Annotated in this window: 64 protein-coding genes, 1 tRNA gene and 3 pseudogenes (2 of these 68 cut by a window edge); 39 read left to right on the top strand and 29 right to left on the bottom strand. The window is 69.9% G+C overall.

Annotation, left to right across the window (positions count from 1 at the left end; genetic code table 11):
- The 5 genes from G6N60_RS25505 to G6N60_RS25485 form a co-directional block, all read left to right on the top strand.
- A protein-coding gene (locus tag G6N60_RS25505) for a metallophosphoesterase family protein (RefSeq protein WP_163742605.1) crosses the window boundary here: on the top strand, positions 1-233 show its 3' portion. 259 nt of this gene lie to the left of the window's left edge; only the last 233 of its 492 coding nucleotides appear in the window; its start codon lies beyond the left edge, outside the window; its stop codon occupies positions 231-233.
- A gap of 10 nt (positions 234-243) precedes the next feature.
- Positions 244-729, top strand: coding sequence for an LppP/LprE family lipoprotein (locus tag G6N60_RS25500; RefSeq protein WP_246241035.1), 486 nt, complete (start codon positions 244-246; stop codon positions 727-729).
- Positions 730-789: 60 nt separating this feature from the next.
- Positions 790-2,697, top strand: a complete 1,908-nt coding sequence (locus G6N60_RS25495) for an alkyl/aryl-sulfatase (protein ID WP_163742602.1) — start codon at positions 790-792, stop codon at positions 2,695-2,697.
- Between the two features lie 92 nt (positions 2,698-2,789).
- A complete protein-coding gene (locus G6N60_RS25490) occupies positions 2,790-3,389 on the top strand; it encodes a histidine phosphatase family protein (RefSeq protein ID WP_163742599.1) in 600 nt (199 codons plus the stop codon).
- Between the two features lie 9 nt (positions 3,390-3,398).
- Positions 3,399-4,424 (top strand): phosphotransferase family protein, encoded by a 1,026-nt coding sequence (locus tag G6N60_RS25485; protein ID WP_163742596.1) that lies wholly within the window; start codon positions 3,399-3,401, stop codon positions 4,422-4,424.
- A 4-nt stretch (positions 4,425-4,428) separates the two neighbouring features.
- Here the strand turns inward: G6N60_RS25485 and G6N60_RS25480 are convergent, their stop codons facing one another.
- The gene (locus G6N60_RS25480) at positions 4,429-4,809 is read right to left on the bottom strand and encodes a LapA family protein (RefSeq protein WP_163742593.1); all 381 of its coding nucleotides are present in this window, start codon (positions 4,807-4,809) and stop codon (positions 4,429-4,431) included.
- A 181-nt stretch (positions 4,810-4,990) separates the two neighbouring features.
- On the opposite strand from G6N60_RS25480, the gene G6N60_RS25475 reads away from it, so the two are divergent.
- From G6N60_RS25475 to G6N60_RS25455, 5 genes are read left to right on the top strand one after another with little or no spacing between them, the layout of a single operon-like run.
- On the top strand, positions 4,991-5,923 hold the full coding sequence (locus G6N60_RS25475; RefSeq protein ID WP_170312603.1) for an ABC transporter substrate-binding protein: 933 nt from the start codon (positions 4,991-4,993) through the stop codon (positions 5,921-5,923).
- A gap of 4 nt (positions 5,924-5,927) precedes the next feature.
- Positions 5,928-7,034 (top strand): ABC transporter ATP-binding protein, encoded by a 1,107-nt coding sequence (locus G6N60_RS25470; RefSeq protein ID WP_163742587.1) that lies wholly within the window; start codon positions 5,928-5,930, stop codon positions 7,032-7,034.
- A gap of 3 nt (positions 7,035-7,037) precedes the next feature.
- The gene (locus G6N60_RS25465; RefSeq protein WP_163742584.1) at positions 7,038-7,697 is read left to right on the top strand and encodes an ABC transporter permease; all 660 of its coding nucleotides are present in this window, start codon (positions 7,038-7,040) and stop codon (positions 7,695-7,697) included.
- Positions 7,694-8,491 carry an ABC transporter permease gene (locus G6N60_RS25460; RefSeq protein ID WP_163742581.1) on the top strand — a complete coding sequence of 266 codons (798 nt, stop codon included), beginning with the start codon at positions 7,694-7,696 and terminating at the stop codon, positions 8,489-8,491. The genes G6N60_RS25465 and G6N60_RS25460 overlap by 4 nt, the downstream gene beginning before the upstream one ends.
- A complete protein-coding gene (locus tag G6N60_RS25455) occupies positions 8,488-9,093 on the top strand; it encodes a putative glycolipid-binding domain-containing protein (RefSeq protein ID WP_163742578.1) in 606 nt (201 codons plus the stop codon). The genes G6N60_RS25460 and G6N60_RS25455 overlap by 4 nt, the downstream gene beginning before the upstream one ends.
- Here G6N60_RS25455 and G6N60_RS25450 read toward each other — a convergent pair.
- Complete coding sequence (locus G6N60_RS25450; RefSeq protein WP_246241315.1) at positions 9,056-10,000, bottom strand: prephenate dehydrogenase; 945 nt, start codon at positions 9,998-10,000, stop codon at positions 9,056-9,058. The genes G6N60_RS25455 and G6N60_RS25450 overlap by 38 nt on opposite strands.
- Before the next feature lie 138 nt (positions 10,001-10,138).
- Between G6N60_RS25450 and G6N60_RS25445 the strand changes: the two genes are divergently transcribed.
- From G6N60_RS25445 to G6N60_RS25435, 3 genes are all read left to right on the top strand, one after another.
- Positions 10,139-10,648, top strand: coding sequence for a tRNA adenosine deaminase-associated protein (locus G6N60_RS25445; RefSeq protein ID WP_163742571.1), 510 nt, complete (start codon positions 10,139-10,141; stop codon positions 10,646-10,648).
- 4 nt (positions 10,649-10,652) lie between these two features.
- Positions 10,653-11,108, top strand: coding sequence for a nucleoside deaminase (locus tag G6N60_RS25440; RefSeq protein WP_163742568.1), 456 nt, complete (start codon positions 10,653-10,655; stop codon positions 11,106-11,108).
- Positions 11,109-11,157: 49 nt separating this feature from the next.
- Positions 11,158-11,248, top strand: a tRNA-Ser gene (locus G6N60_RS25435).
- Between the two features lie 47 nt (positions 11,249-11,295).
- On the opposite strand, the gene G6N60_RS28725 is transcribed toward G6N60_RS25435, so the two are convergent.
- The 3 genes and pseudogenes from G6N60_RS28725 to G6N60_RS28715 all read right to left on the bottom strand — a co-directional run.
- Positions 11,296-11,796, bottom strand: coding sequence for an integrase core domain-containing protein (locus G6N60_RS28725; protein WP_246241275.1), 501 nt, complete (start codon positions 11,794-11,796; stop codon positions 11,296-11,298).
- A gap of 27 nt (positions 11,797-11,823) precedes the next feature.
- Positions 11,824-12,024, bottom strand: a pseudogene (locus G6N60_RS28720) (IS481 family transposase); the annotation flags it as partial.
- 190 nt (positions 12,025-12,214) lie between these two features.
- Positions 12,215-12,481 (bottom strand): annotated as a pseudogene (locus G6N60_RS28715) (helix-turn-helix domain-containing protein); the annotation flags it as partial.
- 311 nt (positions 12,482-12,792) lie between these two features.
- Between G6N60_RS28715 and G6N60_RS25425 the strand changes: the two are divergent.
- A pseudogene (locus tag G6N60_RS25425) lies at positions 12,793-13,589 on the top strand (DUF5131 family protein); the annotation flags it as partial.
- On the opposite strand, the gene G6N60_RS25420 reads toward G6N60_RS25425, so the two are convergent.
- The 7 genes from G6N60_RS25420 to G6N60_RS25390 form a co-directional block, all read right to left on the bottom strand.
- Entirely contained in the window at positions 13,530-14,528 is a 999-nt protein-coding gene (locus G6N60_RS25420; RefSeq protein WP_163744554.1) for a three-Cys-motif partner protein TcmP, read from the bottom strand. The pseudogene G6N60_RS25425 and the gene G6N60_RS25420 overlap by 60 nt on opposite strands.
- A 179-nt stretch (positions 14,529-14,707) precedes the next feature.
- Positions 14,708-15,478 carry an SDR family NAD(P)-dependent oxidoreductase gene (locus G6N60_RS25415; RefSeq protein ID WP_163742562.1) on the bottom strand — a complete coding sequence of 257 codons (771 nt, stop codon included), beginning with the start codon at positions 15,476-15,478 and terminating at the stop codon, positions 14,708-14,710.
- A gap of 129 nt (positions 15,479-15,607) precedes the next feature.
- Positions 15,608-16,495 (bottom strand): LysR family transcriptional regulator, encoded by an 888-nt coding sequence (locus tag G6N60_RS25410; protein WP_163742560.1) that lies wholly within the window; start codon positions 16,493-16,495, stop codon positions 15,608-15,610.
- 37 nt (positions 16,496-16,532) lie between these two features.
- A complete protein-coding gene (locus G6N60_RS25405) occupies positions 16,533-17,720 on the bottom strand; it encodes a glycosyltransferase (protein ID WP_163742557.1) in 1,188 nt (395 codons plus the stop codon).
- Positions 17,721-18,150: 430 nt separating this feature from the next.
- Positions 18,151-19,371: an MFS transporter gene (locus G6N60_RS25400; RefSeq protein WP_163742554.1), complete on the bottom strand. Its 1,221-nt coding sequence runs from the start codon at positions 19,369-19,371 to the stop codon at positions 18,151-18,153.
- A gap of 84 nt (positions 19,372-19,455) precedes the next feature.
- Positions 19,456-19,914 (bottom strand): hypothetical protein, encoded by a 459-nt coding sequence (locus tag G6N60_RS25395; RefSeq protein WP_163742551.1) that lies wholly within the window; start codon positions 19,912-19,914, stop codon positions 19,456-19,458.
- The gene (locus G6N60_RS25390) at positions 19,911-20,477 is read right to left on the bottom strand and encodes an RNA polymerase sigma factor (protein ID WP_246241032.1); all 567 of its coding nucleotides are present in this window, start codon (positions 20,475-20,477) and stop codon (positions 19,911-19,913) included. The genes G6N60_RS25395 and G6N60_RS25390 overlap by 4 nt, the downstream gene beginning before the upstream one ends.
- 128 nt (positions 20,478-20,605) lie before the next feature.
- Here G6N60_RS25390 and G6N60_RS25385 point away from each other — a divergent pair, with 128 nt between their 5' ends.
- The 8 genes from G6N60_RS25385 to G6N60_RS25350 are packed head-to-tail and all read left to right on the top strand — an operon-like array spanning position 20,606 to position 23,708.
- On the top strand, positions 20,606-21,067 hold the full coding sequence (locus G6N60_RS25385) for an Asp23/Gls24 family envelope stress response protein (protein ID WP_163742547.1): 462 nt from the start codon (positions 20,606-20,608) through the stop codon (positions 21,065-21,067).
- Between the two features lie 3 nt (positions 21,068-21,070).
- Positions 21,071-21,349 carry an Asp23/Gls24 family envelope stress response protein gene (locus tag G6N60_RS25380; RefSeq protein WP_163742544.1) on the top strand — a complete coding sequence of 93 codons (279 nt, stop codon included), beginning with the start codon at positions 21,071-21,073 and terminating at the stop codon, positions 21,347-21,349.
- Entirely contained in the window at positions 21,346-21,576 is a 231-nt protein-coding gene (locus tag G6N60_RS25375; RefSeq protein WP_163742541.1) for a hypothetical protein, read from the top strand. Before G6N60_RS25380 ends, G6N60_RS25375 begins: the two co-directional genes overlap by 4 nt.
- 42 nt (positions 21,577-21,618) lie before the next feature.
- Positions 21,619-21,798, top strand: coding sequence for a hypothetical protein (locus G6N60_RS25370; protein WP_163742538.1), 180 nt, complete (start codon positions 21,619-21,621; stop codon positions 21,796-21,798).
- Positions 21,791-22,159, top strand: coding sequence for an Asp23/Gls24 family envelope stress response protein (locus G6N60_RS25365; protein WP_246241031.1), 369 nt, complete (start codon positions 21,791-21,793; stop codon positions 22,157-22,159). Before G6N60_RS25370 ends, G6N60_RS25365 begins: the two co-directional genes overlap by 8 nt.
- A complete protein-coding gene (locus tag G6N60_RS25360; protein WP_163742535.1) occupies positions 22,156-22,731 on the top strand; it encodes a DUF6286 domain-containing protein in 576 nt (191 codons plus the stop codon). The genes G6N60_RS25365 and G6N60_RS25360 overlap by 4 nt, the downstream gene beginning before the upstream one ends.
- Complete coding sequence (locus tag G6N60_RS25355) at positions 22,732-23,295, top strand: Asp23/Gls24 family envelope stress response protein (RefSeq protein WP_163742532.1); 564 nt, start codon at positions 22,732-22,734, stop codon at positions 23,293-23,295.
- A complete protein-coding gene (locus tag G6N60_RS25350) occupies positions 23,292-23,708 on the top strand; it encodes a PAS domain-containing protein (RefSeq protein ID WP_163742529.1) in 417 nt (138 codons plus the stop codon). Before G6N60_RS25355 ends, G6N60_RS25350 begins: the two co-directional genes overlap by 4 nt.
- A 4-nt stretch (positions 23,709-23,712) precedes the next feature.
- Here the strand turns inward: G6N60_RS25350 and G6N60_RS25345 are convergent, their stop codons facing one another.
- Genes G6N60_RS25345 through G6N60_RS25335 form a run of 3 tightly spaced genes read right to left on the bottom strand, consistent with a single transcriptional unit; the run spans position 23,713 to position 25,595 of the window.
- Positions 23,713-24,249, bottom strand: a complete 537-nt coding sequence (locus tag G6N60_RS25345; protein WP_163742526.1) for a cytochrome b — start codon at positions 24,247-24,249, stop codon at positions 23,713-23,715.
- Positions 24,239-25,381, bottom strand: a complete 1,143-nt coding sequence (locus tag G6N60_RS25340) for a catalase family peroxidase (RefSeq protein WP_163742523.1) — start codon at positions 25,379-25,381, stop codon at positions 24,239-24,241. Before G6N60_RS25340 ends, G6N60_RS25345 begins: the two co-directional genes overlap by 11 nt.
- Before the next feature lie 7 nt (positions 25,382-25,388).
- Positions 25,389-25,595: a hypothetical protein gene (locus G6N60_RS25335; protein WP_163742520.1), complete on the bottom strand. Its 207-nt coding sequence runs from the start codon at positions 25,593-25,595 to the stop codon at positions 25,389-25,391.
- A 164-nt stretch (positions 25,596-25,759) separates the two neighbouring features.
- On the opposite strand from G6N60_RS25335, the gene G6N60_RS25330 reads away from it, so the two are divergent.
- Together G6N60_RS25330 and G6N60_RS25325 are read left to right on the top strand one after the other, a co-directional pair.
- The gene (locus G6N60_RS25330) at positions 25,760-26,482 is read left to right on the top strand and encodes a response regulator (protein WP_163742517.1); all 723 of its coding nucleotides are present in this window, start codon (positions 25,760-25,762) and stop codon (positions 26,480-26,482) included.
- Positions 26,482-27,675, top strand: coding sequence for a sensor histidine kinase (locus G6N60_RS25325; RefSeq protein WP_163742514.1), 1,194 nt, complete (start codon positions 26,482-26,484; stop codon positions 27,673-27,675). Before G6N60_RS25330 ends, G6N60_RS25325 begins: the two co-directional genes overlap by 1 nt.
- On the opposite strand, the gene G6N60_RS25320 is transcribed toward G6N60_RS25325, so the two are convergent.
- Entirely contained in the window at positions 27,582-28,658 is a 1,077-nt protein-coding gene (locus tag G6N60_RS25320) for a threonine aldolase family protein (protein WP_163742511.1), read from the bottom strand. The genes G6N60_RS25325 and G6N60_RS25320 overlap by 94 nt on opposite strands.
- A gap of 22 nt (positions 28,659-28,680) precedes the next feature.
- Positions 28,681-29,904: an MFS transporter gene (locus G6N60_RS25315; protein ID WP_197746965.1), complete on the bottom strand. Its 1,224-nt coding sequence runs from the start codon at positions 29,902-29,904 to the stop codon at positions 28,681-28,683.
- 109 nt (positions 29,905-30,013) lie between these two features.
- On the opposite strand from G6N60_RS25315, the gene G6N60_RS25310 reads away from it, so the two are divergent.
- Genes G6N60_RS25310 through G6N60_RS25300 form a run of 3 tightly spaced genes read left to right on the top strand, consistent with a single transcriptional unit; the run spans position 30,014 to position 33,614 of the window.
- Positions 30,014-30,985, top strand: a complete 972-nt coding sequence (locus G6N60_RS25310; RefSeq protein ID WP_220100375.1) for a LysR family transcriptional regulator — start codon at positions 30,014-30,016, stop codon at positions 30,983-30,985.
- Positions 30,982-31,473, top strand: coding sequence for a (2Fe-2S)-binding protein (locus G6N60_RS25305; protein ID WP_163742505.1), 492 nt, complete (start codon positions 30,982-30,984; stop codon positions 31,471-31,473). Before G6N60_RS25310 ends, G6N60_RS25305 begins: the two co-directional genes overlap by 4 nt.
- On the top strand, positions 31,470-33,614 hold the full coding sequence (locus G6N60_RS25300) for a xanthine dehydrogenase family protein molybdopterin-binding subunit (RefSeq protein WP_163742503.1): 2,145 nt from the start codon (positions 31,470-31,472) through the stop codon (positions 33,612-33,614). Before G6N60_RS25305 ends, G6N60_RS25300 begins: the two co-directional genes overlap by 4 nt.
- Positions 33,615-33,620: 6 nt before the next feature.
- Here G6N60_RS25300 and G6N60_RS25295 read toward each other — a convergent pair whose 3' ends face one another.
- The gene (locus G6N60_RS25295) at positions 33,621-34,052 is read right to left on the bottom strand and encodes a MarR family winged helix-turn-helix transcriptional regulator (protein ID WP_163742500.1); all 432 of its coding nucleotides are present in this window, start codon (positions 34,050-34,052) and stop codon (positions 33,621-33,623) included.
- Between the two features lie 68 nt (positions 34,053-34,120).
- On the opposite strand from G6N60_RS25295, the gene G6N60_RS25290 reads away from it, so the two are divergent.
- Complete coding sequence (locus G6N60_RS25290; protein WP_308206245.1) at positions 34,121-35,437, top strand: multidrug effflux MFS transporter; 1,317 nt, start codon at positions 34,121-34,123, stop codon at positions 35,435-35,437.
- On the opposite strand, the gene G6N60_RS25285 is transcribed toward G6N60_RS25290, so the two are convergent.
- Positions 35,365-36,087 carry an MgtC/SapB family protein gene (locus G6N60_RS25285; RefSeq protein ID WP_163742496.1) on the bottom strand — a complete coding sequence of 241 codons (723 nt, stop codon included), beginning with the start codon at positions 36,085-36,087 and terminating at the stop codon, positions 35,365-35,367. The genes G6N60_RS25290 and G6N60_RS25285 overlap by 73 nt on opposite strands.
- A 132-nt stretch (positions 36,088-36,219) precedes the next feature.
- Here G6N60_RS25285 and G6N60_RS25280 point away from each other — a divergent pair, with 132 nt between their 5' ends.
- A complete protein-coding gene (locus G6N60_RS25280) occupies positions 36,220-37,617 on the top strand; it encodes an NAD-dependent succinate-semialdehyde dehydrogenase (protein WP_163742494.1) in 1,398 nt (465 codons plus the stop codon).
- Here G6N60_RS25280 and G6N60_RS25275 read toward each other — a convergent pair.
- The 5 genes from G6N60_RS25275 to G6N60_RS25255 all read right to left on the bottom strand — a co-directional run bounded on the left by G6N60_RS25275 (position 37,602) and on the right by G6N60_RS25255 (position 42,087).
- A complete protein-coding gene (locus G6N60_RS25275) occupies positions 37,602-38,564 on the bottom strand; it encodes a DNA polymerase domain-containing protein (protein WP_163742491.1) in 963 nt (320 codons plus the stop codon). The genes G6N60_RS25280 and G6N60_RS25275 overlap by 16 nt on opposite strands.
- 11 nt (positions 38,565-38,575) lie before the next feature.
- Positions 38,576-39,376: an SDR family oxidoreductase gene (locus G6N60_RS25270; protein WP_163742488.1), complete on the bottom strand. Its 801-nt coding sequence runs from the start codon at positions 39,374-39,376 to the stop codon at positions 38,576-38,578.
- Between the two features lie 64 nt (positions 39,377-39,440).
- A complete protein-coding gene (kasB, locus tag G6N60_RS25265; protein ID WP_163744544.1) occupies positions 39,441-40,691 on the bottom strand; it encodes a 3-oxoacyl-ACP synthase KasB in 1,251 nt (416 codons plus the stop codon).
- Positions 40,692-40,869: 178 nt separating this feature from the next.
- A complete protein-coding gene (locus tag G6N60_RS25260; RefSeq protein ID WP_246241027.1) occupies positions 40,870-41,556 on the bottom strand; it encodes a sensor domain-containing protein in 687 nt (228 codons plus the stop codon).
- 3 nt (positions 41,557-41,559) lie between these two features.
- On the bottom strand, positions 41,560-42,087 hold the full coding sequence (locus G6N60_RS25255; RefSeq protein ID WP_163742485.1) for an Rv2240c family protein: 528 nt from the start codon (positions 42,085-42,087) through the stop codon (positions 41,560-41,562).
- A 399-nt stretch (positions 42,088-42,486) separates the two neighbouring features.
- On the opposite strand from G6N60_RS25255, the gene G6N60_RS25250 reads away from it, so the two are divergent.
- The 3 genes from G6N60_RS25250 to G6N60_RS25240 are packed head-to-tail and all read left to right on the top strand — an operon-like array spanning position 42,487 to position 44,619.
- Positions 42,487-43,176, top strand: a complete 690-nt coding sequence (locus G6N60_RS25250) for an MspA family porin (protein WP_163742483.1) — start codon at positions 42,487-42,489, stop codon at positions 43,174-43,176.
- A gap of 36 nt (positions 43,177-43,212) precedes the next feature.
- On the top strand, positions 43,213-43,929 hold the full coding sequence (locus tag G6N60_RS25245) for an MspA family porin (protein WP_163742479.1): 717 nt from the start codon (positions 43,213-43,215) through the stop codon (positions 43,927-43,929).
- 12 nt (positions 43,930-43,941) lie between these two features.
- The gene (locus G6N60_RS25240) at positions 43,942-44,619 is read left to right on the top strand and encodes a hypothetical protein (RefSeq protein ID WP_163744540.1); all 678 of its coding nucleotides are present in this window, start codon (positions 43,942-43,944) and stop codon (positions 44,617-44,619) included.
- On the opposite strand, the gene G6N60_RS25235 is transcribed toward G6N60_RS25240, so the two are convergent.
- Positions 44,616-46,229 (bottom strand): methyltransferase regulatory domain-containing protein, encoded by a 1,614-nt coding sequence (locus G6N60_RS25235; RefSeq protein ID WP_163742476.1) that lies wholly within the window; start codon positions 46,227-46,229, stop codon positions 44,616-44,618. The two genes, G6N60_RS25240 and G6N60_RS25235, sit on opposite strands and share 4 nt — an antisense overlap.
- A 241-nt stretch (positions 46,230-46,470) precedes the next feature.
- Between G6N60_RS25235 and G6N60_RS29070 the strand changes: the two genes are divergently transcribed.
- The 4 genes from G6N60_RS29070 (at position 46,471) to G6N60_RS25220 (ending at position 48,861) form a co-directional block, all read left to right on the top strand.
- Positions 46,471-46,563 (top strand): Ms4533A family Cys-rich leader peptide, encoded by a 93-nt coding sequence (locus G6N60_RS29070; protein WP_372511029.1) that lies wholly within the window; start codon positions 46,471-46,473, stop codon positions 46,561-46,563.
- A 114-nt stretch (positions 46,564-46,677) separates the two neighbouring features.
- Positions 46,678-47,364: an MspA family porin gene (locus G6N60_RS25230; RefSeq protein WP_246241024.1), complete on the top strand. Its 687-nt coding sequence runs from the start codon at positions 46,678-46,680 to the stop codon at positions 47,362-47,364.
- Between the two features lie 51 nt (positions 47,365-47,415).
- A complete protein-coding gene (locus tag G6N60_RS25225; protein ID WP_163742473.1) occupies positions 47,416-48,174 on the top strand; it encodes an MspA family porin in 759 nt (252 codons plus the stop codon).
- 27 nt (positions 48,175-48,201) lie between these two features.
- Positions 48,202-48,861 (top strand): hypothetical protein, encoded by a 660-nt coding sequence (locus G6N60_RS25220; RefSeq protein WP_246241021.1) that lies wholly within the window; start codon positions 48,202-48,204, stop codon positions 48,859-48,861.
- Here the strand turns inward: G6N60_RS25220 and G6N60_RS25215 are convergent.
- Both G6N60_RS25215 and G6N60_RS25210 read right to left on the bottom strand, forming a co-directional pair.
- Positions 48,858-49,250, bottom strand: a complete 393-nt coding sequence (locus G6N60_RS25215; protein WP_163742467.1) for a hypothetical protein — start codon at positions 49,248-49,250, stop codon at positions 48,858-48,860. The genes G6N60_RS25220 and G6N60_RS25215 overlap by 4 nt on opposite strands.
- Before the next feature lie 105 nt (positions 49,251-49,355).
- Complete coding sequence (locus G6N60_RS25210) at positions 49,356-50,318, bottom strand: ferritin-like domain-containing protein (RefSeq protein ID WP_163742464.1); 963 nt, start codon at positions 50,316-50,318, stop codon at positions 49,356-49,358.
- A gap of 174 nt (positions 50,319-50,492) precedes the next feature.
- Between G6N60_RS25210 and G6N60_RS25205 the strand changes: the two genes are divergently transcribed.
- Positions 50,493-51,512 (top strand): iron-containing redox enzyme family protein, encoded by a 1,020-nt coding sequence (locus G6N60_RS25205; RefSeq protein ID WP_246241018.1) that lies wholly within the window; start codon positions 50,493-50,495, stop codon positions 51,510-51,512.
- Here the strand turns inward: G6N60_RS25205 and G6N60_RS25200 are convergent.
- Positions 51,492-51,665: a CDGSH iron-sulfur domain-containing protein gene (locus G6N60_RS25200; RefSeq protein WP_163744534.1), complete on the bottom strand. Its 174-nt coding sequence runs from the start codon at positions 51,663-51,665 to the stop codon at positions 51,492-51,494. The genes G6N60_RS25205 and G6N60_RS25200 overlap by 21 nt on opposite strands.
- Before the next feature lie 181 nt (positions 51,666-51,846).
- Between G6N60_RS25200 and G6N60_RS25195 the strand changes: the two genes are divergently transcribed.
- Both G6N60_RS25195 and G6N60_RS25190 read left to right on the top strand, forming a co-directional pair.
- Positions 51,847-52,089, top strand: a complete 243-nt coding sequence (locus G6N60_RS25195) for a DUF3072 domain-containing protein (RefSeq protein ID WP_372510981.1) — start codon at positions 51,847-51,849, stop codon at positions 52,087-52,089.
- A gap of 18 nt (positions 52,090-52,107) precedes the next feature.
- Complete coding sequence (locus tag G6N60_RS25190) at positions 52,108-52,860, top strand: YqjF family protein (protein ID WP_163742461.1); 753 nt, start codon at positions 52,108-52,110, stop codon at positions 52,858-52,860.
- Here the strand turns inward: G6N60_RS25190 and G6N60_RS25185 are convergent.
- Positions 52,851-53,373, bottom strand: the 3' portion of a protein-coding gene (locus tag G6N60_RS25185; protein WP_163742459.1) for an enoyl-CoA hydratase-related protein. The gene runs 137 nt beyond the window's last position; 523 of the gene's 660 nt are visible here — the last part of the coding sequence; its start codon lies beyond the right edge, outside the window; its stop codon occupies positions 52,851-52,853. The genes G6N60_RS25190 and G6N60_RS25185 overlap by 10 nt on opposite strands.

The raw sequence follows: 53,373 nt of genomic DNA, 5'->3' as shown, positions 1-53,373 counted from the left end.
ACGAGACGGGGGCGTCGGGCGGACGCGATGCCCGGATGGCGAAGGCCTATCCGGACACCGACGTCCTGGTCTTCGGGCACAGCCACATCCCGTGGGACACCACCGCGGACACCGGGCTGCGCCTGTTGAATCCCGGGTCGCCGACCGATCGTCGTCGCCAGCCTGCCTGCACGTACATGACGGCCACGGTCCGGGACTCGGTTCTCTCCGACGTCGAACTGCACCGCGTCTAGCATCACGGTCATGATGCGTTCGCTGTCGGCGGTGACCGCCACGGTTCTGGCGCTCGTCGCTGCGCCGCCGGCGGTGGCGGCCCCGCCGGGTTCGCAGTGCGGGGTCAACCTGAGCGCGCCGCAGATCGCGCAGGCCGCCCGGTCGCTGCCGCCCTACCCCGGACTCTCCGCGGCGTGGGACCCGAACGCCTACGGCGGAAACTTCGATCCGTGCGCGGCCCTGTCGGCTGCGCTGGTCACCCTCGACGGCGCCACCGGCAGCTCGCCCGACCACGCGCTGTTCTTCCACGACGGCGAATACCTGGGCACCGCGACGTCACAGGCCTACCCGTTCACCTCGATCGACACCGATCGCAGCACCGACGGCATGGTGGTGCTCTCCTACAAGGACGGCCGCAACGTCTGTACGGCATGCCCCGGTCCGATCCACGTGGTGCGCTACCAGTGGCAGGACGATCACGTCCAGATGTTGGACCCGGCGCCTCCCGGCCCGTAGCCCGCGGGCGGGGACGCCGTTTTCGCTCCCGGCGCCACCCGGCGATGGCACGCTCATCGCATGGAGCACAAGCCGCCCACCGCCGTCATCGAATCAGCCAACCGGGCCCACCTCGACGGGTTCCCGTTCGACGACACCCGCGACTTCGCCGACGCCGACCGCGGCTTCGTCGCCGCCTTGAATCCGTGCGTCGTCACCGCCGCCGACGGGCGGGTCGTGTGGGACAACGACCAGTACGGATTCCTCGCCGGCGACGCGCCGCCGTCGGTGCACCCGAGCCTGTGGCGGCAGTCGACGCTGGCCGCCAAGCAGGGACTCTACGAAGTGGTTCGGGCGAGCGAAGCGACGGGAGGAGACGGCCAAGGCATCTACCAGGTCCGCGGTCTCGACCTGTCCAACGTCAGCTTCATCGAGGGCGACACCGGCGTGATCGTGATCGACCCCCTCATCTGTACCGAGACGGCGGCCGCGGCGCTGGCGCTGTACCGCGCCCACCGCGGCGACCGGCCCGTCGTCGCGGTGATCTACACCCACAGTCACGTCGACCACTTCGGCGGCGTCCTCGGGGTGACCACGCAGGCCGACGTCGATGCGGGCCGGGTCGTGGTGATCGCTCCGGAGGGCTTCACCGCGCACGCCATCCAGGAGAACGTGTACGCCGGCACGGCGATGACCCGACGGGCGTCCTACATGTACGGCACCGTGCTGGAGCGGGGGCCGCAGGGTCAGGTGGGCTGCGGCCTTGGGCAGAACACGTCGGTCGGGGAGATCGCGCTCATCGTGCCGACACTCGACATCGCGACCACCGGGGAGACGCACACCATCGACGGCGTCGAGATCGAATTCCAGATGGCGCCGGGCACCGAGGCGCCCGCCGAGATGCACTTCTACTTCCCCGGCTTCCGCGCGCTCTGCATGGCGGAGAACGCCACCCACAACCTGCACAACCTGCTGACGCTGCGCGGTGCGCTGGTGCGCGATCCGCACGGCTGGTCGGGCTACCTCACCGAGGCGATCGACAGCTTCTGCGACCGCACCGACGTCGTGTTCGCGTCGCACCACTGGCCGACCTGGGGCCGGGAGCGGATCGTGGAATTCCTGTCACTGCAACGGGACATGTACGCCTACCTCCACGACCAGACCCTGCGCCAACTCAACCAGGGCTACACCGGCATCGAGATCGCCGAGCAGTTCCGCATGCCGCCCGCGCTGGAGCGGGCCTGGCACACCCACGGCTACTACGGCTCGGTGAACCACAACGTGAAGGCGGTCTACCAGCGCTACATGGGCTGGTTCGACGGGAACCCGGCGCGGCTGTGGCAGCATCCGCCCGAGGCCATCGCCCCGCGCTACGTCGAGGCGATGGGTGGCCTCGACCGCGTCGTGGAGATCGCGCGCACGGCCTTCGAAGCGGGTGACTTTCGTTGGGCGGCAACGCTATTGGATCACGCGATCTTCACCGACGAGCATCATCCCGCGGCGCGGGAACTGTACGCCGACACCCTGGAGCAGCTGGCCTACGGCGCCGAGAACGCGACCTGGCGCAACTTCTTCCTCTCCGGCGCCACCGAGTTGCGCGACGGGAACTTCGGCATGGCGGTGTCCACGACGCCCATGTCGATGCTGTCGCAGCTCTCGCCGGAGCAGATGTTCGACAGCCTGGCGATCAGCGTCGACGGTCCGCGGGCCTGGGACGTAGACCTGACCATCGACGTCACGTTCACCGACCTGGCCACCAATTACCGACTGACCCTGCGCAATGGCGTGCTGGTGTACCGCAAGGTCGCCGCCGACCCCGCGACCGCGACGGCGACGATCACGGTGGCCGACAAGGTGCGGCTGTTGACGTTCGTCGGCGGCGACGTCACGTCGCCGGGCGTCGGGATCGACGGCGATGCCGCCGCGCTGTCGACTCTGGTGGGCGTGCTCGACCGGCCCGACCCCACGTTCGCGATCGTCACCCCCTGATCACGCGTGATTCGTGTCGTTCTCGGAGCGGTCGGCGCTCCTAGAACTCCACGAATCGCGCGGCGGGAAGGGCCACCCCTATCGTGGCGGGCATGCAGCTCCTGTTGATCAGGCATGCGCTTCCCCTGCGCAGCGAACCCGGTGAGGGTGCCGATCCCGTCCTGTCCGAAGAGGGCATCGCGCAGGCCAAGCGCCTGCCCGATGCACTAAAGCGCTTCCCGATCGCGCGACTCGTCAGCAGCCCGCAACGCCGCGCGCGGCAGACGGCCCAGCCGGTCGCGGACGCCCTCGGCATGACGGTCGACGTCGACGAGCGGCTCGCCGAGTACGACTACGGGCTGTCGCACTACACGCCGATCGAAGAGGCCTCCGAGGCGGACATCAAGCGGCTGCTCAGCGGGAACCTGCCCGGCGACGTCGACCAGGACGCGTTCATCGCGCGGGTCGGGGCGGGCGTCGACGACGTCGTCGCCGCGGCCGGGCACGACGAGACCGTCGCGGTGTTCACCCACGGTGGGGTGATCAACGCGATGGTGCACCAGGTGATGCGCACCGAGCGGCTGCTATGCGTGCAGGTCGACTACACCGGCGTGACGCGCCTGCTGAAGTCCCGCAGCGGAGGCCTCGTCGTCGCGTCGGTCAACGGGACCGAACACGTATGGGACCTGCTGCCCAGAAATCACCGGTGGTAGACAAGTTCAGTGACTTCGACCCTGGACGGACTGGACCTCGATGCGCTGGACCGCCATCTGCGCTCGATCGGCGTGCCCCGCGACGGCGAGCTCCGCGGCGAGCTGATCGCCGGCGGCCGCTCCAACCTCACCTTCCTGGTGTCCGACGACGCGTCGCGGTGGGTGCTGCGCCGGCCGCCCCTGCACGGGTTGACGCCGTCGGCCCACGACATGGCGCGGGAGTACAAGGTGGTCGCCGCGCTCGAGGGCACCGCCGTGCCCGTCGCGCACGCGGTGACGATGCGCAACGACGACTCCGTGCTGGGTGCGCCGTTCCAGATGGTCGACTTCGTGCCCGGCCGCGTGGTGCGCTACTCCGAGGAACTGACCGCCCTGGGTGATCAGCACACCATCGACGCGTGCGTCGACGCGCTGATCAAGGTGCTGGCCGACCTGCACGCACTGGATCCCGAGGCCGTCGGGCTCGGCGACTTCGGCAAGCCCACCGGCTATCTCGAGCGCCAGGTCCGTCGCTGGGGTGGGCAGTGGGACCTCGTCCGCACCGAGGACGACCCGCGCGACGCCGACGTCAAGCGGCTGCACGCGGCGCTGGGGGAAGCCCTCCCGCCGCAGAGTCGGACGTCGATCGTGCACGGCGACTACCGCATCGACAACACCATGCTCGACGCCGTCGACGCCACCACGGTGCGGGCGGTGCTCGACTGGGAGATGTCCACGCTGGGCGACCCGCTCAGCGACGCCGCGCTCATGTGCGTCTACCGGCATCCGATGTTCGACATGGTGCATGCCAACGCGGCCTGGTCCTCACCGCAGATTCCGTCGGCCGACCAACTGGCGCAACGGTATTCGGTCGCCTCCGGTCAGTCGCTGGACCATTGGGACTTCTACATGGCGCTCGCATACTTCAAGTTGGCGATCATCGCCGCGGGCATCCAGTTCCGCGATCGGATGGCCGGCGGCACCTCCGACGGCGACAAGGTCGGCGAGGCCGTCGCACCGCTGATCGCAGCGGGACTCGGCGAGCTGGCCCGCTGAGGGTCTACCGCAGCGCGGCCTTGTAGTTCTTCTTGGCGGCGCGGCGCAACTGCACGATGCGCGCGGCCCCGATCAGGAAGGTGATCAGGCCGCCGAGGACGGCCGCCGCGAGCAGCGCCACCCCCAGCGGCAGGCTCCACGACCACCCCAGGAAGTGGAACGTCCCGGAGTCGGTGTTCTGCGCAATGAAGATCAGCAACACGATCAGGACCAGGAATCCGATGATCAGGGACGACCAGAGCGCGGCGGCCTTGGTGAACTTGACGGCGTTCTCAGGGGGGGACTTCGGCGTGGGAGAGCCGACCGCATGCGGCTCCTTCTCGACGGGGTCCAACGGGCCCGGCTGGCTCGATGCGACGGGCGGCAACTGCGGTTCGGTGCTCATGGCCTCATCCTTGCCCTTTTCGGCGCCAAAGGAAACCGCTGGTACCGGGTAGTTCTCAGTTCGTCACCAGCGGCGCGGCTCAGCGCGAGCCAAAGTCAAGCGGCATCCCGGCAACCTGATTAGGGTCGTCGGGGACAGGTGACGCCGGAAGGACTCCTCAGTGAACCCCGTACGACGAACCATCCGACGGCGCGCCGTGGCCGTGTGCGTCGCGATCCTCGCACTCGCCGCCACCTCGGCCTGCGGCAGCTCCAATCCGCTGGGCGGGGGCGAGGTCTCCGGTGACCTCAAGTCGATCGCGGTCGGATCCGCGGACTTCACCGAGTCCAAGATCATCGCCGAGATCTACGCACAAACGTTGCAGGCCAACGGTTTCACCGTGCGCAGGCAGTTCGGCATCGGCAGCCGCGAGACGTATGTGCCCGCGGTCAAGGATCATTCGATCGACCTGATCCCCGAGTACACCGGAAACCTGCTGCAGTACTTCGACAAGGCCACCACGGCGACCGATCCGCAGGCGGTCGAATTGGCGCTCTATCACGCGCTTCCCGGCGACCTGTCGATTCTCACGCCGTCCCCCGCCAACGACACCGACACCCTCGCGGTCACCAGGGCCACGGCGCAGAAGTGGAATCTCAAGACCATCGGCGACCTCGCGGCGCACTCGGCGGAGGTCAAGGTCGGTGGGCCATCGGAGTTCCAGACCCGCACCGAGGGGCTACCCGGCCTGAAGGCGAAGTACGGCCTCGACATCACGCCCGCGAACTTCGTGTCGATCAGCGACGGCGGCGGACCCGCGACGGTGCGCGCGCTCGTCGACGGGACGGTGACCGCGGCCGACATCTTCAGTACCTCGCAGGCCATCCCGCAGAACGACCTGGTCGTGCTGGAGGACCCGAAGAACAACTTCCTCGCCGCCAACGTCGTCCCGCTGGTGGCCTCGCAGAAGATGTCCGACCAACTCAAGACGGTCCTCGACGCGGTGTCGGCCAAGCTGACCACGCTGGCCCTGATCGACATGAACACCGCGACCTCGGGCAACAGCGGTGTCGATCCGGACCAGGCGGCGCGCAAATGGGTGCAGGACAACGGTTTCGACAAGGCTCTCGGATAGGCACATGATCACCTTCGAAGGCGTGACCAAGAAGTACCCGGACGGCACGGTCGCCGTCGACGACCTGACCCTGGACGTGCCCGACGGCACGCTCGCGGTGTTCGTCGGCCCGTCGGGCTGCGGCAAGACGACCTCCATGCGGATGATCAACCGGATGATCGAGCCGACGTCGGGCGTGCTGAGCGTCGGCGGCCGGGACGTCACGACGGTCGACCCCGTCAAGCTGCGGCTCGGCATCGGCTACGTCATCCAGAGCGCGGGGTTGATGCCGCATCTGCGCGTCGTCGACAACGTCGCGACGGTCCCCGTGTTGAAGGGCGAATCCCGGCGCAGCGCACGCAAGGCCGCGATGGGGGTGCTCGAACGCGTCGGGCTCGATCCCGCGCTCGCCGACCGGTATCCCGCGCAGCTCTCGGGCGGTCAGCAGCAGCGGGTGGGGGTGGCGCGCGCACTGGCCGCGGATCCGCCGATCCTCCTGATGGACGAGCCGTTCAGCGCCGTCGACCCCGTGGTCCGCGAGGAGCTGCAGGCCGAAATCCTGCGTCTGCAAAGCGAATTGCGCAAGACCATCGTCTTCGTCACCCACGACATCGACGAGGCGCTCAAGCTCGGTGAGAAGGTCGCCGTCTTCGGCCGCGGGGGCGTGCTGCAGCAGTACGACGCGCCCCGACGGCTGCTGTCCAACCCCGCCAACGACTTCGTGGCCGGGTTCATCGGCGCCGACCGCGGGTACCGCGGGCTGCAGTTCTCACCGGGTACCGGGTTGCCGCTGCACGACATTCGGCACGTCGGCGAGGACGGTGTCGACGCGCTCGACCTCGCGCCCGGTGAGTGGGCGCTGGTGACCAGGCCCGACGGCTCGCCCTACGCCTGGGTCGACGCCGCCGGCGTGGCGCTGCACCGCGAGGGAAAGTCGTTGTACGACAGCACGACTGCCGGTGGCTCGCTGTATCTGCCGAAGGGCACGCTGCGGCTCGCACTCGACGCCGCGCTGTCCTCGCCCGCCGGGCTCGGGGTCGCCGTCGACGACGACAAGCAGGTGATCGGTGGCATCAGGGCCGACGACGTGCTGGAGGCGCTCGCCGCGCAGCGGCAGAGCCGCGAGGACTGACCCGTGCGCTATCTGTTCACGCACCTCGGCCAGGCGTGGGACCTGACGCTGATCCACCTGTGGCTGTCCCTCGTACCTGTGGTGCTCGGGCTGCTGATCGCCGTTCCGGTCGGCGCACTGGTGCAGCGCACGACCGCGCTGCGCAGACTGACCACGGTGGTGGCGAGCATCGTCTTCACGATCCCGTCGCTGGCACTGTTCGTGGTGTTGCCGCTCATCATCCCGACGCGAATCCTGGACCAGGCCAACGTGATCGTCGCGTTGACGCTCTACACCGTGGCCCTGCTGGTGCGAGCCGTCCCGGAGGCGCTCGACGCGGTGCCGCCCGCCGTGCTCGACGCAGCCACCGCCATCGGATACAAGCCGTTGACCAGGATCCTCAAAGTCGAACTACCGCTGGCGATTCCGGTTCTGGTCGCGAGCCTGCGGGTCGTCGCGGTCACGAACATCTCGATGGTCTCGGTGGGTTCGGTGATCGGCATCGGCGGTCTGGGCACCTGGTTCACCGAGGGCTACCAGGCCGACAAGAGCGATCAGATCGTCGCGGGCATCGTGGCGATCTTCATCCTGGCGATCGTCATCGACACCCTCATCATGGTCCTCGGCAAGGTCGCCACGCCGTGGGTCAGATCCGGCCGCCGGGCGAAGGCGGGTGCGTCGTGAACTTCCTGCAGCAGGCGCTGTCGTTCATCGTCACCGGCGCCAATTGGACCGGGCCCGCCGGCCTTGGCATCCGCATCCTCGAGCACCTGCAGTACACGGCCGTCGCGGTCCTGTTCTCGGCGCTGGTCGCCATCCCCATCGGCATGCTGATCGGGCACACCGGCCGCGGCACGTTCGTCGTCGTCGGAGGCGTGAACGCGCTGCGCGCGCTGCCGACGTTGGGCGTGCTGCTGCTCGGCGTGCTGCTGTGGGGTCTCGGTCTGGTGCCCCCGACGATCGCGCTGATGCTGCTCGGCATCCCGCCGCTGCTGGCCGGAACGTATTCCGGCATCGCGAACGTCGACCGCGACGTGGTCGACGCGGCCCGGTCGATGGGCATGACCGAGACCCGGGTGCTGCTGCGCGTCGAGGTGCGCAACGCCCTGCCCCTCATCCTGGGCGGGTTGCGCACCGCCACGCTGCAGGTCGTCGCGACCGCGACGATCGCCGCCTACGCCAGCCTCGGGGGACTGGGTCGCTACCTGATCGACGGCATCAAGGTGCGCCAGTTCTACCTGGCGCTCGTCGGAGCCCTCGTCGTGACGGCGCTCGCCCTGATCCTCGACGCCGTGCTGGCCTTCGCGGTGTGGCTGTCCGAGCCCGGTGCCGACCGCTTCCGGGGGCGTCGCGGCAGGATGCCGCAGCCGTTCCTCGACGACGAGGTCCAACTCGAGTCGGCTCCCACGTCACGATCTGGTGGGCTTTCCCAAGGAGGCCACGAGGCGCGGGGACCGTCGCCTACGGTAGGGGCATGAGTGAAGTAGTCCGCTCTGAGCCGCTCGACCGTTGGCCCACGATCCTGACCTGGCGGGCGCACGACGTCTCCCGGATGGAGTCGGTGCGCGTCCAGCTGAACGGGCACCGCATCAAGGCCTACGGCCGGATCGTGGCGGCGCAGACGTCGACGCATCCCGCGTTCAGCGCCTCCTACGACCTCGTGACCGACGACAGCGGCACCACCAAGCGGCTCTCGCTGACGGTGACGATGGCCGAACGGGAACGGCAGCTCAACATCGCCCGCGACAGCGAGAACATGTGGGTGGTGCAGGACAAGCTCAACGTCGCGACCCGCGCGCCCCACGACGGCGCCCTCGACGTCGACGTCGTCTACAGCCCGTTCTTCAACGCGCTGCCGATCCGTCGCACCGGGATCTACCAGCGGGCGGACTCCATCGCGCTGCCGGTGGTCTACGTGCGGCTGCCGGACCTGACGGTGGAGACCGCGCACATCGAGTACGCCAGCGAGGCGTCCGACCCCGCGGCGATCAAGCTGCACTCCCCGGTCGCCGACACCACGATCACCGTCGACGACGACGGCTTCATCCTCGACTACCCGGGCCTGGCAGAGCGGATCTGAGGACGCCGCCCGCGCGTCCGGCGGCCGCCAGGTGCTCGCGCCACCCGGGTTCGCCCAGAGTGATCGACTCGATCCGAGGCCGTTCGACGCCGTCGTAGCGGGTGCGGGCCGCGTGGCCGGCCTCGACGAGGTCGGCGACCGACCCCGTCGTGGCGAGGTCGTCGCGGGCCTGAGTGAGGAGCTCGATCGCCTTCTCCAACGCGATGTGCAACTGGGCCGCGTTCGCCTCGCACATCGCGCGCACCAGCTGGGGGGCGGTGGCCGCGACCCGCGTGCCGTCCCGGAACGACCCGGCCGCCAGGGAGAACGCCAGCGGGACGTCGGCGGCGGTGACGGCCAGCGTCTCGGCGAACAGGTGCGGCAGGTGGGAGATGGCGGCGACGGCGGCGTCGTGCTCGTCGGAGCGCGCCGGGACGATCGCGCTGCCGCACTCCAGGGCGAGATGCATGACTTCGGCCCAGACGTCGGGGTCCACGTGATCGTCGACGCTGAGCACCCAGGGGGCGCCGACGAACAGCTTCTCGTCGCCGGCGGCCCAGCCGGAATGCGCGGTACCCGCCATGGGGTGGCCGCCGACGAACCGGTCGAGCAGGCCCTTCTCCCGAACTGCTTGCCGCACAGCCTCTTTCACGCTCGTCACGTCGGTGAGCGGGCAGTGGCTCGCGATCGTGCGAACGTGGTCGAGCAGCTCGGGCAGGGCCGGCATGGGCACCGCGAGGACGATCAACGCGTCGTCGGCGGCCGCCCTCGCCAACGCCTCGGACAGGTTCGCGGTGGCGTCGAACCCGTCGAAGCGAGCATCCTCGACGCCCGCGACGGACCGGTTGTATCCGAATGCTTGGCGCCCGGCCGCCGTGGCGGCCCGCAGCACCGAGCCGCCGATCAGGCCGAGGCCCAGCACGCACACGGGTCGCCTGCTGGTCGCGCGCGTGCTCGTCCCCGGAGTTGCCACTCTGCAAGGTTGGCACACGGGGCGGTTGCCGCCGCGTCAGGCATGACCTTGATAGCTGGTCAAAGCGCGCGATCTGGGACTACCGTGAGATTCATGGGAGCACAGCGACAGAGCCAGGCCGCAGATCTCCCGGAAGGATTCGGAGTCGCCGTCGTCCGCGAGGACGGCAAGTGGCGCTGTTCGTCGTTGCGCAGCGCGGCGCTGACCAGTTTGGTCGCCGCTGAGACCGAGCTGAGGGAGTTGCGCAGCGCCGGTGCGGTATTCGGTCTGCTCGACGTGGACGACGAGTTCTTCGTGATCGTCCGCCCCGCGCCGGCAGGAGCCCGGCTGTTCCTGTCCGACGCGACGGCGGCCGTCGACTACGACATCGCCAGGCAGGTGCTCGAGAAGCTCGACGCGGACCTGGATCCCGAGGACCTGGAGGACGAGGAGCCCTTCGAGGAGGGCGATCTCGGTGTGCTGTCCGACATCGGTCTGTCCGAGGGCGTGCTCAGCATCATCCTGTCCGACGACGACTACGCCGACGAACAGCTGTCCCGGATCGCCCAGGAGATGGGGTTCGGCGACGAGATGACGGCGTTCCTCGACAAACTGGATCGCTAGGGAGTTGCTCGACTCCGACCTGGTGCGGCTCGCACTCGAGGCGGCGGCGGGGGCGGGACCTCGCGACGTTCCCATCGGCGCCGTCGTGGTCGGTCCCGACGGTGTGGAGCTCGCCCGGGCCGCCAACGCCCGCGAGGAGCTCCGCGACCCCACCGCGCACGCCGAGATCCTGGCCCTGCGGGCGGCCGCCCGCGTGCTCGGCGATGGCTGGCGATTGGAGGGCACGACGCTCGCGGTCACCGTCGAACCGTGCACGATGTGCGCGGGCGCGCTCGTCATGGCGCGGGTCGCCAGGGTGGTGTTCGGCGCCTGGGAGCCCAAGACGGGCGCGGTCGGCTCGCTGTGGGACGTGGTGCGCGACCGCCGGCTCACCCACCGGCCCGAGGTCAGGGGCGGCGTACTCGCCGAGGAGTGCGCGGCGCCGCTGGAGGCGTTCTTCGCGCGGCAGCGCACGGGCTGACTGCACCAACGATTAGGGGCCGTGGCGGGTTGCCGGTAAGCTGCCCGACGGTGGCGTGTCCGAGCGGCCTAAGGAGCACGCCTCGAAAGCGTGTGACGGGTAACCCCCGTCCGAGGGTTCAAATCCCTCCGCCACCGCCATGTGATGTTGCAAGACATCCGAATAGCTCTGAACCCTCGTTGGGGGTTCAGGGCTTTTTTCGTGGGCGCCTGCAGGGGACGCGCCGGGGTTGATAGTCCCTGGTGGGGTCGATGGTGAGGTGGCGAAGGAGCTCGCCTGTGGCGGCGTCGATGATTCTGACGTCGAGGTCGTGCACGAGCATGAGAACGCGGGTTCGTGCGTGGGCCCGGCCGATGCTGATGTGGTGCAGGCGGCCGTTGATGCGCAGGGTCAGGCTGCCGTAGGTGTCGACGCGGTCGGTGCGCACTCGTTGGTGGCTGTCTAGGCGTTGCCCGGGGGCGGCTTTGGGGCGGGTGGTGTAGACGGTGGCCGGGGTGGCTTTGTGGGGTAGTGAGCAGTGCGGGCGGTGGTGGTTGTATTCCTCGACGAAGGTGTCGAGTTGGGCTTGGAGCTCGGCGATGGTGGCGGCGCGGGGTTGACGGGCGAGCCACTTCTTGAGCGTTTGGTGGAAGCGTTCGATCTTGCCGCACGTGGTGGGATGGTTGGGGGTGGAGTTGATCTGGATCACTCCCAGCTGGCGTAGTTGTGCTTCCAGGGCGTTGCGGCCGCCTCTGCCGCCGGCGAGTCGGGTGGTGAACACCATGCCGTTGTCGGTGAGGGTTGAGTATGGGATGCCATGGGCGGCAATGGCTTTGCAGAATTCGTCGCGGACGATGGGACCGGTGACGCGGACGTGGGCGGTCACCGAGAGTGCGTAGCGGGAATGGTCGTCGAGCCAGTCGAGGATTTCGACGTGCGCGTGATCGGCGAGCCACCAGTGGGTGAAGTCGGCTTGCCAGCGTTCGCCTGCGTTGTTCGGCGGCGAAGCGGATGTAGGAGGTCTTGGGTCTCTTCTTCGGCGCCGCGACGATCAGCCCGGCGGCGTGGAGGTGCCGGCTGATCGATGCCGCCGACACGACGGTGCCGTGGTGATGGCGCAGGTGCCAGGCGATCGTAGCCGGACCGTTGTCGAGCCCTTTGCTGAACAGTTCGGCGCGCAGTTCGACGATCAGGCGGATCGTCGTCTCGGGTAGACGGGTCGGACTGCTGTGTGGGCGCCGGGAACGTGGTTCGAATGCCGCCTCGCCCTCGACCCGGTATCGCGCGACCAGGCGCGAGATCCAGGACTGCGACACCCCGTATTCGCGGGCGACCTCAGACTGAGTGCGTCCCTCGACCACGACCGCGGTGATGACCAGGCGAGCCTTCGACATCCCTCGACGGTCATCCCGGCGCCTATTCCGATGTCTTGCGACACGCTATGCGCATGTCCTGAAACACCACACCTCCGCCACCGCCATAGCCCCGAGCCTGTGAATGCAGGTGAGGGGTTGTTTTTTGGCCTCAATTCACTATCCGGTGAGCTTGTCGGTTCGTTCGGGGCGTTCCCCGTTGGCTGTCGGACCCCGCCGATAGATTGAGCCGTCGAATAGCGCTGCTCGATCTGTCACACGGTGAAGGCCGCGACGAAACGACTGATCGCGGCGACCTAGGGTGAGTGCGACGAACTCGTAGAAGGTGGCAGATGGCTGACCGATCGGCGATCGAATGGACCGAAGCCACCTGGAACCCCGTCACGGGCTGCGATCGCGTGTCGTCGGGCTGCGACCACTGCTACGCCATGACTTTGGCCAAACGGTTGAAGGCGATGGGGTCCGAGAAATACCAGAACGACGGCGACCCACGCACGTCGGGACCAGGTTTCGGCGTCACCATTCACCCGCGGACGCTCGACGAGCCACGCCGCTGGCGCCAACCACGCGTCGTGTTCGTGAACTCGATGTCCGATCTGTTCCATGCGCGCGTACCGGTGAGCTTCATCCGCGACGTGTTCGACGTGTGTCGCGATACGCCGCAGCATACGTATCAGGTCCTCACCAAGCGCAGCTTGCGACTGCGCCGGCTGGGCGAAACCCTGCACTGGCCAAGCAATCTGTGGATGGGCGTGTCCGTCGAGAACTGTTCTGCGTTGCCGCGCGTCGACCATCTGCGGGACGTCCCTGCGGCCGTTCGCTTCTTGTCGTGCGAGCCGCTGATAGGGCCGCTCGACGGGCTCGACCTCGGCGGCATTCACTGGGTCATCGTCGGCGGCGAGTCAGGCGCGAATCATCGGCCACTCGACGGCGAATGGGTCCGCGGGATTCGCAATGTCTGCCAGGACGCCGGCGTCGCCTTCTTCTTCAAGCAGTGGGGCGGGCGGACGCCAAAGGCCGAAGGCCGCGAGCTCGACGGCCGACGGTGGGACGAGATGCCAGCTGCCGTCTAGAGGTTCTCGTCCAAGTAGTCCTCGTAGCTCCACCAGTCGGCGCCCGTCGGATCCCAGCACGGTTCAGGTCTCCACAACCGTTGGCCGGCACTCGCATCCTCGACGCCGCCGTCGTCATCGAAGAGCGAGAACTGACCCGATTTGGCTTCCTTGGCCTGGCGCATCATTTCGGGCTCGCGCAGTGCGGCCTGGTTGTAGAGGTGCCGCATGATGCGGTCGCCCGCGTCGTGGTCGGTGGCGAACACCATGTCGTAGATTTCCACTTTGTCGTGCATCTGCATCGGGATGCGATGTGTGACGGCATAACCGAGTTCGTGCTCGAACTTCCACCGCATCAGGTTGACCATCTGCCGGCGGTAGTCGCTTGCGATGATCGTGCGCCCGTCGAAGGCGCGCTGGATCTGGCGCCACTCGCTGCCCCCATACAGGCGGTCCACTCGCCGTTGAAAAGCCGCGTTGTTCGTGCCGCGCACGCCCTTGAGGATCATGGTGGGCGACATCAGAATCCAGATCTCGGCCTTGCGTCCGTGTCTGCGGTCCTGGCGGAAGGCGGCCAACTTGCGGATGGTCTCCCAGTGCACCTCGGCGGCTTGCTGGTCGACGAATGCGAACATCGGTGCCCAGGCGACATCGGCGAGACGGGCGAGGGTGGCGTCGATGGTGGCGTTGCAGTCACCCTGCACGACCTCGTATCGGGTGTCACCGGGGAACGTCTCGCGCAGATGCCATTCCAGCGCGCGGGCGCGGGCGGAGTTCAGTTCGCCGAAGCGCAACCGGGAGAAGGGCGGCAGCACATTCATGGCGATGACGGGTGAGCCGTCGAACTCAGCGCCGGTATGACGCTCGACGTTCTTTGGTTGGCCAGCCATCAGGTCCAGGTAGATGCACTCTGGCGACTTACCGCGGACCGCCTTCGTGAAGGCCGGCAGATAGCCGACGAGAATCTCCAGTTTGTTCCGTGTCCAGTAGGACCACGGGCGCGGATTCGGACTGATGGCGTCCCCTCACAGTCGCTTGACGGGGCATTCCCCAGTTCGACTGCAGGGCCGGAGCGCGACAGCTCGGCGCAGAGATTCGGAGGCGTCCTACTACGGATTGAGGCATCAGTTTCAGGTCGGCTGTCAGCCAACCCTTTGCGGTGAGCCAGCGGCAGATGCGTCGGAAACGCCTGTGACTAAGCCAATTTCACGTCCGCCAGCCGGGCGCAGTAGTCGAGCAAGGCGTCCTGCTTCTCGACTGAGCGGACTTCGGGATGTACGTCGGCGAGCTCCTGATGGAAGAAGTGCTGCCCGGTGACCGTCGCGGCCGGGTCGTTGCTGACTGCCAACCACGCCTGGGTCACCGGGCCCGCCTCGAGGTCGTCGGAGGCGTCCGCACCCCCGAGCTTCGTCGGAACCCAGCCTGGCTCAACGGAATTGACCAAGACGTCCGGCCACCGGCGCGCGATGCCGAACGCCAGCATCACGTCCAGCAGCTTGCTGTCGGCGTACGCCTGATTGCCGTCCCAGGGGCGGCGCGTCCACTGGGGGTCGTCGAGATCGAACTCGCCCCGTCGGTGCAACTTCGAACTGAGGTAGATCAATCGGCTGGGCTGGGGCATCGATGCGGTGATGACGTAGGGCGCCAGGACGTTGACGGCGAAGGTCTGGGCGAGGCCGTCCACGGTGGAGATGCGCTCGGTGGCTTGAAATCCGAGTCCGACGTTGTGGATGACCGCGTCGAAGGGCCCCGAGTCGGCGGCCTGCTCGGCGACGGAGCGCATCTCCTCGAGCGACGAGACGTCGCCGATCGCCACGCCGTCGTTGGCCGGCAGCGCCGCCCGCGCCTCGTCGGCCCGTTCGGCGGTGCGCGCATGCAGCATGACCTCGTGCCCGCCGTCGGCGAGCAGTCGTGCTGCCATCGACCCCAACCCGTCGGTCGATCCGGTGATGAAGATGCGAGCCATGATCTGGGTGTCCCTTCGTCGGCGCGTGCTGCCAAGACCTGCGAGGTCGACAATGCCCGCGGCGGCGGCGTCGGTCCAAGACCTTTTTCGGCCAACGCGATACCCCGCGGGTATCGGGGCGTCCGCCGGCTACGCCGAGAACCGCGCCTCGGACTCCTCCAACGGCAGGTGTTGGCGGACCACGTCGACGAACGAGTCGAGCACCGGGGAACGGCGGTCACGCAGCCACGCCAGCCGCACCTCGTTGAACGCCACGTCGTTCAGCGCCACCGCGGCGATGTCGGAGCGCCGGTAGTAGTCGGCGACGGACTGGGGCAGCACGCTGAAACCTCGACCGCTGGCCACCCATTCCAGCTTCTCCTCGACACTGCGCGCGGGCGGCGACGGGGCGCGGTACTCGGCATCGACGCGGACGGCCTTCCACTCCGGAACGGTGTCGGGATCCTGCAGCAGATCGTCGGCGGCGAGTTCGGCGATGCCGACGGTGTCCCGGCCGGCCACCGGGTGCGCTGCGGCCACGACCGCGACGTGCGGCTCGTGCCAGACGCTCAGGGTCGACAACCCGGTCAGATCGATGGGCATCCGGACGAACCCGACGTCCGCGCGGCCATCGTGGAGCACGGTGACCTGGTCGGTCCAGTCGGTGCGCAACACCTCGACCGACACGTCGGGATGGGCCTTCGACAGGGCCCGGGTCGCGAAGGTGATCGTCAGGCCGGGCATGAACCCGACGGTGAGGCTGCGGGTGCTCTGCGCCGCCGCGGCCACCCGGCGCTGCAGTCCGCGGGCGTCCGTCAACAGCGGCACCGCATCCTTCAGCAACTGCTCACCGGCGGGTGTCAGCCGGGTTCCGGTGCTGTCCCGCAGGAAGAGCCGCACGCCCAGTTCGCGTTCCAGGCTCTGGATCTGCCGGCTGAGGACGGGTTGGGCGAGATGCAGACGTTCGGCCGCGGCGCGGTAGTTCAGCTCTTCGGCGAGAGCGACGAAATACCGCACCTTGCGCATGTCGAGATCCATCGGCCGACCTTCCACCGGGTGATGTCTCGACAGTAGGTCACGTGTGGCGCAGGCCCGCCAGGACGCGAACGCGGTGCTCGGGCTGCGGCGCGTGTTCGACGAGTGGCTCCTGGCCGCGGCCGAGCATCTCCCGCCACACGGCGGCGAACGCCGCGGCGGTCCCCGCGGCCCCGTTGCGACGCCGCGTCTGATCCGACGCCGCACCCAGTGCCGCCAGGTGCGAGTGGTCGTTGACGAGTGACTCGATCGACGAGGCGAAGAGCGAGGGCAGCGGGTCGGCGTGGTCGTGACCGCCGCGGACCACCAGGACACCGGAGGACTCGCTCAGGTCGGCGAGCGCGCCGTAGTCGGTGCACACGACGGGCGTGCGGTACGCGGTCGAGTGCGCCACGACCGCGGAGGCGGGATAGGTCTCGGCGTAGAAGTGCCGCTTGCAGTAGGGCACCACGATCGCGCGCACCGACTCGAAGAACGCGTCTTCGGCCGGACCGTCCACGGGGCCGAGGATCTCGACGCCGTCGATGCGCGGCAGCGACTGGGTGCCGCGACCGGCCACGCGGATGAGGATGTCGTCGGGCAGCTGCTTGCGGATGGCCGCGATGTGCTCGAAACCCTTTCCGCGATAGACCAAGCCGAAGAAGCCGACGGCCTTGGGCCGCTGGGTGACGGGCTTGATCTCGGGCCGTTCGGCGATCAGGTAGGGCGCGGTGTGCACGTCGGCACGCGGGTAGGTGCGCGTGATCGCCCGTCGTCCGGTGTGGGTCAGCGCGAACAGCGTCCGGTCGCCGTACACCGAACCCTCGAGCTTCCGCGACACCGGGCGCAGCGGGTAGTGGATGGCGTGGGTCCGCAGCCGGGACCTCGCGATGAAGCGGGTTCGCGCCGGCATCCACACGCCCTGGGGTGGGTCGTGGATCGTCGACGTCACGGGCACGTCCGCCAGCCCGGCCGTCGCCCAGAACGGCCCGACGCCACCGGCGGCGATCTCCGAGTGCACCAGGACCCGCCCCGGGGGCCCGCCGGCCACCAGCGCCCGCACGGTGTCGCGGTGCCGCCGCACGTCGGCGACGCCCTCCTCGCCGGGGCCGAGGGTGCGCACCTCCACGACCTCGCCGAAGTGCGGTCGCACGGCGTCGGCGAACGCGGTGCCGTAGTCACCCACCGCGGTGCGGCCCAACTCGGGGGCCACGTAGACGAGACGATACTGCCGCAGATCTACCGGCATGGGAACGATCCCGCGGGCGACGTCATGCCGTTAGCGGAAGTGCTGAATTCGCACGTCCGGATCGGGGCCGAAGCGTCATTCTTGGCCATCAATTCCTTGCCGTCCTTCATGGCCGATTGGTGCCGGAGAGAGCCCTTTGAACGTTTGGTATATCACGCCACGACCGACGGCGCGAATGTTTGCCGAGCGACCGCGGCGGCCGCGGCCGTCGTGGTGTTCGTCGCAGCTCAGCGCGTTTTCGGCGCGATGTTTGACGCACGCGTAAGACCAACCTGAAAGGAGATTGCCAGCTTCACTCAAGGTGGTTCGAAGACGCTTGGTGCGGTAGAGATAATTGCAGGTAGGGGCTCAATGCCGCCTATTCAAGCCGCCAAATGCTGGGCGCCACGGCATTAGCCTGCGAGACCCGCAGCAAGCCATTCGGCATTTGCTACTCGTCGGACATTCGGCGCTCGAGCGGAATGCCCCGACGAGACCCCGCCGCGGGGACGCGTGGCACGACGGCCAGGGCCGCGGCGCCGAGCACGGCGACCGCCGCGAAGAAGTAGAAGCCCCAGGGATGCGCCGATCCGGCGACGACGAGCAGCCCGGTCAGGGCGGGCCCGAAGATCGCTCCGAGCCGCCCGACCGAGGCCGTCAATCCCAGCGCGGTCGCTCGCACGTCGGTGGGGTAGGCCGCGGTGACGTAGGCGTAGATCAGCACCTGAGCGGAGAACACGAAGACGCCGGTGACGAAGACGACCGCGTCCAGGACGAGACTGCTGGTGAACGTCAGGCTGAGGGTCGCGAGCAATACCGCCGCCACGCCGAACCAGACCACGACGGTCGCCTTGATGCCGCGCCGGTCGGCGACCATCCCGGCGACGAGCAGTCCTACGATCGCCCCGGCGTTGAGCACCAGCAGCAGGGTGAGTGACGAGGACATCGAATACCCGGCGGTGCGCATCAGCGTCGGCAGCCACGTGTTCAGCCCGTAGACGAGCAGCAGTCCCATGAACGAACCGGCCCACACGCCGAGCGTCATGACCAACCGAGGGCGAGTCATGAAGGCGCGCAACGGTTCCCGTGGTTCGGAGCGCAGATCGAGGAAGGCGGCCGACTCGGGCAGCCGGAGCCAGACGAGGGGCAGCAGGAGTAGACCCGCCGCGCCGCCGAGGAAGAACAGCGGTTCCCAGCGCGGCACGAACCGCAGGGCCAGCAGCGACGTCAGCACGGCCCCGGTGTGGTAGCCGGTCATGGTGAGCGTGCTGGCCAGGGCGCGCCGGCCCGGGGGAACGCGCTCGGCCATCACCGTCAGCGCGGTCGGCAGGCAGGCTCCCAGGCCGAGCCCCGCCGCGAATCGGTAGGCGTCGAAGACGCCCAGTGAACCAGCCGTCGGCAGCAGCGCCGTCGCGACGGAGAACAGGGCGATGGAGGACAGCAGCGTCGTGCGGCGACCGCGCCGGTCGGCGAACGGGCCCGACAGGGCCGCGCCGACGGCCACCCCGACCAAGGAGAACGTGGCCGCGAACGTGGCGGTGCTCGCGGTCATCCCGAGATGGTGCCGTTCGAGCAGGGTCGGGATGGCGGCGCCGAGCACGACGAGGTCGTAGCCGTCGAGCAGGACGGTCAGCCAGCACAACACGGCCGGCCAGGACAACGGTCTTCTCAACGCCTCGCCCTTTCGCGGTGGGGCGCAGGACGCTACGAGGAAGCGGGCGGGTAGGCCAGCGGCGGTGCTAGTTGCACACGGCGGTCAGGACTGCAGGGGATCGCCGGTGACGACGTCGGTGATGGTGATGTCGATGGGGTGATGATCGGTCGCGGTCGTGCCGAGCAGCTCCGCGACGACCTCGACGGTCGTGGCGCGGATGCCGTCGGCCAGCCGGCGCAGTTCGGTGCCGTAGCTGCCGGTGACGTCGACGTGCACCCCCCGCAGCGCGCCGTCCTCGACGTCGAGGTCGATGGCCGTCGGCAGGCAGAGGTAGCGCTGGCGCAGCGTCACGGCCAGGGTGCTGCGCAGGACGTTCTCGCTGACGAAGAGATGACCGGAGCCGGGCAGGTCGGGGCCATCGGCGAGCAGTGGCCAGCCGCCGGCGCGGGGAGTGCGTCTGACCGCATTGACGACGCGCGACGCGATCGCGTCCCAGCCGGGTTCGGCGGCGTTGCGTAGAATGCCCCCGGCCTGCGACAGCAGGTCACTCGTCTGGCTCACTTCCACCTCCTCAATCTCTCCCGCAGCGTGCGGGTGGCGCGGAAATGGTGACCGCGGGCCGTATCGGGGGTCAACCCGAGTATGTCCCCGATTTGGGGGAACGTCATGTCCTCGATCTGCCTGAGTACCCAGGCCGCGCGCTGACGCGGGGGGAGTTCTTCGAGTGCGCGTTCCAGGGCCGTCAGGAATTCGGTGGATGACGCGTGGGCGAACGGATCGTCGTCCGGCCCCGTCGACGGGTGCGTCTGTAGGGCGAGGTCGTCGATGGGCACGGCGCGCTTGACCCGGTAGCTGTCGACGATCTTGCGCGCGCAGATCGAGAACAGCCAGGTCTTGAGCGAGGACTGGCCGCGAAAGGTGTCGAGCTGGCGCCACGCGGCGACGAAGGTCTCCTGTACGGCGTCGGCGACGTCCTGCTCGTTGGCGAGCATCCGCCGGGCATAGCGGTAGAGCATGGGGCCGTACCGGTGCACCACCACCTCGAACGCGGCGCGATCCCCCAGCGCGGCGGCGCTGACCAGTGCTGCGTCGCCGGCGTCGGCCAGGGGCCGGTCGGTGCTCACGCCCGCAGTGTGCCATGAACGAAGGTTGTGACACAGCTCACCCGTGAAGGACGTTCGGATGACGTCGCCGGCGTCGACTACACCGTGTCACCACATCAACCCATCGACTCAGAAGGAGCGCGATCAGCATGACCAGCACCCAGCCCGTGGGAACCCAGGGCACCGACGTCAGCACCCGCAGCGAAGCCACCCTGGTGAGCACGCACGGCAAGACCACCATCGCCGACACCGTGGTCTCCAAGATCGCCGGCATCGCCGCGAAGGAAGTCCACGGCGTCTACGCCCTCGGCGGCGGCGCCTCCCGGGTGGTCGGCGCGCTGCGCGAGCGCATCCCGGGTGCCAGCGTCAACCACTCCCAGGGCGTCTCGGTCGAGGTCGGCGAGAAGCAGGCCGCGGTCGACCTGGACATCGTCGCCGAGTACGGCGTCTCGATCGCCGACCTGGCCAACGGACTGCGCCGCAACGTCATCGCCGCGATCGAGCGGATGACCGGTCTCGAAGTGACCGAGGTCAACGTGACGGTCCACGACGTCCACCTCGAGGACGACGACGAGGGCGCGGACGAGCCCGCGACCGTCCGCGTGCAGTAGCGCATGACCGAGATGGCCGACGTCGTCGCCGCGGCAGTGCTCGGCGTGCCAGGTGTGGCGGAGCTCAACGCGGGCATGTTCGGTGAGGTGGGCACCTACCTCCCCGGACGCCGCGTGGCGGGCATACGCCTCGGCGACGACGTCACCGAAGTGCACGTGTCCCTGGTCTTCGGCGCCCCCGTCCGCGAGACGGCCGCCCGCATCCGCGAGGTGGTCGGCACCATCACCAAGGGCCCCGTCGACGTCACCGTCGAGGACGTCGTCGCACCGACGGCACCATGACCGACCCACGGCTCGACCGGAAGCGGGCGCGCCGTGCCGCGGCCCTGGCGTGGCATCCCGACGCCGGCGGCGACGCGGCACGGTTCACCGCCGCACTCGAGGCGATCGACCGCCGCTACGACGCACCACCCCTACTCGTGCGACGCAGCCGACTCGGGTCCGTGCGAACGCTGATCCGCCGGATCCGCGTTCGCCGCCCGGGCGGCCGCCGCTACATCACTCTTTGACGTCGCAAAAAGACTGTGGCGCAACACTTCTCGGAGGTATTCATGACCACATCCAGTCTGGGACTGATCGCGGGGCTGCTGCTCGGCGTGGCAGCAGCCGCCGGCGGGTTCACCGGGTTCCTCGTCGCGCTGATCCTCGGCGCCGTGGGCTACCTGATCGGCGGCCATCGCGACGGTGAGTTCGACCTCGGCGCCCTCCTGCGGGGACGCGGCCGTGGCTAGCGAACCGAGCACCGACCCGGGTGAGCGGGGCTCGCTGGTCGTGCGGGACAAGGTCGCCCAGCGCGTGGCGATGCACGCCGCACTGACGACCCCCGGCGTCCAGCCGCACGCGGCCGGACTCGACAAGCTCACCGGCCGTGACCTGCCGCGGGCCCGGGTCGTCGTCTCGGCCACCCGCGTCCGCGCTCACCTCAGCGTCGCCGTGACCTGGCCGCAGCCCGTGGCCGCGGTCGCGAAGGCCGTGCAGGACAACGTAACTCGAGCCCTGACCGATTCCGCCGGTTTCGAGGTCGACGGCGTCGACGTCGCCATCGAAGCCGTCGTCGTGGACTCCGACGACCACTCCAGGAGGGTGTCATGACCGCCTCGGTCGAGCAGGCCAAGACGCCTACGCCGACCCCCATCGCGGGCAAGGTCCCGGTGGCCGCCCCCGCCGCGGGCTACGTCGGCACGCTGATCGCCGTGCTCCTGCTGGGGCTCGGGGCGGTCGGCCTGCGCGACGGCGCCGTGGCCGCGGGATGGCTCGACGGTCGCGAATGGACCAAGAACGCCGTCGGCTGGATCGACGGACTGACGTTCGCCGTGTGGATGATTCCCGTCGGCGTCGTGGCGATCGTGGTCGGTCTCTGGTGGCTGTACGCCGCCGTGCGACCCCGTCGCCGGACGGCCATCCCGGTGAACGCGCGCAGCAGCGTGTGGATCGCGCCCGCCGACGTCGCCCGGCTGGCCACGGCCGCAGCCGAGTCGGTCGCGGGCGTGCTCGACGCCCGGTCGTCGGCGACGCTGCGCAAGGTCACCGTCACCGCGCGCACGACGACCGACGGCGGGGACGCCGACGTGGAGTCCGCCATCGCCGACGCCGTGCGGACGGCCACCGCGATCCTGGCCGACCCCGTCAAGATCCGCATTCGCACTCGAACAGGAGACGCTTAGATGACCCGCCTGGCCACCACCGTCGATCGGCTCGCCGCGGCGGTGTTCGGACTCGCCCTGATCGCCGTCGGAGTCGGCGTGCTGGTGTGGAACACCCACCTGATTCCCCATGTACCCCATGCGATTACCGCCCCCGGGCTGGTGTCGGCCACGAACACCGAGTGGTGGCCGTGGGCCGTCGCCGGCGTCGGCCTGGTGCTCGCCCTCGTCGGCCTGCGCTGGCTGTTCGCCCACACGCCCAAGGCGCGCGTGAAGGCGCTGCCGCTGCCCCCGACGGCCGCGGGCACGATCAGCGTCGACCTGGGTCAGGTCGCCGACGCCGCGGCAACGGCCCTGCAGCACGACACGAATAGTCACGGCGCCAAGGGCAAGGCCGTGATCGACCGCGGCTCCCGCACGATCGACCTCGCGGTCACCGCGTACTCGCCGGCGACGGTCCCCGCGTTGGTCGCCGCGGTGGACGAGGTCGGCGGTCAGGTCACCGAGATGCTCGGGGACGCTCGCGTGGCGGTGCGCACGACCGTGCACGTGGACAAGCACGGCCGACGGGACCGGGTCTCGTGATCGAACGACGCAGTGGCGCACGCCCCACCTCGACGACCGGGTACCTGCAGCAGCTGCCCGCGCTGGTGCTGCTGGACCGCATGCTGATGCCGGTCATCGCGGTGAGCGAGAACGGTGAATTGTCCTACGGCAACCCGGCATTCGCGACGATGATGGGCCACTCGGACACCGCCGAACTGACCGGTCAGCCCATCACCGACCTCCTGGTGGGGCGCGACGGCCAGTCTGCGCAAGCGTGTGCCGAGGCCCTCGGTTCGGCGCGTGGCACGCTCGTCGAGTGGCGCCACGCCGAGCGCTACGTGGTCAGCACCCTGGTGTCGGACTCGATGCTGATGCGCTCGACCGATCCGCTGCTCCTCGTCAGCCTGCACGACGTGACCGAGGGGCTCTGGACCAACCCCCGCCACCCGTGACCCATCACGTCATCCGACGGAGCAGACCGTCGCGCAGACCGACGGTGTGGAACACCACCGCGCACACGTGTGCGGTGAAGGTCGCGAACAGTAGGTAGGCCAGCACGGTGTGGGCGGTCCGCAGCACGGCGTAGAGCGCCAGACCGGACGGCGCGATCCCCGGCAGGTGCAGCGAACCCACCAGCGTGACCGGGGAGTCGGTCGCCGAGATCATGGCCCAGCCGACCAGAGGTTGCACGATCAGCAGCGCGTACATCAATCGCTCGGACCACGTGGCGACCCGACGTTCCGTGCGACTCATCGTCGTCAGGAACGGGGGCGGGTGGTGCCGGGCCCGATTGACCAACCGCACCACGGCGAACACCAGGATGGCGATGCCGAGCACGCGGTGAATGGCCAGCAGCAGTGGGTAGTAGACCAGCGCGGTCACCATGGTCACCCCGAGGAAGAACTGCCCGATCACCATGGCCGCCATCGACCAGTGCAGCAATCGCGAGGCCAGCGTGAACTTCTGCGTCGCGACGGGGGTCTCAGTGACCATGGTTCACCTCCGCGACGTCGACGCGGCTGGGCGACTTGGGTTCTCGCGAGCGTCGCTCGAAGGATCTGGCGTACACGGCCGACCGCGCGCGGGGCAAGGGATCGTCCGATGCGCCGAGACCGGCGGGCAGGATCAACGGGTCGAAGTTCACGTCGCGGGCGTTGCCTGGCGCCTCCGTCGCGACGGCGTCGATCGTGATGAGCCCGGCGTCGATGGTGCGCCGCGGCGCCGGCCACGCCAGGGTCGCGTCGTGGGTCGGATCGCCGGGCTGCGCGACCGTCAGCAGCAGCCGCCAGCTGACCGGCCCGCGCTCGACCCGTTCGATGAGCGCGTCGAACAGGGCATCGGGCGGGCCAGTGGGCAAGGGCGCGCTGGCAATTGGGTCGACGGGCACGGCGGCCCACCGGATGGGCACCGTCGCTCCCGCGGCGTTGGTCGCGAGGAAGGCGTTGAGCCCGCGGAAGGTGCTGTCGGCGAAGCCGGTGCTGGGCGGGGAGGCCCTGATCGCCGCCATCGCGGCCACCGTCTCCGGATGCTTGGCGAGGAACGCCGACATCGCCGACGGGACGGGCTTGCCGGTCGCGGGGTCGGGCACGGATGCGAGGAGGCGGTCGTAGAAGCCCTGCGGCGTGCTGTCGGGGAACACCGGCAGGTTGACCATCGCGGTCCGCCACTGGTCGCCGTCCGGATGCTCGAACAGGATGCCCAGCCCGCGGACGGTGCCCGGCTGATCCGCGGCGTCGGGCACGCTGCCCGACATCGAGAAGCGGGCGACCACGGGGACGGTGCCGCGACCGAGGATCGCGGCCTTCGACACCTCCGCGCCCGCGCCGCTGCTCGCGAAGGTGCCGGTGGCGGCGAGACCCTTCGCGTGATTGCGGCGGAACCCGTCGTGCCTGCCGTAGAGCTGCTCGAACCTGTCGGTGAACCGCGACGACGTCAGCCGCTGCGTGTCGAACCAACCCGATGCCTCGGCGACGCCCGCCCCGCCGACCGCCGCCACGCCCGTGGCGGCGGCCAGCCCGACGAGCGCGTGCCGACGGTTGATGGTCGGACTCGAGGTGTCCCTCGGTTCGGCGTCGTTCGACAAGGCCCCGCCTCCATTCGCGTGGTGCTGACTCGATGGGTGCATTCTGCGGTCAGAAGGGCAGGTCGACGATGCCGGCGGTGGTGTTGACCTCGTCCTGGTCGTCGGTGTGAAGGCCGACCGACGGACCCACGTGGGGGTTGGTGCCGAAGGGCACCAGTGGGCTCGACTCGGCCCCCGCGATCGGTGCCAGCACGATCGCGGCGCCCGTCAGCGCCACGGCCAGCCCGGGAAGGATGCGCTTCGCGGTGATCGTCATGGTGGTTCCCCTTCGTCGTCGGAGGCTCCCGATGAGCTCCGTCGACGTTCACCTTCGGCGCCCGAGACGACGGTTTCTTGGTCGAATTCTGAAGATCCGTTAACGATCTGCGCCCGGGGTCCGCATCGCCGGGCGGGGGGCGCCGCGGCGTGCATCATGGAGGCATGGACGACCCCGGCGCACCCACTCGCCGCGCCCTCGTGGTCGACGACGAGGCTCCGCTGACCGAGATCGTGGGCAGCTACCTGCGGCGTGAGGGCTTCGAGGTGCACGCGGCCCGCGACGGGCTCGAGGCGCTCGCGCTGGCACAGACGGTCGACCCCGACGTGGTGGTGCTCGACGTGGGACTGCCCGGCATCGATGGTTTCGAGGTGTGCCGCCGGCTGCGGATGTTCTCCGATGCCTACGTGCTCGTGCTGACCGCGCGCGACACCGAGGTCGACACCGTCGTCGGATTGTCCGTCGGCGCCGACGATTACCTCACCAAGCCGTTCAGTCCGCGCGAGCTGGTGGCCCGGATTCACGCGATGCTGCGACGGCCGCGTCGTCCGGCGACCGACGGCCAGGCCGCGGCGGACCCCACGCCGCCGCGGCGGATCGGCGCGCTGAGCATCGACGTGGAGGGACGCGAGGTGCGCCTCGACGACGCTGAGATCGACTTGACCAGAACGGAATTCGATCTGCTGGACGCGCTCTCGGCCCGGCCGGGCAAGGTGCTCGGCCGGCGTCAACTCATCGACCTCGTCTGGGGTGACCACTGGGTCGGCAACGACAACATCGTCGACGTGCACGTCGGGCATCTGCGGCGCAAGCTCGGCGAGGATCCCGCCCAGCCCCGCTTCGTCACCACGGTGCGCGGCGTGGGCTATCGGATGGGGAGGGGCTGATGGCCCGCTTCGGCATCAGAATGCGTCTGCTGGCGGCGAATTCGATCGTAGTGATGGCCAGCTTCGCGACCACGGTCGTCGTCGCCGCGCTCGTGGGTCCGCCGATGTTCCAGCGGTTGATGGACCGGGCCGTACAGCCGGGAGCCAGGGGCGACCATCCCTATCAGCGGGCCTTCGAGCGGGCGACCGCGCTGTCGGTCGGCACGGCGCTGGCGGTGTCGGCGGTGGCCGCGCTGGCGTTGAGCTGGTACCTGAGTAGGCGCGTGCATCGATCGGCCAGCGAGCTCGCCGAGGCCGCCACGGTCATCGCCGACGGTCACTACGACGTGCAGGTGTCGCCGACGCGGCTGGGCCGGGAGTTCGACGAGATCGCCACCGCGTTCAACACGATGGCGCGCCGCCTCGGCCACGTCGAGCTCGGCCGCAGGCAGATGCTCGCCGACCTGGCGCACGAAATCCGCACTCCCGTAGCGGTTCTCGAGGCCTACCTCGAGGCGCTCGAGGACGGGGTCAAGCCGCTGGACGCCGAGGTGATCGCCGTGCTGCGCGACCAGTCCCGTCGGCTGACGCGCTTCAGCGTCGACGTCGGTGCGCTGTCGGACGCCGAGCACCGCGCCACCGACATCGACGCGCGCCGGGTGTCGCCGTCCGAGCTGCTCGGCACGGCGACCACCGCGTTGGCGCCGCGCTATCGGGCCAAGGGCGTGGCCCTGCAGTCGAGCCTCGCCCCCGATCTGCCCGACGTGTGGGCGGATTCGATGCGGCTGGGGCAGGTCTTCACCAACCTGCTCGACAACGCGCTGCGCCACACCCCGAGCGGGGGCTCCGTCGTGGTCGCCGCGCGCGCCACCGACGACGACGTCGTGGTCACGGTGTCCGACACCGGGGACGGCATCCCGGCCGAGCATCTGGCGTGGGTCTTCGACCGGTTCTACCGCGTCGACGCGGCCCGGGATCGCGGCCATGGCGGCGCGGGCATCGGCCTAGCGATCGCCAAGGCCCTCGTCGACGGGCACGGTGGCAGCATCACCGCCGACAGCGACGGCCCTGGCACCGGCAGCACGTTCACCGTGACGCTGCCGCGCCGGTCACCCTCGGCTCAGCCCTCGCGGGCGAGTTCCTCGCGGATCGCGGTGACGAACCCGTCGACGTCGGCCTCGGTGGTGTCCCAGGCGCACATCCAGCGCACCTGACCCGCGGCACGGTCCCAGTCGTAGAACCGCACCCGCTCCCTGATGCGGTCGGCGGCCGCGTTGGGCAGCGTCGCGAAGACGGCGTTGGCCTGCGTCGGCTGGCTGAACGACAGGTGGGCGATGTCGCCCGTCGCGACACCGTCGTCGAGCGCGCGCCGCAGACGGGTGGCCATGGCGTTCGCGGTGGCGGCCGAGCGCAGGCCGAGGTCGTCCTCGAAGAGGGTCACCAGCTGGGCGCTGAGGAACCGCATCTTGCTGGCGAGCTGCATGCTGAGCTTGCGCAGGTAGTGCAGCCCGGTCACGCGCTGGGGATCGATCACGACGATGGCCTCCGCGCCGAGCAGTCCGTTCTTCGTGCCGCCGAGGGTGAGGACGTCGACGCCCGCCGCCGAGGTGAACTCGCCCAGCGAGACGCCAAGGGCGGCTGCGGCATTCCAGATGCGGGCACCGTCCATGTGCACCGCCATCCCGCGGTCGTGCGCGAAGTCGGCGATCGCGCGCACCTCGGCGGGGGTGTACAGCGTGCCCAGTTCGGTGCTCTGAGTGATGCTGACCGCCAGCGGCTGCGCGCGGTGCTCGTCGCCCCAGCCCCATGCTTGCGTCGCGATCAGCTCTGGGGTGAGCTTGCCGTCGGGGCTCGCCACCACGAGCAGCTTGAGTCCGCTGACCCGCTCGGGGGCACCGCCCTCGTCGTTGTGGACGTGCGCCGTCGCCGTCGTGATCACCGCACCCCAGCGGGGCAGCGCCGCGGTGAGGGCGACGACGTTGGCGCCGGTGCCGTTGAAGACGGGATACACCTCTGCGGCAGCACCGAATTCGGCGACGACGAACTCCCGCAGCCGCGCGGTGTAGGCGTCCGCTCCATAGGCGGCTTGATGACCGCCGTTGGCCGCCGCGAGCGCCTGCAGCACCTCCGGGTGCACGCCCGCGTAGTTGTCGCTGGCGAAGCCGCGGCGATCGGTGTCGTGGAGGGTGTCGACCATGCGACCAGTCTGGCAGGCGGGGTCAGGCGGTCGCGGTCGCTCGTCGGCCGAGCAGTCCGCGCAGCAGGACGGCGACGACGAGGACGGTGGCCACCAGGGCGGCCGTGTAGTAGGTGACGCCCGTCCAGCCGTGCGCCGAGAACACCAGTCCGCCCACGGTGCCGCCGACGCTGGAACCGAGGTAGTAGAACAGCACGTACACCGAGGAGCCCTGCACGTGCAGCACGGCGGACCGGGCGCTGACCCAGCTGCTGGCGACCGAGTGCGCGGCGAAGAACCCGCCCGTGGTGACGATCAGCCCGACGATCACCGCGGCCAGACTTCCCATGCCCAACAACAGGATTCCCGCCAGGGTGGTCGCCGCCGTGACGATCAGCATGGACGGCCGGCCGAAGCGGTCGACCATCCGGCCGATGAACGCCGAGGAGATCACGCCGGCGAGGTACACCCCGAAGACGAGGCCCACCACGGTGCCCGACAGCGCGAAGCCCGGTCCGAGCAGCCGGTAGCCGAGGAAGTTGTAGACCGTGACGAAGCAGCTCATCAGCAGGAAGCCGGCCGCGAACAGCCCGAGCAGTCCGAGATCGGTCAGGGCGCGGCCGATGGAGCCGGCGAGTTCGCGGACCCGCGGCGGCCGCGGCTGAAAGCGCGCCGACGCCACGATCGTGACGCGAAAGGCGATGGCGCACAAAAGGGTTATCAGCGCGGTGGTGCCCAGCGCCCAGCGCCAGCCCGCGACGTCGTCGACGAGGGCGCCCACCAGCCGCCCCGTCATGCCACCCAGTCCGGTGCCCGCGACGTAGAGCCCCATCGCCGAGCCGAGCGACTCGCGATGCAGTTCCTCGGCCAGGTAGGACATCGCGACGGCCTGAATGCCGGCCAGCGCCACGCCTTCCGCGACGCGTAGCACCAGCAGCACCGTGAAGTTGGGGCTCAGCGCGACCAGCACCGACAGGGCCGCGCTGCTGAACAGCGAGACGGTCATGACCGTGGTGCGCCCGACGATGTCGGACAGCGCGGTGAGCGGCAGCACGCCGATCGCCAGCGCGCCGGTCGCGACGGACACCGCGAGGCTGGCCTCGGTGGGGGACAGGCCGAACGACGTACTGAGCGCCGGCAGGACGGCCTGCACGGCGTACAGGGCGGTGAACGTGGACAGCCCGGCGCAGAACAGCGCGACGGTGATGCGGCGGAACGCGGGTGAGCCGCGGCGGTGGGCGGCGTCCGGGTGGGCGATGACGGTCACGGATCGACGCTAGGACCGTCGCGATTGATGCGTCCAATGCAGCTAGGATCAGAAATCGATTCGTTGGTGAATGGATGTGGTCCGACCAGCGACGAGAGGGGAGGGCGCGGTGGCCGATGTGGGCGAGCCGACACCGTTGACCCGGCTGGCGCCGCGGGTTGCGCTGCTGTCCGCGCTGGCCGCGGACGGCAACCTGACCAGGGCCGCGGCGGCCGCGGGCGTGCCGCAGCCGACCGCGAGCCGCTGGCTGGCCGCCCTGTCCGAGGCGCTGGGCACCCCGCTGCTCGTCCCCGATGGCCGCCGGGTGCGGCTCACCCCGGCCGGCGCCTGCCTCGCCGACGCCGCGGGCCGGGCGATGGCCGAGCTGTCCGCGGGTCTGCGGCAGGCCGAGCAGGAGGCCGACCCCGAACGCGGCCGCGTGGTGCTGGCGTTCCTGCACACCATGGGCGAGCGCCGCGTGCCCGACCAGCTGCGCGCGTTCCGTCGGAAGCATCCGCGGGTGCGGTTCACGCTGGTGCAGGGCGCCCACGAAGACCTGCTCGACCACGTCCGGCACGGCCGCGCCGACCTGGCGATGACCGCACCCCTGCCGGCGTCGGACGAGTTCGGCGTGCTCGTCCTGGACACCCAGCACCTCGTCGTGCTGGTCCCCGCCGAGCACCCGCTGGCCGGACGGTCCTACGTCCGGATGGCCGAGCTGGCCGACGAACAGTTCATCGGCATGAAGCCCGGCTACGGGTTGCGGGCAATCGTCGACGAGCTCGCCGGCGCGGCCGGCTTCACGCCCGCCCTGGCGTTCGAGGGCGAGGAGGTCGACACGGTGCGCGGGCTGGTCGCCGCGGGCCTCGGCGTGGCCGTCGTGCCCCCCGCCGATCCCGGGCCGTCGCCAGACGCCGTCGAGATCGCGCTGCGCCCGGCCGCCGAGCGGCGCATCGGGCTGGTCTGGGCGGCGGATCGGCCGCTGGCGCCGAGCGCCGCCGCGTTCCTGGACTTCGTCGGCGGACGGGCGGTGGCCCAGCGACGCGAACGCGGGGACGATGGAACGGTGCGCACGCCCACGAGGACCAGGAACCGCCGATGAGCGACGAACCGGCGCCGGTGGCGATCTCGGTGAACGGCCACCGCGCGGTGGTCACCACCGAGCCGGACACCGACCTGCTGTACGTGCTGCGCAACCATCTCGGCCTGACCGGCACGCGGTTCGGTTGCGGGCTGGCGCTGTGCGGATCGTGCCTGGTGCTCATCGACGGGCGCCCGACCTACTCCTGCGACACCCCGGTCGGCGCGGTGGGGGAGCGCAAGGTCGTCACGGTCGAGGGGCTGAGTCCCCCGGGGCGGCCGCATCCCGTCGCGCAGGCCATCGTGGCGGGCCAGGCCGCGCAGTGCGGGTACTGCACGTCCGGGATCGTCGTCTCGGCCGCGGCGCTGCTGGACCGCAACCCCGACCCGACGGACGACGAGGTGCGCGAGGCGCTCGACGACAACCTGTGCCGGTGCGGTGCGCACAACCGGATCGTGCGGGCGGTGCTGTCGGCCGCCGCGGCGCTGCGGGCGGGTGGCCGACGATGACCCTCGAGCTCGGCAGGGACCTGCCGCCCTCCATTCTGGCCAATCCCCGGGTGAGCGACTGGCTGACGGTGCTGCCCGATGGCTCGATCGAATTGCGTTCTGGCAAGGTCGAACTCGGACAGGGTGTGTCGACGGCGCTGATCCAGATCGCCGCCGAGGAGCTCGACGTCGGTCTCGACCGGATGCGCGCGGTGGCCACGTCGACCGGCTCGAGCCCCGACGAGGGGTACACCGCGGGCAGCCTGTCGATCCAGCACTCCGGGGCCGCCGTCCGGATGGCGGCCGCCGAGGCCCGCGCGCTGCTGATCGAGGCGGCCGCGCACCGGTGGGGCCTGCCCGGAGACCTGCTCGTGGCCGCCGACGGCGCGGTGTCGGCGCCGGACGGCCGCCGACTGACCTATCCCGAGCTCGCCGGGGACGGTCTCCTCGACCGGCCCGTGACCGGGCTCGCCCCGACGAAGCCGGTGTCGTCCTACCGGATCGTCGGCACCGACGCTCCGCGCGTCGACCTGCCCGACAAGCTCGCTCCGCGAGCGCGTTTCGTGCACGACCTCGCCCTGCCCGGCATGGCGTACGGCCGCGTGGTGCGGCCCCCGTCGCGCGGGGCGACGCTGCTGTCGGTGGACGAGGCGCCGACCCGCGCGCTTCCCGGCGTGATGGCGGTCGTCCGCGACGGCGACTTCCTCGGCGTCGTGGCCGACCGCGAGGAGGTGGTGCTGGTCGCGGTGGAGCGGTTGCGCGCCGGTGCGCGGTGGCGCGAGCAGGCGTCGCTGCCCGACGAGACGCGCCTCGTCGACTTCCTGACCACGGCGCCCGCCGAGACCACCGTCGTCGCCGAGACCGGTTCAGACGATCCAGACCCTGCCTCCGGCAAGGGTTTTCACGAAGCGCGCTACGACCGGCCCTATCTGGCGCACGCGTCACTGGGACCGTCCAGCGCGACCGCGGTGAATGATGTTGCCGACGGCGCCTCGCGCCTGCACGTGTGGACCCAGAGTCAGGGCGTATACGTGCTGCGCCGAGAGTTGGCGCGGGCGTTGGGGATCGACGAGGCCAGCATCTCGGTTCAGCACGTCGAGGGGGCGGGCTGCTACGGCCACAACGGCGCCGACGACGTCGCCCTCGATGCGGCACTGCTGGCGCAGGCGGTCCCCGGACGCCCGGTACAGGTGGTGTGGTCGCGGCCCGACGAACTCGGCTGGGCGCCCTTCGGTCCCGCCGCCGCGGTCAGGATCGCCGCGGAGGTCGACGACGACGGCGCGGTGACGTCGTGGCGCCACGACGTCTGGGGCAACGGGCACGTCACGCGACCCGGCTTCGTCGCGACCGTCGGCCTGCTCGCGGCCAGTCACCGCGAGGGTGGCGAGCCGATCGCCGCGGCAGGCGAACCGCCGCTGGCCCACGGCGGCGGTGCGAGCCGAAATCTGGTGCCCGGGTACGCATTTCCCTGCTTCCGCGTCGTGAACCACCGGCTAACGGTCATGCCGCTGCGGACCTCGGCGCTGCGCTCGCTCGGTGCGTTCGTCAACGTCTTCGCGATCGAGTCCTTCATGGACGAGCTCGCCGTGGCGGCGGGCCGCGACCCCGTCGAATATCGTCTCGCCCACCTGGACGACGAGCGGGGGCGCGCGGTGGTCGAGGCTGCGGCAGCTCGCTCCGGATGGGGCACACCGCTGACCGGGGATGCGGTCGGGCGCGGATTCGGCTACGCCCGCTACAAGAACAGCAGCGCCTACTGCGCCGTGGTCGCCGAGGTGGAGGCGACCACCCGGGTGCGGGTCCGCCGGTTGACCATCGCCGTCGACGCCGGGCTGGTGATCAATCCCGACGGCGCGGCGAACCAGGTCGAGGGCGGCGCCATCCAGGCGACGAGCTGGGCGCTGAAGGAACGCGTCCGGTTCGACGACCGCGACGTCGTCAGCGACACGTGGGAGACCTATCCGATCCTGCGCTTCTCCGAGGTGCCCGCCGTCGACGTGGAACTGCTGCCCCATGACGGCCACCCGTCACTCGGCGTCCGCGAGACCGCACAGGGGCCGACCGCAGGCGCCATCGCCAACGCGATCCACGACGCGATCGGCGTCCGGGTGCGGAGCATGCCGTTCACCCACGACCAGATCGTCGCCGCGATGGCGCGATGAGCGTCGCTAGGTCTGCCTGAGGCGGTCGAGCAGCGCCCTGGCGGCGTCGAGGCCCGCGGGGTCGGGGCCGAGCGCGTCGGCCAGCAGCGCGGCCCGCCGGCCGCGGACGACGGCGATGTCGCGGGCGGCCAGCGCGGTGACGTAGAGGTTGACGGTGCGTCCGTCGGAGGGATCGCTGCGGCGCTCCACGAATTCGTGCTTCTCCAGCGCGCGCAGGGCGGCGCTGAAATTGCTGGTGCGCATGCGCATGTCGTGGGCGACGTCGCTGGGCCGGCAGCCCGGATGGCGGTCGACGTATTCGAGCACGGCGGCCTCGGTCACCGACAGCGGAACGACGGTGTCGGAGGCCTGGTCCCACGAACGGATGACGCGGGCGGCGCCCATGATCGCATCGGCGAAGTCGGCCAGTGCCGTCTCGGTGACGGCGGAGCGGTTCATGGCCTCGACTTTACCGCAGCTAGCTATGAAGATATAGTTATCGAAAAATAGCTAACTGAGGATTCACGTTGGATACGCACAGCAATTTCGTCGACGACGATGCCGAGGCCATGGAGCGTCTCGCCGACCCGCCGCAGCGCACGTCCGCCGTGCGCGGACCGCTCCTGATCGTCCTGGCGCTGCTGTCGGCCGTCGCCCCGTTCGCCACCGACCTCTACCTGTCCGCGTTTCCGCTCATGACCACCGACCTCGGGGCCACGGCGACCTCGATCCAGCTGACGCTGACCGCCTTCCTGGTGGGAATCGCCCTCGGGCAGTTGGTGTTCGGCCCACTGTCCGACCGGTTCGGACGGCTGCCGCCCCTGGTCGTCGGGTCGCTGCTGTGCCTGGCGGCCAGTGCCGCCACCGCGCTGGCGCCGACGGTCGAGGTGCTCGTCGCCGCCCGGTTCGCGCAGGGCATCACGGGCGCGGCGGGCATGGTCATCGGCAGGGCGGTCATCTCCGACCTCGCGGTCGGCGCCGCCGCCGCCCGGGCGTTCAGCCTGATGATGATCGTCGGAGGCGCGGCGCCCGTCATCGCACCGGTACTCGGCAGCCTCCTCGTCGCCCCCCTCGGCTGGCGGGGTGTGCTGTGGGTGGTCTTCGGTCTGGTCGCGGCGATGTTCGTGGGCGTGGTGACGGTGGTCCGCGAGACCCACACCGCGGCTCGCCGAGCCGCCGCCCGAACCGCCCGCCGGTCGTCGCCCTCCACGCTGCGCGCGCTCGCGTCGCGAGGCTTCGCGGGCAGCGCACTGGCGTTCGCCTTCGCCTTCGCGACGATGATGGCCTACATCTCGGCGTCGCCGTTCGTCTACCAGGTGATGATGGGCTGCACCCAGGTCCAGTACGGAGTGGCGTTCGCCGCCAACGCCCTTGGGCTCGTCGGGATGAGTGCCGTATCGGCCCGCCTCGCCGGTCGCCGACCGGTCCGCACGCTCGCGGCGTCCGGGCTCGCGCTGTGCCTGGCGGCCACGACCGCGATCGGGATCATCGTGGCGACCGGTGCGCCCGCCTGGCTGCTCGCCATCCCGCTGTGGGTGGCGGTCGCCAGCCTCGGCCTGGTGTTCGGCAACGTCACCGCGCTCGCTCTGGGCGCCGTCAGCCACGGCGCCGGATCGGCCTCGGCGGTGCTCGGCGCGCTGCAGTTCGGGCTCGGCGCGCTGGTGTCACCGCTCGTCGGCATCGGCGGTGAACACACCGCCGTACCGCTGGCCATCGTGATGGGCACGTCGATCACCACGGCCTGCCTCGCGTTCGCGTGGTCGGCCCGGGCTCAGCGGCCGGACCGGGGCGCCTCGGCCGACCAGAGGAACGACGTGACCCCGGGTTCGGCGTTCACGGGCTGAAACGCGTCCTCGAGCGCGGCGTCATCGCGGGTGACGGCCGACAGTTCGGCGCGCACCACCACCTCGCCGAGCCCGTTGGTGGTCTCCGAGCGCAGCGAATTCAGTTGCAGGCCCGCGGTTTTGACCACGCCGGTAATGGCGGCTCGGACACGGGCCTCCGCGTCGTCGGCGCAGCGCAGTTCGACGAGGTAGTCGGCGGCATGGGTCTCGCGCCCACCCCACAGCCGGGCGCGATCCATCCGCGAGGCCAGGGGGAACAGCAGGCCGTTGGCGGTGACGATGACGATCGCCCCGGTGACGGCTTCCCGCCACATCCAGGCTCCGGCGAGTGCGCCCACGGCCGCGGCGGCCCACAGCGTCGCGGCGGTGTTCAGGCCCGTCACCGAGGAGCCCTGCTTCATGATGACGCCCGCGCCGAGAAAGCCGATGCCGGAGACGATTTGGGCCGCGACCCGGGTGGGATCGCCGTCGCCGTGGAACGAGTAGGCGCCGAGGATGAGGAACAGTGCGGCGCCCATGCTGACCAGTGCCATGGTCTGCAGGCCCGCCATGCGCGCTCGCCACTGGCGTTCGACGCCGATCAGCACGCCCAGCAGCAGGGCCAGCCCCACCCGGACCAGCAGGTCGAGTGCGGGTGCGCTCGACGTCACGGCTGCCGACCCGTCATCGGCCGAGCGTAGTTCGCCGTCGTCGGCCCGAGCCGGATCGACACGACAAAGCGCTGCCACCGCATTGCGGGATGACTAGATTGGGGACGTACACCCGCCACAGGAAGGTCCCACATGACCGCGACCGTTTCGACCCAGCCCAGGTATCAGGTGGTCAACCCCGCCACCGGTGAGCCGGGGGAGTCGTTCGACTTCGCCACCGACGCGGAGGTCGAAGCCATCCTCGCCTCGTCCGACGAGGCGTACCGCTCGTGGCGGGACCTGCCGATCACCGAGCGGGCCAAGATCGTCAAGCGCGTGGGCGAGCTGTTCAAGGAGCACTCCTCACGACTGGGTGCGATCGCGACCGAAGAGATGGGCAAGCCGCTGCCCGAAGCCGTCGACGAGGCAGACTTCTGCGGCGACATCTTCGACTACTTCGCCACCGAGGGCCCCGGTCTGGCCGCCGATCAGGAGATCAAGACGTTCTCCCCGGGCAAGGCGTTCGTGCAGAAGCTACCGATCGGGCCGCTGCTGGGCATCATGCCGTGGAACTACCCCTTCTACCAGATCGCGCGGTTCGCGGCGCCAAACCTGGTGCTGGGCAACACCATCGTGCTCAAGCACGCCGAGTCGGTGCCGAAGTCGGCGCTCGCCGTCCAGGAGCTGATGGACGAGGCGGGCGTCCCGCGGGGCGTCTACCAGAACCTGTTCGCGTCCTACGAGCAGATCGAGGGCATCATCGGTGACCGCCGCATCGTCGGCGTCTCGCTGACCGGTTCCGAGCGGGCCGGATCGGTCGTGGCGTCGATCGCGGGGCGCAACCTCAAGAAGTGCGTGCTGGAGCTCGGCGGGTCCGACGCCTACGTCGTACTCGACAGCGACGACGTGAAGGCCTCGGCAGACTTGGCCTGGGACACCAGGATTGGCAACACCGGCCAGGCCTGCAACTCGAACAAGCGGATGATCGTCAGCAGCGACATCTTCGACGGTTTCGTCGAGCGGCTCGTCGAGCGGGCCAAGAACCTGAAGGCGGGCGATCCGGCGGAGGCCGCCGAGGGGACCTTCGCGCCGCTGTCGTCGCGCCGGGCCGCGGAGACGCTGCACGAGCAGGTGCAGGACGCCGTCTCCAAGGGCGCGACGCTGCACGCCGGCGGCGAGCTCGTCGACGGGCCCGCGGCCTACTACTCGCCCGCGGTGCTGACCGGTGTCACCCCCGAGATGCGGGCCTACCGCGAGGAACTGTTCGGCCCCGTCGCGGTGGTCTACTCGGTCGGCAGCGACGACGAGGCACTCACCCTCGCCAACGACTCCGACTACGGTCTCGGCGGCGCGGTGTTCAGCACCGACACCCAGCGGGCGGAAAAGATCGCGCGGCGCCTCGAGTCGGGCATGTCCAACGTCAACACCCCGGCCAACGAGGGCCAGGAGGTGCCCTTCGGCGGCGTCAAGCGCAGCGGCTTCGGACGCGAACTCGGTCCGCTGGGGATGGACGAGTTCGTCAACAAGCGGCTGTACTACGTCGCCGACTGATCGCGTCTCGCCCGCGCGCGCCGCTTGCCCTCGTGCATCGCGGCCACGCGGGCGACCGGGATGGTGTGCCCCTGGGCGACGAGGTCGCGGGGCAGTGACTGCGGCGTCGGCATCGTGGCGGCCCAGGGGTCGCGGCCGGAGAGGGCGTCCAGCGCGGTGTGCACGGTGAAGTCGCGCGGGTCGACGCGGTCGAGGTCGGACCACTCCAGCGGGAACGACACCGGCAGACCGGGCCGCAGCCGCGGGCTGTAGGCCGCCGCGACGGTCGCGCCACCGGCGCGCGTGGAGTCCACGAACACCTTGCCGCCGCGGTCCTCGACGATGAACTCGGTGGTGGCGAGGTCGGGGTCGAGCGCCTCCGCGCGGGCCGCCAGCGCTCGGGTGGCGGCGGCGACGTCCTCGACCGGCGCCCCGTCGTCGATCGGGACGAAGACGTGAATTCCCTTGGCACCACTGGTCTTCACGGCACCGGCGAGCCCGCTGTCGGACAGTGCCCGCCGCACCAGGTGGGCGACCGCGACCACCGCCGCGAAGTCGTCGTCGCCCGGCGGGTCGAGGTCGAGGATCAGGTGCGTCGGGCGGTAGACGTCGTCGGCGCGGCCGAGCGTCGGGTGGTATTCGACGGCCCGCTGATTGGCCAGCCACAGCAGCGTCCTGCGGTCGTCGCACAGGGCGTAGTGCACCTCGCGGTGCGACGCCTCGGCCCAGATGGTCGCCGTCCGCAGCCAGTCGGGCGCGTACTTGGGCACGTTCTTCTGCATGAAGGGTGCGCGTCCGCGCAACACCCGCAGCACGGTCAGCGGACGACCGGTCAGACACGGCAGCAGCCGATCGCCGACGGCGTCCAGATAGTCCACCAGATCGCGCTTGGTCGCGCCCGCGTCCTCGGTCAGCGGCTCGTCGAGGTTCGTCAGGTCGACGCCGTCGCGCCGTTCGCTGGTGACCATGGCGCGGGTGGCTAGCCGGACGCCGTCGTCGCGATGCCACCGTCGACGGGGATGACCGTTCCGGTGAGATAGGCGCCGGCGCGGCTCGCCAGGAACACCGCGATGCCGGCCATGTCGTCGTCGCGGCCGATCCGGCGCAGCGGCGCCGACGCGGCGATCGCATCGCCGAACGTCTCAAGTGTCGCCGCCATCATCTTGGACGGAAAGGGGCCTGGCGCAACGACATTCACCGTGACGTGCTGCGGCCCCAGCTCGCGGGCGAGCATGCGGGTCAGCTGGTGCAGCCCCGCCTTGCTACTGGCATAGGAGTACACCGGCAGCTTGCTGACGTGGATGCCGTCGATGCTGCCGACGTTGATGACGCGGGCGGGGTCGTCGGCCGTGCCCGCGGCGCGCAGCGCAGGCAGCAGCGCCTGCACGAGCCAGAACGGGGACTTCAGGTTCAGGTCGATCACCTTGTCCCACGCGGAATCCGGGAACGTCTCGAGCGGCTCGCCCCAGGTGGCGCCCGCGTTGTTCACCAGGATGTGCAGGCCGTCGGAGTCGGCGGTGACGAGGTCGGCGAGCCGTCGGCACTCGTCGTGCGTCGACAGGTCGGCGGGGATCGCGCGGACGTCACCGAACGGCGCGAGCTGCTCCTGCGCGGCGGCACAGGCATCGGCCTTGCGCGAGCTGATGACGACGCGGGCACCGGCCTGCAGCAGCCCGCGCGCCATCATCATGCCGATGCCCCTGGTGCCGCCGGTGACGAGCGCGTACTTCCCCGTCAGGTCGAACAGCTGAGCGTGGCTGGTGGGGTGGTCGTCCGTCATGGGTCGCCTCCATCGTCGGTGTGCGGTGCCACCGCGCGGTTGGTGACCCGAATCGGGTTGTCGGTCAGTACCTTCCGAAGGCTAGCGCCACGTTGTGGCCGCCGAAGCCGAACGAGTTGCTGATCGCGTACTCGAAGTCTCCGGTCCGCGGCTCGCCGGCGACCACGTCCAGGTCCACCTCGGGATCGAGGTTCTTCAGGTTGAGCGTGGGTGGGATGATGCCGTCGCGCAGCGAGAGCAGCGTGATGATCGACTCCACCGCGCCGGAGGACCCGACCGAGTGGCCCAGCGCCGACTTGGGCGCATAGACCGCCGCGGAGTTGCCGACGGCGCGGTTGATCGCGTGCCCCTCCGCCACGTCGCCGACCTTGGTGGCGGTGGCGTGGGCATTGACGTGGTCGATGTCGCCGGGGGTCAGTCCCGCCAGTTCGATGGCGCGGGTCATGGCGTGCGCGGCGCGTTCGCCATTCGGGTCGGGAGCGACGATGTGGTAGCCGTCGGAGGTGATGCTGGCGCCCATGAGGCGACCCAGGATGTGGGCGCCGCGGGCCTTGGCGTGCTCCTCGGTCTCGATGACCATGAGGGCGCCGCCCTCGCCGAACACGAAGCCGTTGCGGTCGCGGTCGAACGGCCGACACGCGCCCGCGGGATCGTCGTTCGTCGTCGACATCACGATGCGCATCTGGGCGAACGCCGCGATCGGCACCGCCTCGATCCTGTTCTCGACACCACCGCAGATCGCGATGTCGGCTTCGCCGAGGACGATCTGGCGCCACGCCTGCGCGATGCCCTCCGAACCCGACGCACACGCCGACACCGGGGTGATGACCCCGCCCTTGGCACGTCGCTCCAGACCGACGGCCGCTGCCGGCCCGTTCGGCATGTACATCTGCACGGCCAGCGGTGACACCGCGGTGATGCCGCGCTCGCGCATGCCGTCATAGGCGAAGACGAGCTGCTCGGTCGCCCCCAGGCCGGTGCCGATCGACACCGTCAGCCGGTTGGTGTCGACCTCGGGGTTGCCGGCGTTCTCCCACACCCGCCTGCCCAGCACCGTGGCCATCTTCTGGACGTAGCCAAGGCGACGGTTCTCGACCCGGGTCAGCGCCTCGTCGAAGTCCTCCAGCAGGTGTCCGCCGATGCGCACCGGAAGCTTGTACTGCTCGACGAAGGGATCGTCGAGCGTGCGGATGCCGCTCTGCCCGTCGAGCAGGGCCTTCCAGGTGTCTTCGGCGCTCGTCGCCAGTGACGTCGTCATGGCGATGCCGGTGACGACGACGTTGGGAAAGCCGTTGCCGGTCCGTAGGCCGGCCAGGTGGGATGCGTCGGGTGTGCGCATGCGAGAACCTCACTTCACTACATGAGTGTTCGGCCACTTGCTGGACCTGCCATTCGGGTCGCCGCGCGCGCTGGACGGGTGAGATCCCGCAGCGGCTGAGCGGCTCTTAAGAATCTTATACAACGTACAGATTCAGCGCATCATCGCAGGCTGATCAGTGTGGCAGCCCGGCCGCGATGCGGTTGGCGACCGTGGCCGCCTGCGTCCCGATGGACCCATCCCGCGTGCAGGCCTGCACGTCGATGACGACGTTGTCCTGCACCCCGAGCGCGCGCTGGCAGGAGTCCACTCCGCCGGGGTTGCCACGGGTGAACGGTATCGACAGCTGGGTGTCGCTCTTCGTCAGCTCGCCACTGCGCCACTTGGGCAGCGGCCTGTCGTTGAGCGTGATGTTGACGTTGTGGTTGGTGCACTTCGACCAGCGATCCGCGGACTGGTCGAAGAACTCGCGCGCGGCGTCCGTCGAGGGATAGTTGACGACCGACTGCACCACGAGCGTGCGCCAGGCGTCGGAGTCGGGCGCGCGCAGCAGTTCCTGGCGCAGCGCGATCCAGCCGTCCTTGCCGTAGACCCCGGCCTCGTCCACCTGCCAGATGCCGAGACAGTTGAGGTTGGGCAGCAGGTTGCGGTGATCGCTCATGGAGTCGACGCGAGGATGGGCGACCATCCCGGTGGTGCCCATGATCGTGTTCACGTCGCCAGGGGTCAGGAGTGCGGCGTCGAGGGCGTTCGCGCCCACCAGGGGCGGCGGTCCCGACGGCGCGGCCGCCTGCTTGGCCGACGAGCAGCCCGCCACCACGAGGGCGAGGCCGACTGCGGCGAGGGCGAGGCGCCTCACCACGCGTCAGGCATGCGTGCCTGCCGCCGCACAGGCTTGCTGAGCGTGGGTGGCGTCGTTGTTCATCTCGGCGACCGAGGTATCGAGGCTGTTGCCCGGAATGTGCACGGCCATCTTGATGAGGAGCCTGGTGGCGGCCCCGGACCACGACCGCATCGGATCGGCGATGCTCGGGTCGAGGTCGGGCGTATTCGCCGCGTCCGTCGCCACATCGGCCGCCTGGCGCAGGCCGGCCCGACCCGTCTCGTTGCTGGCCTGCACCGCGGGATCGTTGTAGTCAGACCCCTCGAAGGAATCGGCGAAGTCGCCGTAGTACTGCTGGGCACCGTCGAGCGCCTGAGCGAAGTTGCCGCACGCCGTCACCGCGGCGGGATGGGCGTCGTCGGACTCCGGGGCCGCGGCGACCTGAACGGGGCTGCCCGGGTCGGTGCCATCGCCGTCGTCGGCGAAAGCCGTTGGCAGAAAAGCACTTCCGAGGCCGAGGGCGATCAGCGACGCCGCCAGCGCCCGTGCACAGGTGTGGGATGCCCTCAAGATGTCCTCTTTCGTGATGCTGTTCTGGCTAGCAGGAGGCTACCTCCGCGCACCGGCGGCAGCGATTCCAACGCCGATGCCGGACGGCGGCGCTACGCACTCCGCGACACGATGCCCGTCCACCCTGTGGCAGTCGGGTAGCCGGAAGGTGAACGCCGGGCCAACCCCCGGCATCCGTAGAGGAGTTTCTCAGCAACGACCTGGTCGCTGCTCGCGGAGTCCACGCACCGGCAGGTCACCGTCGATGTCGAAGGGATCACGGCTGCGCGCATTGGATGCGAACGGGGCGCGGATCGTTGGCCTTCCGTTCACCCGGTGGCTACCCAGCCATTGGATGCTCCACCGCGACAGATCCGATGGATCCGCTGGGTTTCGATCACGAGAGGCGCCGATTCAATCATGTTGAACCGTTTTGCGACGCTGGCAGCTGTCTGCATTGCGATACCCGTTGGCACGGCGCCGGTGGCGTTGGCCGATCCGCCGGCCCCGGACCCGGCGATCCAGCCCGCCGCCGATCCGGCAGGCCCGCCGCCTCCTCCGGTGGACACCGGCGCGGTGCCCTCGGCGGCGCCCGGGATCCTGGACACCCCCGACGGGTGGCACCTCAGCGTGGTGGGCAGCAACGAGACTCAGCTGCCGGTCGCACCGCTGACGACGGCGATCTCCTCGCGGGAGTACCTGATCTCGGGAACGTTCACCGGCACGATCACCGGCGGCGGCAAGACGAAGTTGGCCGGTGGTTCGCTGGAGGCCGGCGAGCAAATCGGTTGCGGCATCATCTCCGACGAGGAGGAGATCAACCCGGGTGCCGCCGTCACCCCGGGTCTCGCGGCCGGCTTCCTGCCGTCGTTCAGCGCGGGCATCAGCTTGCAGGGCAAGGTCTACCTCAAGCCGGGCACGGTGACCACGGTCGCGCTGGACAAGAAGTCCTTCAAGGGAACGTCGACACGCATCACCCTGACCGGGGTGCGGGTCAAGACCGACACCTGCGCCGGTCAGTCGTTCATCCGCTCGTACGCGACGCTGACGAGTTCGACCGACAACACCGACGACGTCATCACCTACCTCGGCGTCACCAAGTCCGTCTAGCAGCCAGCCGTCCCCTATTTCGTGAAAGGCTTTGCCATGTTGAATCGTGTCGCCCTGCTGGCCTCGGCTTGCATGCTCACCTCGATGGGTGCGGCGCCGGTGGCGCTCGCCGATCCGCCCGCTGATCCGGATCCGGCGGTGGTGCCTGCTGCTGATCCGGGTCCGCCGCCGCCGGATGACGGTGTGGTGGCGTCCTCGCCGCCGGGGGTGGTGACCACGCCGGACGGGTGGGTGTTGACGGTGGCGGCGACCAATGAGACCGAGTTGCCGGTGGCGCCGTTGACCACGGCGTTGTCCTCGCGGGAGTACCTGGTGGGTGGCACGTTCACCGGCACGGTGACCGGGTCGGGCAAGACCAAGCTCTCCGGGGGCACGTTGGAGGCGGGCTATCAGATCGGGTGTGGCATCGAGCTGGGTCAGTTGCGGTTGATCGGGCAGGCCGGTGTGACGGTGGGTCTGGGCTTCACCGGGAGCGCCGCGGCGGGCGGGTTGACCGGCATCGGGTTGGGCAGCGTGCAGTTCCCGTTGTCGGGGACCATCGAGATCCACCCGAAGCCGGGTTCGGTGTCCACGGTGACGGTGGACAAGAAGTCGTTCAAGGCCGCCCCGGCGCGGGTGACGTTGAAGGACACTCACATCAAGGTCGATGGGTGCGTGGGTCAGTCGTTCCTGCGGTCCTATGCCACGTTGACCAGTTCGACCACCGACACCGATGACGTGGTGGCCTACTACGGCGTCACCAAGTCGGTCTAGGGCCGGGGCGTGATGGATCGCAATCGGTTCGCCGCTTCGGCGTTTGGGGTGCTGGCCGTGGGCGCGGCGCTCGCCTTCCCGGCGACCGCCGTCGCCGACGACGGCCCACCCCCGCCGCCACCGGCGCCGGGGGATCCGCCGCCGCCGGCCCCGGATCAGGGTCCGGTGTTGCCGTTGGTGGGGACGCCCCTGGGTGCCCAGGGCCTGGACATGCTGGCGCAGCGCGGGCAACCCGGGGTGCCGGGGGCGTTGGGCGCACCCCAGGTGGTGGGACTGGACGCGGCCAGCGTGCTGGGGCAGAACCCGGTGCCCGAGGCGCCCAACGGTCAGCTCGGGACGGTGCCGAACCTGAACGTGTTCAACAATGCCTATGGCGCACAGGAACTCAACGACGTGCCCTCCGCACCGGGGCAGGGCACCCAGTTCGGGGTGGCTCCGGGTGCGGAGAACGACGACGTGCGCAAGGGGACGTGGTTCGGTCGGTGGATCGATCTGCAGCGGGCGGGTCGCACCTATGGCGGGTTGGGTCAGGCGCCGCGTCAGCAGTTGGGTGAGCCGCTGCCCGGTACCGCACCGCCCCCGGGCACGGTGATCCCGCCGGGACTGGTGGACTACCTGCCCGACCCCGCCGACGGGCCCACCCCACCACCGGGACTCATCCTGCCCCCACCACCAGACCCCGCCCCCTAAGGCGGCGGATCGGACACGCGGAGCAGTCTCAGCTCGGCCAGCCGTTCGGGCAGTCCGTCGACCTCCTGGGTCAGGACTGCCCGAACGGTGTCGGGGTCGGACTCCTGCTCGTCGTCGAGCTCGATGCGAATCCTGTTCTCGCCGAACACGTTCACCAAGGCGTCGACGAGTTCGTCGCGATCCCGGCTGCCATCCAACAGCGGTAGCAGGTAGCGGTCCAGCGGCTCCAACGGCATGGTCTCGTGCCAGGGATTGACGACGAACGCCTCGGCGAGCGGGGCGGTCAGCTCGGCCATCAGCCGAGCCGGTTCGTTCAGGCGGATCGAGCCGGCCTCCGACGTCGGCGCCACCGGTTCGAGCCGGACCCGCGCATGGCCATGACCGATCAACCCCTCGAGCAGATCGTCGACCCTCGATTCGACCGGCGGCGCCTCGCTGCCGGCGGGGAGTTGGGCGCGTACCTCGTCGATCAACTCCCGCCGCGACAGCGTCCACGGCCAGCGCCGGTGCAGTGCCGCCAGCGCGGCCTTGGTGACGGGGTCGCGGGCGGACAGCGTGCCGGTGCTCGGATCGCCATAGTGCTGCACGGAGTCGTCGAACCGGGGCTCGGTCGTGAGCGGAGGGAGGAACGCGGCGACGTGGAGGCGCTCGAAGCGGTTGCGGTCCAACCGATGTCGGATGTCGGCGGCGCGTTCGCCGCGCACCAGGAGGGTCTCCCGGAACGCCCGGTTGAGCACGAAGTCGAGGTGCTGTTCGAGCAGCACGTGGTCGTGTCCGTACCTGGGCACCAGACCGTCGACGACGGCGGGACCGTAGTTCTGCGCGAACATGTACTCCAGTTGCGCCTCGGCGAGGTAGTCCAGTCCGTGGTCGCGGGCCCGCTGCACGAAGTCCCGGAAGTAGCAGGGGATGTTGTAGGCCTCGAGTTCCTCGTGCAGCAGGTAGTAGTCACCGGTCTCGGCGGCCAGCATTCGGTGGTCGGCCAGCGCCCTGGCCAGGACGCCGTCGGGTTGCGCCACCGACTCCAGGAAGTCGACGGCGTCGCGGGCGTGGCGCACCCGTTCGGCGGGGGACGCGTTGGGCGGCACCCGCAGCAGCATCGCGTCGCGCACGATCTCCTTCGCCTTCCAACCCGGATAGACGTTGTAGCTGAGGTACGCGACGCCCTGCGGGGCGAGCAGGTGACGGCAGGCGGCGAGGAGCTGGTCCTGCACCTCGCGGGGCACCCAGCTGTAGACGCCGTGACACACGACGTAGTCGAAGGCGCCGAGCCCGGACAGGTCCATCTGCCCGATGTCGCCGACGAGCAGTTCGACGTTCGCGAGCCCCAGCGCCCGGACCCGTTCGCGGCCCTGGGCGACGTGGACCCGGGACAGGTCGATGCCGACGACGCGTGCGTCGGGGTAGGTCGCGGCGAACGGGATCAGGTTGCCCGCGGCGGCGCAGCCGATCTCGAGCACGCGCGCGTGGGACAGCTGCGCGCACTCGAGACCGAACAGCCACGCGACGGCGGCGAGATGCCCTGGAGCCGAACGCGGATGCGAGTAGGACTCGTACGGGGCGTCGTCGTAGTCGGCCCGCAGCGCCTCGACGGGTCCGCGCTCAGTCACGGGCCGACCCGTCGTCCGCGGCAAAGATCAGCACGAGCAAATCCCTTGCCAGGAAACCCAACGCCGTTCGATCGCACGTCGATTGCCGTCGGGGTGGACGGGGCGCTGCGGCGGACCGGTAGACGGGCACGCACCTTGATACCCGTCGAAACCGATTCCCATCCTGGGAGCCCCTCGTGAGAACGTGGAAGCCGTTGGTACATCCCGCGCCTCGGGCTTGAAGCACTGGTACTCTCCCGCCATGTCCACAACGTCCGGCAGCACTCCGGGCCACGTCCTCGCGCTCATCGCGGTGGGACAGTGCGCGGTTGCCGACGTTCTCTGTTGCCGCTGACGCCGTCGTCGCGACGACCGCCGACTCCACGCCTCGGCTCCCGGCGTGACACCCGTCGCGAACATCCCTGCGCTCCAAAGCGGATCACCCCACCCATCGAAAGGCCCTCGAACCGTGAAGAACATCGCCACGCTGGCTGCCGTGTGCATAGCGATACCCGTTGGCACGGCGCCCGCCGCGTTGGCCGACCCCCCGCCGCCGGACCCGGCCGTGGAACCCGCCGCCGATCCGGCGGGCCCGCCGCCTCCTCCGGTGGACACCGGCGCGGTGCCCTCGGCGGCACCCGGGATCCTGGACACCCCCGACGGGTGGCACCTCAGCGTGGTGGGCAGCAACGAGACTCAGCTGCCGGTGGCGCCGTTGACGACGGCGATCTCCTCGCGGGAGTACCTGATCTCGGGCACGTTCACCGGCACGATCAGCGGAGCGGGCAAGACCACCCTGGCCGGTGGCTCGCTGGAAGCCGGCGAGCAAATCGGTTGCGGCATCATCTCCGACGAGACGGAGATCAACCCGGGCGCCAACGTCACCCCGGGTATCGCGGCCGGCTTCCTGCCGTCGTTCAGCGCCGGTCTGAGCCTGCAGGGCAAGGTCTACCTCAAGCCGGGCACGGTCACCACGGTCGCGCTGGACAAGAAGACGTTCAAGGGCAAGACCACCCGCATCACCCTGACGGGCGTGCGGGTCAAGACCGACACCTGCGCCGGCCAGTCGTTCATCCGCTCGTACGCGACGCTGACCAGTTCCACCGACAACACCGACGACGTCATCACCTACCTCGGTGTCACGAAGTCCGTTTAGCGACAATTGAATTCACCTTCGAGAAGAGACGACGCACCAGAGATGACGACCATGAAACGCACGACGCGCCACCGCCTCGCCATACTCGCCGCCGCCGGTCTGGTCGGGCCACTGACCGCGGTGGCGCCGGCGGCGCTCGCCGATCCGCCTGCTGGTCCGGATCCGGCGGTGGTGCCCGCTGATCCGGATCCGGCGGTGGTGCCTGCTGCTGATCCGGGTCCGCCGCCGCCGGATGACGGTGTGGTGGCGTCCTCGCCGCCGGGGGTGGTGACCACGCCGGACGGGTGGGTGTTGACGGTGGCGGCGACCAATGAGACCGAGTTGCCGGTGGCGCCGTTGACCACGGCGTTGTCCTCGCGGGAGTACCTGGTGGGTGGCACGTTCACCGGGACGGTGACCGGGTCGGGCAAGACCAAGCTCTCCGGGGGCACGTTGGAGGCGGGCTATCAGATCGGGTGTGGCATCGAGTTGGGTCAGTTGCGGTTGATCGGGCAGGCCGGTGTGACGGTGGGTCTGGGCTTCACCGGGAGTGCCGCGGCGGGCGGGTTGACCGGCATCGGTTTGGGCAGTGTGTCGTTCCCGTTGTCGGGGACCATCGAGATCCACCCCAAGCCGGGCTCGGTGTCCACGGTGACGGTGGACAAGAAGTCGTTCAAGGCCGCCCCGGCGCGGGTGACGTTGAAGGACACCCACATCAAGGTCGATGGGTGCGTGGGTCAGTCGTTCCTGCGGTCCTATGCCACGTTGACCAGTTCGACCACCGACACCGATGACGTGGTGGCCTACTACGGCGTCACCAAGTCGGTCTAGGACCGGGGCGTGTCACGTCGAGGGCGGTTGAGCGCCTTGGTCATTGGTGGATGGGCGTTGGGGACGGTGGCGTTGCCGGGGATCGCCCACGCCGACGACGGCCCACCCCCGCCGCCGCCGCCGGCGGACGCACCCCCGGCGCCGGCGCCGGATCAGGGTCCGGTGTTGCCGTTGGTGGGGACGCCCCTGGGTGCCCAGGGCCTGGACGTGCTGGCGCAGCGCGGGCAACCCGGGGTGCCGGGGGCGTTGGGCGCACCCCAGGTGGTGGGACTGGACGCGGCCAGCGTGCTGGGGCAGAACCCGGTGCCCGAGGCGCCCAACGGTCAGCTCGGGACGGTGCCGAACCTGAACGTGTTCAACAATGCCTATGGCGCACAGGAACTCAACGACGTGCCCTCCGCACCCGGGCAGGGCACCCAGTTCGGGGTGGCTCCGGGTGCGGAGAACGACGACGTGCGCAAGGGGACGTGGTTCGGTCGGTGGATCGATCTGCAGCGGGCGGGTCGCACCTATGGCGGGTTGGGGCAGGCGCCGCGTCAGCAGTTGGGTGAGCCGCTGCCCGGTACCGCACCGCCCCCGGGCACGGTGATCCCGCCGGGGCTGGTGGACTACCTGCCCGACCCCGCCGACGGGCCCACCCCGCCACCGGGACTCATCCTGCCCCCACCACCAAACCCCGCCCCCTAGGCCGGCGGACCGGGCAGCTGCATGTCGATGAGCCCGTTGAGGTCGTCGTCGGCCTTGTCGGCGGGCAGGGGCCGAACGGGCAGGACGATCGTGGGTCGCTCGTCGACTCCAGCGGCGTCGACCGGCGCGACGCAGCCCATGCCGAACTTCGTCGGGGTGGGCACTCCGGCATGCTGCACGCAGCAGTCCGAGACGACGGCGTCGTAGTCCTCGCCCGGCGCCGGGGTGGTGGTCGCGGTGCACGTGGAGTAGCCCTCCACATCGAATGTCGGTGCAGCAGAAGCGATTCCGCTCGATCCGATGAACAGCGCCGCAGTGCCCGCGAGGAATGGCAAGCCGAGCCGACGGCCCAGGCGGGACCTGCCGGGCGACGCCGAGAAGTTCGCCATGGTCGTTACGTTAGGTCACCGGGGCCGGAGGCGCGCCGAAGTCGCCGAAGACGGAAGGGACCCCCGGCGCGTTGCACCGGGGGTCCCTCGTCGCGATGGGTGTGACTAGCTGATGCCGACGACTTCCTGCGCGATCGCGGCGATGCGCGCCTGCGCGGCGGAAACGACGCCCTGACGCTGCTTGTGCGTCTCCTCGAACGCGAGGATGGTCCGCACGTCGGACGGCTCGGTCAGCTCCTTGATCGCGGCGACGGCCTGGCTCACGTTGAGCTCGTCATAGCCGTCGATCGGCAGCTCGGAGGCGTCGAGGACGCCCGCCGCGGTCCGCACGGCGTGCACGACGTCGGCCGACTGCTCGGCGCCACCGTCACGCATGACGCGCTCGGCGGTCTCGAGGGCCGCGTCGCGAGAGGTCGCCAGCGTCTTGGCGGCCAGATCGCCGGCCTGCTTGCCGCGGTTGAGCAGTTCGCCGATGGCCAGCGGGGTCGCGCGCACGGTCTCCACGGCGCGGTCGATCCCGCGCACCGACCAGTTCATCGGCACGTTGACGATCTGAATTGCCGCGCCCGCGGCGGCCTGCAGCGGCGTGCGGCGCAGCGCGGCGGGTCCACCGAGGGCGTCCTCGGCGAGGACGGTGGTGAGCCAGTCGATGGTCGCCGAGTGCGCGGTGATGAGCCGGGTGGCCAGCGCCTCGACGTCGGGCTGCTTGGCGGCCACGGCCAGGGCCTTGATGTAGCGGGCACGGTCGAACAGCTGGTGCTCGAGCGCGAGGTCGCCCAGGAGCGCCTCGTCGAACGGCTGCGCCTGCTCGGTGAGTGCCTTGACCGCGGCGGCGGCGCGCCCGAAGAACGGCCCGATCACGTCGGGATGGCCACCCAGGTCGCGGATGGCTGACTCGATGGACTCCGCCCGCGCGCGCCCGTTGGCGGCGTTCTGGCTGAGTTCCTTGCGCACGGCCTCGGTGCGGGCCTGCACCACGCGGGTCTCGGCTACCTGAATCTCGGTGTTGGTGAGATCCAACACGGCGCGCAGCTGGGCAATGAGGGTATTGATGCTGGTGGTCGTCATATGTGGTTCGCCCCTTCGGCGTTGATGATGTGTCTCGGCGCGGGGTTGCACCTGCCCCAATGCGTACCCGGGACGCAGTGGGGTAATCGTCTTCCCCGCCTTTGTGGGAGACATCTCAGTGAACGTGAACCAACGCCGGGGTTTTCATCGCGACGGCCCGGGTATGGGTCCCCGGTGACACTCGCTACTCCCACTCTCGCTCCGTCGCTGCCCACCGCGGTCGGCCCGCTGTCGGCCGCCGTGCTGGACACCATCACCGGCCGTCCGTCGCGACGCGGCCTGTACCGCATCGACGCGCCGCTGGGCGATTCCGACCCCTACGGCCTCGACCTGCAGCTGGCGCTGCACGTCTGCTACGAACTGCACTACCGCGGCTTCGACGGCGTCGACACCCGGTGGGAATGGAACCCCGCGCTGCTGCACCTGCGGGCGGCGCTGGAGGACCGCTTCGAGGAGGCCCTCGTCCGGGAGGTCGGCGAGATCGGTCCCGACGAGACCGCGGCGGCCGAGATGGCCGCGCTCTCGATCGAACCCGTTGACGGACAAGGTCTTTCGTACCACCTGCGCGACGAGGGCACGTGGGAGCAGATGCTCGAGTACTTCGTGCACCGGTCGATCTACCACCTCAAGGAAGCCGATCCGCACGCCTGGCTCATTCCCCGGCTCACCGGACACGCGAAGGCCGCGTTCGTGGCCGTCGAGTTCGACGAGTACGGCGCGGGTCACGGCGACCGGCTCCACCAGCGGCTGTTCTGCGATCTGCTCGGAGCCGCGCACCTCGACGACGGTTACCTGGCCTACCTCGACCACGTTCCCGCGGAGTCGTTGACCGTGGTGAACCTGATGTCGATGTTCGGGCTGCACCGCGGTTGGCGCGGCGCCGCGGTCGGTCACTTCGCGTCGACGGAGATCACCTCGCCGCCCGGGTCGCACCGGCTGGTGCAGGCCCTGCAGCGGCTGGGCGCACCGGCCGCCTGCGTGCGGTTCTACGCCGAGCACGTCGAGGCCGACGCCGTGCACGAACAGGTGGTCCGCACCGACGTCGTGGGTGACCTGCTGGCCAACGAGCCGCAGCTGGATCGCGACGTGGTGTTCGGCATCCGCGCCCGCGACCTGGTCGAGGAGCGCCTCGCGGACCACATGACCGACAGCTGGGCGGCCGGGCGTAGTTCGCTACGTCGAGGGCTCGTCTGACCTGTCGTCCATCCGGCGCTTGCGTCGGTGGCTGGTGTCGCACAGTGGGTAGGCCTTGCTGCGGCGGCACGTGCAGATGGCGACCAGGAAGCGGTCGGACTCGACGACCTCGCCGGTGGGAGTCTCGATGCGCACGGGTCCCTGCACCAGCATCGGCCCGCCCGCGGTGAGTCGCACGGTGCGGCGCTCGTCTTCGGTCGGCACGGATGGCCACCAACCCTTCTGATCTTCTCGTTCGATGGTCCTTCGTCACGGGGCGATTGCCCGGGGCCCGGCCTCGCGAAACCGTCACGGGAAGTGTTTCGAACGTACTTTCGACGGATATACGCCTGGCATGACGAACAGTGACACCACCAACGGAACCATGAACGACGACGCTCAGGCGCCGAACGAGACCGCCGAGAAGGACACCTCGGACTGGGTGACCGGCGGCGAGCCGATGACCGGTCCGCAGCGGTCCTACCTGCAGACGCTGGCCCAGGAGGCCAAGCGCGATCTGCCCGACGGGTTGACGAAGGCCGAGGCGTCGGACCTCATCGACGAGCTGCAGCAGGAAACCGGTCGGGGCCAGGGGTGACGAGCTGAGACCGGCCGCGTGAGCGGTTCGCTGCCCGCCGGCTTCGCGACGACCGCGCCGCCGCTGCCGCGGCCCGTGTTCACCCGGCAGCGGTGGAGCGACTTGGTCTTCCTGCACTGGCGGGTCGACCCCGACGCGGTGGCAGCGCTGTTCCCGCCGGGGACGCGTCCCGACGTCTTCGACGGGGCGACGTACGTCGGGCTGGTGCCCTTCGCGATGAGTGACGTAGCGCTGGGTGCGCCGTGGTCGATCCCCTACTTCGGACGCTTCCTCGAGACCAACGTCCGGCTGTACTCCGTGGACGACGACGGCCGCCACGGCGTGCTGTTCAGGTCGTTGGAGACGTCTCGGCTGGCCGTCGTGCCCGTGACCCGGGTGGGTCTCGGCACGCCCTACACCTGGGCCAGGATGCGCTCGGCCCGCACGGGTGACCGGTTGACCTACGAGAGCCACCGCCGACTGCCCCGGCGGGGACTGCACAGCCTGGTGTCCGTGGACGTCGGCGCCGCGGTCGCTCCCACCCCGCTTCAGACGTGGCTGACGGCGCGCCGGGGCGCGCACACCCGGACGATGGGCCGCACGTGGTGGGTGCCCAACGAACACCCGCCGTTCGACCTGTTCTCCGCCGACGTCGTGACGCTGGACGACGATCTGGTGACCGCCGCCGGCGTGACGACCGTCGGCGAACCGCTGCCCGCGCTGTACTCACCCGGGGTGTGGGCGCGCTTCGGACGGCCGACGGCCTTGGGGCGCGACCCGGTTCAGCCCTGACTCGTCAGCGCGGCGACCGCAGGGCCGAACATGGTCTGCTTGATGGCGCCGAGCGTGCCCTGGTCCTTCGCCCCGATGGGCGCGAGGAAACTGGTCGCGGTTGCGGTCACGGCGGATTCCTCGGCGGTGGCGTCCACCAGTCCGGTCTGCAGCGCGTCGGCGCCGCCGAAGCGGCGTCCGGTGGTCATGGATGCGACGGCCGCGGCGGGGGTCAGCTTGGCCTGGATCAGCGCGGCCATGCCTGGCGTGAAGGGGATGTGAATGTCGACCTCGGGAAAGCAGAAGTAGCCGCGGTCGACGCGCATGGCCCGGTAGTCGTGGGCGATCGCCAGCATGGCCCCCGCGCCGAAGGCGTGGCCGTTGAGCGCTGCGGCCGTCGGCATCGGCAGCGTCAGGATGCGGGCGAACAGCGCGTGGACGCGGCCGACGTAGAACTGCATCTGATCCCCGTGGGCCATCAGCCAGTCCAGATCCAGGCCGTTGGAGTAGAACTTCCCGGTTCCGGTGGTGACG

This window comes from Mycolicibacterium madagascariense, from assembly GCF_010729665.1.
GTDB lineage: Bacteria > Actinomycetota > Actinomycetes > Mycobacteriales > Mycobacteriaceae > Mycobacterium > Mycobacterium madagascariense.
The sequence above is the reverse complement of the archived record's forward strand: the minus strand, read 5'-3'. Positions and strand labels throughout refer to the sequence as shown.

Coding starts and splice junctions, on each gene's coding strand:
- G6N60_RS25500 (WP_246241035.1), top strand. CDS start 244: ATGATGCGTTCGCTGTCGGCGGTGACCGCCACGGTTCTGGCGCTCGTC.
- G6N60_RS25495 (WP_163742602.1), top strand. CDS start 790: ATGGAGCACAAGCCGCCCACCGCCGTCATCGAATCAGCCAACCGGGCC.
- G6N60_RS25490 (WP_163742599.1), top strand. CDS start 2,790: ATGCAGCTCCTGTTGATCAGGCATGCGCTTCCCCTGCGCAGCGAACCC.
- G6N60_RS25480 (WP_163742593.1), bottom strand. CDS start 4,809: ATGAGCACCGAACCGCAGTTGCCGCCCGTCGCATCGAGCCAGCCGGGC.
- G6N60_RS25470 (WP_163742587.1), top strand. CDS start 5,928: ATGATCACCTTCGAAGGCGTGACCAAGAAGTACCCGGACGGCACGGTC.
- G6N60_RS25455 (WP_163742578.1), top strand. CDS start 8,488: ATGAGTGAAGTAGTCCGCTCTGAGCCGCTCGACCGTTGGCCCACGATC.
- G6N60_RS25445 (WP_163742571.1), top strand. CDS start 10,139: ATGGGAGCACAGCGACAGAGCCAGGCCGCAGATCTCCCGGAAGGATTC.
- G6N60_RS25415 (WP_163742562.1), bottom strand. CDS start 15,478: ATGGCTCGCATCTTCATCACCGGATCGACCGACGGGTTGGGGTCGATG.
- G6N60_RS25410 (WP_163742560.1), bottom strand. CDS start 16,495: ATGGATCTCGACATGCGCAAGGTGCGGTATTTCGTCGCTCTCGCCGAA.
- G6N60_RS25405 (WP_163742557.1), bottom strand. CDS start 17,720: ATGCCGGTAGATCTGCGGCAGTATCGTCTCGTCTACGTGGCCCCCGAG.
- G6N60_RS25385 (WP_163742547.1), top strand. CDS start 20,606: ATGACCAGCACCCAGCCCGTGGGAACCCAGGGCACCGACGTCAGCACC.
- G6N60_RS25380 (WP_163742544.1), top strand. CDS start 21,071: ATGACCGAGATGGCCGACGTCGTCGCCGCGGCAGTGCTCGGCGTGCCA.
- G6N60_RS25375 (WP_163742541.1), top strand. CDS start 21,346: ATGACCGACCCACGGCTCGACCGGAAGCGGGCGCGCCGTGCCGCGGCC.
- G6N60_RS25370 (WP_163742538.1), top strand. CDS start 21,619: ATGACCACATCCAGTCTGGGACTGATCGCGGGGCTGCTGCTCGGCGTG.
- G6N60_RS25360 (WP_163742535.1), top strand. CDS start 22,156: ATGACCGCCTCGGTCGAGCAGGCCAAGACGCCTACGCCGACCCCCATC.
- G6N60_RS25355 (WP_163742532.1), top strand. CDS start 22,732: ATGACCCGCCTGGCCACCACCGTCGATCGGCTCGCCGCGGCGGTGTTC.
- G6N60_RS25345 (WP_163742526.1), bottom strand. CDS start 24,249: ATGGTCACTGAGACCCCCGTCGCGACGCAGAAGTTCACGCTGGCCTCG.
- G6N60_RS25340 (WP_163742523.1), bottom strand. CDS start 25,381: ATGCACCCATCGAGTCAGCACCACGCGAATGGAGGCGGGGCCTTGTCG.
- G6N60_RS25335 (WP_163742520.1), bottom strand. CDS start 25,595: ATGACGATCACCGCGAAGCGCATCCTTCCCGGGCTGGCCGTGGCGCTG.
- G6N60_RS25330 (WP_163742517.1), top strand. CDS start 25,760: ATGGACGACCCCGGCGCACCCACTCGCCGCGCCCTCGTGGTCGACGAC.
- G6N60_RS25325 (WP_163742514.1), top strand. CDS start 26,482: ATGGCCCGCTTCGGCATCAGAATGCGTCTGCTGGCGGCGAATTCGATC.
- G6N60_RS25320 (WP_163742511.1), bottom strand. CDS start 28,658: ATGGTCGACACCCTCCACGACACCGATCGCCGCGGCTTCGCCAGCGAC.
- G6N60_RS25305 (WP_163742505.1), top strand. CDS start 30,982: ATGAGCGACGAACCGGCGCCGGTGGCGATCTCGGTGAACGGCCACCGC.
- G6N60_RS25300 (WP_163742503.1), top strand. CDS start 31,470: ATGACCCTCGAGCTCGGCAGGGACCTGCCGCCCTCCATTCTGGCCAAT.
- G6N60_RS25295 (WP_163742500.1), bottom strand. CDS start 34,052: ATGAACCGCTCCGCCGTCACCGAGACGGCACTGGCCGACTTCGCCGAT.
- G6N60_RS25280 (WP_163742494.1), top strand. CDS start 36,220: ATGACCGCGACCGTTTCGACCCAGCCCAGGTATCAGGTGGTCAACCCC.
- G6N60_RS25275 (WP_163742491.1), bottom strand. CDS start 38,564: ATGGTCACCAGCGAACGGCGCGACGGCGTCGACCTGACGAACCTCGAC.
- G6N60_RS25270 (WP_163742488.1), bottom strand. CDS start 39,376: ATGACGGACGACCACCCCACCAGCCACGCTCAGCTGTTCGACCTGACG.
- G6N60_RS25250 (WP_163742483.1), top strand. CDS start 42,487: ATGTTGAACCGTTTTGCGACGCTGGCAGCTGTCTGCATTGCGATACCC.
- G6N60_RS25245 (WP_163742479.1), top strand. CDS start 43,213: ATGTTGAATCGTGTCGCCCTGCTGGCCTCGGCTTGCATGCTCACCTCG.
- G6N60_RS25240 (WP_163744540.1), top strand. CDS start 43,942: ATGGATCGCAATCGGTTCGCCGCTTCGGCGTTTGGGGTGCTGGCCGTG.
- G6N60_RS29070 (WP_372511029.1), top strand. CDS start 46,471: ATGTCCACAACGTCCGGCAGCACTCCGGGCCACGTCCTCGCGCTCATC.
- G6N60_RS25225 (WP_163742473.1), top strand. CDS start 47,416: ATGAAACGCACGACGCGCCACCGCCTCGCCATACTCGCCGCCGCCGGT.
- G6N60_RS25215 (WP_163742467.1), bottom strand. CDS start 49,250: ATGGCGAACTTCTCGGCGTCGCCCGGCAGGTCCCGCCTGGGCCGTCGG.
- G6N60_RS25210 (WP_163742464.1), bottom strand. CDS start 50,318: ATGACGACCACCAGCATCAATACCCTCATTGCCCAGCTGCGCGCCGTG.
- G6N60_RS25200 (WP_163744534.1), bottom strand. CDS start 51,665: ATGCTGGTGCAGGGACCCGTGCGCATCGAGACTCCCACCGGCGAGGTC.
- G6N60_RS25195 (WP_372510981.1), top strand. CDS start 51,847: ATGACGAACAGTGACACCACCAACGGAACCATGAACGACGACGCTCAG.